The 55,426-nt window shown below is 71.8% G+C and carries 53 protein-coding genes and 1 pseudogene (1 of these 54 running past the window's edge); 22 read left to right on the top strand and 32 right to left on the bottom strand.

Annotation, left to right across the window (positions count from 1 at the left end; translation table 11 throughout):
- Positions 1–68: 68 nt before the first annotated feature.
- Positions 69–2,483 (bottom strand): DNA helicase PcrA, encoded by a 2,415-nt coding sequence (gene pcrA / locus C2L58_RS38220; protein ID WP_103342491.1) that lies wholly within the window; start codon positions 2,481–2,483, stop codon positions 69–71.
- 156 nt (positions 2,484–2,639) lie between these two features.
- On the opposite strand from pcrA, the gene C2L58_RS38215 reads away from it, so the two are divergent.
- From C2L58_RS38215 to C2L58_RS38185, 7 genes are all read left to right on the top strand, one after another.
- The gene (locus tag C2L58_RS38215; protein ID WP_103342501.1) at positions 2,640–3,065 is read left to right on the top strand and encodes a DUF1707 SHOCT-like domain-containing protein; all 426 of its coding nucleotides are present in this window, start codon (positions 2,640–2,642) and stop codon (positions 3,063–3,065) included.
- A 161-nt stretch (positions 3,066–3,226) separates the two neighbouring features.
- A complete protein-coding gene (locus tag C2L58_RS38210) occupies positions 3,227–3,523 on the top strand; it encodes a chorismate mutase (RefSeq protein ID WP_103342490.1) in 297 nt (98 codons plus the stop codon).
- 65 nt (positions 3,524–3,588) lie between these two features.
- A complete protein-coding gene (locus C2L58_RS38205; protein ID WP_013222708.1) occupies positions 3,589–3,903 on the top strand; it encodes a hypothetical protein in 315 nt (104 codons plus the stop codon).
- A 334-nt stretch (positions 3,904–4,237) separates the two neighbouring features.
- Positions 4,238–5,689: a hypothetical protein gene (locus C2L58_RS38200; RefSeq protein WP_233226171.1), complete on the top strand. Its 1,452-nt coding sequence runs from the start codon at positions 4,238–4,240 to the stop codon at positions 5,687–5,689.
- Positions 5,690–5,960: 271 nt separating this feature from the next.
- Positions 5,961–6,818: a hypothetical protein gene (locus C2L58_RS38195; protein WP_103342489.1), complete on the top strand. Its 858-nt coding sequence runs from the start codon at positions 5,961–5,963 to the stop codon at positions 6,816–6,818.
- Positions 6,819–7,033: 215 nt separating this feature from the next.
- On the top strand, positions 7,034–8,671 hold the full coding sequence (locus C2L58_RS38190; RefSeq protein ID WP_103342488.1) for a serine/threonine-protein kinase: 1,638 nt from the start codon (positions 7,034–7,036) through the stop codon (positions 8,669–8,671).
- A gap of 12 nt (positions 8,672–8,683) precedes the next feature.
- Positions 8,684–9,793 (top strand): serine/threonine-protein kinase, encoded by a 1,110-nt coding sequence (locus tag C2L58_RS38185; protein WP_103342487.1) that lies wholly within the window; start codon positions 8,684–8,686, stop codon positions 9,791–9,793.
- On the opposite strand, the gene C2L58_RS38180 is transcribed toward C2L58_RS38185, so the two are convergent.
- Positions 9,790–10,692 carry a LysR family transcriptional regulator gene (locus C2L58_RS38180; protein WP_103342486.1) on the bottom strand — a complete coding sequence of 301 codons (903 nt, stop codon included), beginning with the start codon at positions 10,690–10,692 and terminating at the stop codon, positions 9,790–9,792. The two genes, C2L58_RS38185 and C2L58_RS38180, sit on opposite strands and share 4 nt — an antisense overlap.
- A 103-nt stretch (positions 10,693–10,795) precedes the next feature.
- Here C2L58_RS38180 and C2L58_RS38175 point away from each other — a divergent pair, with 103 nt between their 5' ends.
- Positions 10,796–11,701 (top strand): DMT family transporter, encoded by a 906-nt coding sequence (locus C2L58_RS38175; RefSeq protein WP_103342485.1) that lies wholly within the window; start codon positions 10,796–10,798, stop codon positions 11,699–11,701.
- Here C2L58_RS38175 and C2L58_RS38170 read toward each other — a convergent pair.
- Complete coding sequence (locus C2L58_RS38170; RefSeq protein WP_103342484.1) at positions 11,698–12,378, bottom strand: response regulator; 681 nt, start codon at positions 12,376–12,378, stop codon at positions 11,698–11,700. The genes C2L58_RS38175 and C2L58_RS38170 overlap by 4 nt on opposite strands.
- 7 nt (positions 12,379–12,385) lie before the next feature.
- Entirely contained in the window at positions 12,386–13,690 is a 1,305-nt protein-coding gene (locus C2L58_RS38165) for an ATP-binding protein (protein ID WP_369904307.1), read from the bottom strand.
- A gap of 209 nt (positions 13,691–13,899) precedes the next feature.
- Between C2L58_RS38165 and C2L58_RS38160 the strand changes: the two genes are divergently transcribed.
- Together C2L58_RS38160 and C2L58_RS38155 are read left to right on the top strand one after the other, a co-directional pair.
- Positions 13,900–15,189 carry a PspC domain-containing protein gene (locus C2L58_RS38160; RefSeq protein WP_103342482.1) on the top strand — a complete coding sequence of 430 codons (1,290 nt, stop codon included), beginning with the start codon at positions 13,900–13,902 and terminating at the stop codon, positions 15,187–15,189.
- Complete coding sequence (locus C2L58_RS38155) at positions 15,182–15,424, top strand: hypothetical protein (protein ID WP_103342481.1); 243 nt, start codon at positions 15,182–15,184, stop codon at positions 15,422–15,424. Before C2L58_RS38160 ends, C2L58_RS38155 begins: the two co-directional genes overlap by 8 nt.
- A gap of 63 nt (positions 15,425–15,487) precedes the next feature.
- Here C2L58_RS38155 and guaA read toward each other — a convergent pair whose 3' ends face one another.
- Positions 15,488–17,044, bottom strand: a complete 1,557-nt coding sequence (gene guaA / locus C2L58_RS38150) for a glutamine-hydrolyzing GMP synthase (RefSeq protein WP_103342480.1) — start codon at positions 17,042–17,044, stop codon at positions 15,488–15,490.
- 107 nt (positions 17,045–17,151) lie between these two features.
- Between guaA and C2L58_RS38145 the strand changes: the two genes are divergently transcribed.
- Complete coding sequence (locus C2L58_RS38145; protein ID WP_103342479.1) at positions 17,152–17,700, top strand: DinB family protein; 549 nt, start codon at positions 17,152–17,154, stop codon at positions 17,698–17,700.
- Positions 17,701–17,715: 15 nt separating this feature from the next.
- Here the strand turns inward: C2L58_RS38145 and C2L58_RS38140 are convergent, their stop codons facing one another.
- Positions 17,716–18,306, bottom strand: a complete 591-nt coding sequence (locus C2L58_RS38140; protein WP_103342478.1) for a rhomboid family intramembrane serine protease — start codon at positions 18,304–18,306, stop codon at positions 17,716–17,718.
- A gap of 159 nt (positions 18,307–18,465) precedes the next feature.
- Between C2L58_RS38140 and C2L58_RS38135 the strand changes: the two genes are divergently transcribed.
- Positions 18,466–19,911 (top strand): aldehyde dehydrogenase family protein, encoded by a 1,446-nt coding sequence (locus C2L58_RS38135; protein ID WP_103342477.1) that lies wholly within the window; start codon positions 18,466–18,468, stop codon positions 19,909–19,911.
- Here the strand turns inward: C2L58_RS38135 and C2L58_RS38130 are convergent.
- From C2L58_RS38130 to C2L58_RS38120, 3 genes are all read right to left on the bottom strand, one after another.
- Entirely contained in the window at positions 19,908–21,413 is a 1,506-nt protein-coding gene (locus C2L58_RS38130; protein WP_103342476.1) for an FAD-binding oxidoreductase, read from the bottom strand. The genes C2L58_RS38135 and C2L58_RS38130 overlap by 4 nt on opposite strands.
- Before the next feature lie 72 nt (positions 21,414–21,485).
- Positions 21,486–22,193, bottom strand: a complete 708-nt coding sequence (locus tag C2L58_RS38125; protein ID WP_103342475.1) for a maleylpyruvate isomerase N-terminal domain-containing protein — start codon at positions 22,191–22,193, stop codon at positions 21,486–21,488.
- Positions 22,194–22,218: 25 nt separating this feature from the next.
- Positions 22,219–23,931 (bottom strand): GMC family oxidoreductase, encoded by a 1,713-nt coding sequence (locus C2L58_RS38120; RefSeq protein ID WP_103342474.1) that lies wholly within the window; start codon positions 23,929–23,931, stop codon positions 22,219–22,221.
- A 155-nt stretch (positions 23,932–24,086) separates the two neighbouring features.
- On the opposite strand from C2L58_RS38120, the gene C2L58_RS38115 reads away from it, so the two are divergent.
- A complete protein-coding gene (locus tag C2L58_RS38115) occupies positions 24,087–24,278 on the top strand; it encodes a DUF397 domain-containing protein (RefSeq protein WP_103342473.1) in 192 nt (63 codons plus the stop codon).
- Here the strand turns inward: C2L58_RS38115 and C2L58_RS38110 are convergent.
- The 5 genes from C2L58_RS38110 to guaB all read right to left on the bottom strand — a co-directional run bounded on the left by C2L58_RS38110 (position 24,262) and on the right by guaB (position 28,633).
- On the bottom strand, positions 24,262–25,395 hold the full coding sequence (locus C2L58_RS38110) for a GuaB3 family IMP dehydrogenase-related protein (protein WP_003073532.1): 1,134 nt from the start codon (positions 25,393–25,395) through the stop codon (positions 24,262–24,264). The two genes, C2L58_RS38115 and C2L58_RS38110, sit on opposite strands and share 17 nt — an antisense overlap.
- Before the next feature lie 76 nt (positions 25,396–25,471).
- Positions 25,472–25,954: a hypothetical protein gene (locus C2L58_RS38105; protein ID WP_103342472.1), complete on the bottom strand. Its 483-nt coding sequence runs from the start codon at positions 25,952–25,954 to the stop codon at positions 25,472–25,474.
- A gap of 2 nt (positions 25,955–25,956) precedes the next feature.
- Complete coding sequence (locus C2L58_RS38100; RefSeq protein ID WP_103342471.1) at positions 25,957–26,484, bottom strand: hypothetical protein; 528 nt, start codon at positions 26,482–26,484, stop codon at positions 25,957–25,959.
- A gap of 74 nt (positions 26,485–26,558) precedes the next feature.
- On the bottom strand, positions 26,559–27,023 hold the full coding sequence (locus C2L58_RS38095; RefSeq protein WP_103342470.1) for a DUF3574 domain-containing protein: 465 nt from the start codon (positions 27,021–27,023) through the stop codon (positions 26,559–26,561).
- A 98-nt stretch (positions 27,024–27,121) separates the two neighbouring features.
- Complete coding sequence (gene guaB, locus C2L58_RS38090) at positions 27,122–28,633, bottom strand: IMP dehydrogenase (protein WP_103342469.1); 1,512 nt, start codon at positions 28,631–28,633, stop codon at positions 27,122–27,124.
- A 149-nt stretch (positions 28,634–28,782) separates the two neighbouring features.
- Here guaB and C2L58_RS38085 point away from each other — a divergent pair, with 149 nt between their 5' ends.
- The gene (locus C2L58_RS38085; RefSeq protein ID WP_003073549.1) at positions 28,783–29,178 is read left to right on the top strand and encodes a DUF5319 domain-containing protein; all 396 of its coding nucleotides are present in this window, start codon (positions 28,783–28,785) and stop codon (positions 29,176–29,178) included.
- 66 nt (positions 29,179–29,244) lie between these two features.
- On the opposite strand, the gene C2L58_RS38080 is transcribed toward C2L58_RS38085, so the two are convergent.
- The 5 genes and pseudogenes from C2L58_RS38080 to C2L58_RS38060 all read right to left on the bottom strand — a co-directional run bounded on the left by C2L58_RS38080 (position 29,245) and on the right by C2L58_RS38060 (position 33,780).
- On the bottom strand, positions 29,245–30,180 hold the full coding sequence (locus tag C2L58_RS38080) for an anti-sigma-D factor RsdA (RefSeq protein WP_103342467.1): 936 nt from the start codon (positions 30,178–30,180) through the stop codon (positions 29,245–29,247).
- On the bottom strand, positions 30,181–30,753 hold the full coding sequence (locus tag C2L58_RS38075) for a sigma-70 family RNA polymerase sigma factor (RefSeq protein ID WP_026468912.1): 573 nt from the start codon (positions 30,751–30,753) through the stop codon (positions 30,181–30,183). It lies immediately after the preceding gene.
- A gap of 378 nt (positions 30,754–31,131) precedes the next feature.
- Positions 31,132–31,728, bottom strand: a pseudogene (locus C2L58_RS38070) (response regulator transcription factor).
- 131 nt (positions 31,729–31,859) lie between these two features.
- Positions 31,860–32,795, bottom strand: coding sequence for a hypothetical protein (locus C2L58_RS38065; protein ID WP_103342466.1), 936 nt, complete (start codon positions 32,793–32,795; stop codon positions 31,860–31,862).
- A 79-nt stretch (positions 32,796–32,874) separates the two neighbouring features.
- Complete coding sequence (locus tag C2L58_RS38060; RefSeq protein ID WP_369904306.1) at positions 32,875–33,780, bottom strand: MerR family transcriptional regulator; 906 nt, start codon at positions 33,778–33,780, stop codon at positions 32,875–32,877.
- A 248-nt stretch (positions 33,781–34,028) separates the two neighbouring features.
- Between C2L58_RS38060 and C2L58_RS38055 the strand changes: the two genes are divergently transcribed.
- Positions 34,029–34,331: a WhiB family transcriptional regulator gene (locus tag C2L58_RS38055; protein ID WP_276209731.1), complete on the top strand. Its 303-nt coding sequence runs from the start codon at positions 34,029–34,031 to the stop codon at positions 34,329–34,331.
- Between the two features lie 131 nt (positions 34,332–34,462).
- On the opposite strand, the gene groL is transcribed toward C2L58_RS38055, so the two are convergent.
- Positions 34,463–36,076: a chaperonin GroEL gene (gene groL, locus C2L58_RS38050; RefSeq protein ID WP_103342464.1), complete on the bottom strand. Its 1,614-nt coding sequence runs from the start codon at positions 36,074–36,076 to the stop codon at positions 34,463–34,465.
- A gap of 97 nt (positions 36,077–36,173) precedes the next feature.
- Entirely contained in the window at positions 36,174–36,467 is a 294-nt protein-coding gene (gene groES / locus C2L58_RS38045; RefSeq protein WP_004559922.1) for a co-chaperone GroES, read from the bottom strand.
- Between the two features lie 327 nt (positions 36,468–36,794).
- Between groES and C2L58_RS38040 the strand changes: the two genes are divergently transcribed.
- On the top strand, positions 36,795–38,663 hold the full coding sequence (locus C2L58_RS38040) for an N-acetylmuramoyl-L-alanine amidase (protein WP_103342463.1): 1,869 nt from the start codon (positions 36,795–36,797) through the stop codon (positions 38,661–38,663).
- A gap of 22 nt (positions 38,664–38,685) precedes the next feature.
- On the opposite strand, the gene C2L58_RS38035 is transcribed toward C2L58_RS38040, so the two are convergent.
- The gene (locus C2L58_RS38035; RefSeq protein ID WP_103342462.1) at positions 38,686–40,062 is read right to left on the bottom strand and encodes a glycosyltransferase family 2 protein; all 1,377 of its coding nucleotides are present in this window, start codon (positions 40,060–40,062) and stop codon (positions 38,686–38,688) included.
- Positions 40,059–40,568, bottom strand: coding sequence for an exosortase P (xrtP, locus tag C2L58_RS38030; RefSeq protein ID WP_103342461.1), 510 nt, complete (start codon positions 40,566–40,568; stop codon positions 40,059–40,061). The genes C2L58_RS38035 and xrtP overlap by 4 nt, the downstream gene beginning before the upstream one ends.
- A 359-nt stretch (positions 40,569–40,927) precedes the next feature.
- Here xrtP and C2L58_RS38025 point away from each other — a divergent pair, with 359 nt between their 5' ends.
- The 3 genes from C2L58_RS38025 to wecB all read left to right on the top strand — a co-directional run bounded on the left by C2L58_RS38025 (position 40,928) and on the right by wecB (position 43,141).
- Positions 40,928–41,695 (top strand): choice-of-anchor P family protein, encoded by a 768-nt coding sequence (locus C2L58_RS38025; protein ID WP_103342460.1) that lies wholly within the window; start codon positions 40,928–40,930, stop codon positions 41,693–41,695.
- Between the two features lie 11 nt (positions 41,696–41,706).
- Positions 41,707–41,886 carry an LPXTG cell wall anchor domain-containing protein gene (locus C2L58_RS38020; RefSeq protein ID WP_103342459.1) on the top strand — a complete coding sequence of 60 codons (180 nt, stop codon included), beginning with the start codon at positions 41,707–41,709 and terminating at the stop codon, positions 41,884–41,886.
- 103 nt (positions 41,887–41,989) lie between these two features.
- Positions 41,990–43,141 (top strand): non-hydrolyzing UDP-N-acetylglucosamine 2-epimerase, encoded by a 1,152-nt coding sequence (wecB, locus tag C2L58_RS38015; RefSeq protein ID WP_103342499.1) that lies wholly within the window; start codon positions 41,990–41,992, stop codon positions 43,139–43,141.
- Positions 43,142–43,247: 106 nt separating this feature from the next.
- On the opposite strand, the gene tsaD is transcribed toward wecB, so the two are convergent.
- From tsaD to tsaB, 3 genes are read right to left on the bottom strand one after another with little or no spacing between them, the layout of a single operon-like run.
- On the bottom strand, positions 43,248–44,294 hold the full coding sequence (tsaD, locus tag C2L58_RS38010) for a tRNA (adenosine(37)-N6)-threonylcarbamoyltransferase complex transferase subunit TsaD (protein WP_103342458.1): 1,047 nt from the start codon (positions 44,292–44,294) through the stop codon (positions 43,248–43,250).
- On the bottom strand, positions 44,294–44,773 hold the full coding sequence (gene rimI / locus C2L58_RS38005; RefSeq protein WP_103342457.1) for a ribosomal protein S18-alanine N-acetyltransferase: 480 nt from the start codon (positions 44,771–44,773) through the stop codon (positions 44,294–44,296). Before rimI ends, tsaD begins: the two co-directional genes overlap by 1 nt.
- Positions 44,770–45,435 (bottom strand): tRNA (adenosine(37)-N6)-threonylcarbamoyltransferase complex dimerization subunit type 1 TsaB, encoded by a 666-nt coding sequence (gene tsaB / locus C2L58_RS38000; RefSeq protein WP_103342498.1) that lies wholly within the window; start codon positions 45,433–45,435, stop codon positions 44,770–44,772. The genes rimI and tsaB overlap by 4 nt, the downstream gene beginning before the upstream one ends.
- Positions 45,436–45,534: 99 nt before the next feature.
- Between tsaB and C2L58_RS37995 the strand changes: the two genes are divergently transcribed.
- The 3 genes from C2L58_RS37995 to C2L58_RS37985 all read left to right on the top strand — a co-directional run bounded on the left by C2L58_RS37995 (position 45,535) and on the right by C2L58_RS37985 (position 49,332).
- Positions 45,535–46,959, top strand: a complete 1,425-nt coding sequence (locus tag C2L58_RS37995) for an acyl-CoA synthetase (RefSeq protein ID WP_103342456.1) — start codon at positions 45,535–45,537, stop codon at positions 46,957–46,959.
- Entirely contained in the window at positions 46,952–48,283 is a 1,332-nt protein-coding gene (locus tag C2L58_RS37990; protein WP_103342455.1) for a carboxyl transferase domain-containing protein, read from the top strand. Before C2L58_RS37995 ends, C2L58_RS37990 begins: the two co-directional genes overlap by 8 nt.
- Before the next feature lie 86 nt (positions 48,284–48,369).
- The gene (locus C2L58_RS37985; protein WP_103342454.1) at positions 48,370–49,332 is read left to right on the top strand and encodes a serine hydrolase; all 963 of its coding nucleotides are present in this window, start codon (positions 48,370–48,372) and stop codon (positions 49,330–49,332) included.
- Positions 49,333–49,385: 53 nt separating this feature from the next.
- Here the strand turns inward: C2L58_RS37985 and tsaE are convergent, their stop codons facing one another.
- The 6 genes in view from tsaE to C2L58_RS37955 are tightly spaced (at most 29 nt apart) and all read right to left on the bottom strand, a layout consistent with a single transcriptional unit that may run on beyond the window.
- Positions 49,386–49,850 (bottom strand): tRNA (adenosine(37)-N6)-threonylcarbamoyltransferase complex ATPase subunit type 1 TsaE, encoded by a 465-nt coding sequence (gene tsaE / locus C2L58_RS37980; RefSeq protein WP_199191641.1) that lies wholly within the window; start codon positions 49,848–49,850, stop codon positions 49,386–49,388.
- Entirely contained in the window at positions 49,847–50,944 is a 1,098-nt protein-coding gene (locus C2L58_RS37975; protein ID WP_199191640.1) for an alpha/beta fold hydrolase, read from the bottom strand. The genes tsaE and C2L58_RS37975 overlap by 4 nt, the downstream gene beginning before the upstream one ends.
- Entirely contained in the window at positions 50,941–52,071 is a 1,131-nt protein-coding gene (alr, locus tag C2L58_RS37970) for an alanine racemase (protein WP_103342451.1), read from the bottom strand. The genes C2L58_RS37975 and alr overlap by 4 nt, the downstream gene beginning before the upstream one ends.
- Before the next feature lie 29 nt (positions 52,072–52,100).
- Entirely contained in the window at positions 52,101–53,189 is a 1,089-nt protein-coding gene (locus tag C2L58_RS37965) for an ABC transporter ATP-binding protein (protein WP_103342450.1), read from the bottom strand.
- Positions 53,190–53,192: 3 nt separating this feature from the next.
- Positions 53,193–54,623: a xylulokinase gene (xylB, locus tag C2L58_RS37960; protein ID WP_103342449.1), complete on the bottom strand. Its 1,431-nt coding sequence runs from the start codon at positions 54,621–54,623 to the stop codon at positions 53,193–53,195.
- A protein-coding gene (locus tag C2L58_RS37955; protein WP_103342448.1) for a DeoR/GlpR family DNA-binding transcription regulator crosses the window boundary here: on the bottom strand, positions 54,613–55,426 show its 3' portion. 32 nt of this gene lie beyond the right edge of the window; only the last 814 of its 846 coding nucleotides appear in the window; the start codon falls outside the window, past its right edge; the stop codon is at positions 54,613–54,615. Before C2L58_RS37955 ends, xylB begins: the two co-directional genes overlap by 11 nt.

Here is a 55,426-nt window from a genome sequence, read left to right as displayed (position 1 = left end):
CGACCCCACAGCTCAACCGGCGGCAAGCCGCCGGTCACCCGGCTGACCAACCTCCCTGGACATCACAGCTAGAGCTTCACCATCGGGACGCTGCCGATGAGCATCAGCCGGACCTTGCCCGCCGCCCCGAAGTCGATCGTGGCCGTGGCCCGCGGGCCGACGCCGTCGCAGGAGATCACCGTGCCGAGGCCGTACTTGTCGTGGCTGACGCGGTCGCCGACGTCCAGCTTCAGCGCCACCGTGTCCTTCCAGCCCTTGCCGAACGACGGCGTGCCCGACGAAGACGGCGCGGAAGACCGCCGGCCGCCCCAGGTGGTCGCCGCCCGCGGGGTGCCGCGCGAACCGGAACCGAACGAGCCGAAGCCGCTGCTGGAGGGCTCCAGGCGCCGCCAGTCGACCAGGTCCGGCGGCAGCTCGTCGAGGAACCGCGAAGCCGGGTTCATCGACGGCTGGCCCCACGCCGAGCGCGTGATCGCGCGCGAGACGTACAACCGTTTCCTGGCGCGCGTGATCGCGACGTACGCGAGCCGTCGCTCCTCGGCCAGCTCCGTCGGGTCGCCCAGCGCCCGCATGTGCGGGAAGACGCCGTCCTCCCAGCCGGTGCAGAAGACCACCGGGTACTCCAGGCCCTTCGCGGTGTGCACGGTCATCAGCGTGACCACGCCCGCGCCGCCGTCGCCTTCGTCGCCGCCGTCGGGCGAAGGCACCGAGTCGGCGTCCGCGACCAGCGAAACGCGTTCCAGGAACGCCGGCAGCGAGCCCGGCGCCGGGACGCCCTCCTCGACGACCAGCTCGGCGTTCTCGTCCGCGACGACCGCGGCGGTGATCTCGGTGAACTCCCGCGCGACCGTGACGAGCTCGTCGAGGTTTTCCACGCGCGTGTGGTCCTGCGGGTCCTCGGACTCCTCGAGCTCGACGCGGTAGCCGGTCTTCTCCAGCACCGCTTCCAGGACGTCGTGCACCTCGGCACCGTCCGAAACCAGCGTGCCCAGCTCGTCGAGCAGCGCCACGAACCCGCTGATCGCCTTGACCGAGCGCGGGTTCAGCAACGGCACCTTGCCCTCGACCGCGTCCCGCAACGCCGCCGCGAACGAGATCCGCTCGCGCTCGGCGTGCGTCGCCACGACGGCCTCCGCGCGGTCGCCGATGCCGCGCTTGGGCACGTTCAGCACGCGCCGCAGGCTCACCGTGTCCTCGGGGTTCGCCAGCACGCGCAGGTACGCGATCATGTCGCGGACCTCGCGGCGCTCGTAGAACCGCACGCCGCCGACGACCTTGTACGGCAGGCCGAGCCGGATGAAGATCTCTTCGAAGACGCGGGACTGGTTGTTGGTGCGGTAGAAGACGGCGACGTCGGAGTAGTCGGCTTCGCCCTTCTCCGCCAGCGCGTCGATTTCGCCCGCGACGAACGCGGCTTCGTCGTGGTCGTTGTCGGCGACGTAGCCGACGATCTTCTCGCCGTCGCCCGCGTCCGTCCACAGCCGCTTGGCCCGCCGGTTCGGGTTCCGCTCGATCACGGCGTTGGCCGCGTTCAGGATCGTCTGCGTGGAGCGGTAGTTCTGCTCCAGCAGGATGGTGTGCGCGTTCGGGAAGTCCCGCTCGAACTCCTCGATGTTGCGGATCGTCGCGCCGCGGAAGGCGTAGATCGACTGGTCCGCGTCACCGACGACGACCAGCTCGGCCGGCTCGACGCCCGCTTCGTTCGGCGCGGTCCCGGCCAGCTCGCGGACCAGGGTGTACTGCGCGTGGTTCGTGTCCTGGTACTCGTCGACCAGCACGTGGCGGAAGCGCCGCCGGTAGTACTCGGCGACGTCCGGGAACGCCTGCAGCAGCGAGACCGTGCGCATGATGAGGTCGTCGAAGTCGAAGGCGTTGGCCTGGTTCAGCCGCCGCTGGTACTCGACGTAGACCTCGGCGACGCGGCGCTCGAGGTCGTTGCCCGCGTTCGCCGCCGCCGTCTCCGGGTCGGTGAGCTCGTTCTTCAGGTTCGAGATGTGCACGGCGAGCGTGCGGGCGGCGTAGCGCTTCGGGTCGATGTCGAGGTCCCGCGCCACCAACGTGATCAGCCGCTTGGTGTCGTCGGAGTCGTAGATGGAGAAGCTCGACGACATGTCCAGGATCTTGGCTTCACGGCGCAGGATCCGCACGCACATGGAGTGGAACGTCGACACCCACATGGCGTTCGCGCGGCGCCCGACGAGCGCGGCGACGCGCTCGCGCATTTCGGCGGCGGCCTTGTTGGTGAACGTGATCGCCATGATTTCGCCCGGGTGCACCCGGCGCTGGCCGAGCAGGTAGGCGATCCGGCGGGTCAGCACCCGGGTCTTGCCCGATCCCGCGCCCGCCACCACCAGCAGCGGGCCACCGGCGTGGGTGACGGCTTCGCGCTGGGCGGGGTTGAGGTCGTCGAGCAGCTCGGCCTGCCCGCCGGCGGCGGGCTTGCGCACAGGGGTCGCGGCGGGGAGATCGAAGAGGGTGTCCATCGTGCGTCCACGCTACCCCGGGTGGGTGGAAGTGCGGCACAGCGTGCCGACGCGAGCCGGTGCCTCCGGCGCGAGCGGCTACGGCGGTGGGCGTAGCGCCGGATGTCGCCTGCCACCCGACGCGCCGCGGGCGCCACGCGCGGAGCATCGGTGGACATGGAAGACACCAGCTCCGCCCGCATCCGGGCCGCCGACGCCGATCGAGAACGCGTCGCCACCACCGTCCAGACCGCCGGTGCCGAAGGCCGGCTCACCCTCGACGAGGTCGAAGAACGCCTCAGCCGCGTCTACTCCGCGAAGTTCACCTACGAACTCGCCGCGCTCACCACCGATCTGCCGCGGCCCGTGCCCCCGTCCCCCGGCTTCCCGCTGACCCGGGAGGCGCTGCGGCGCCACCCCGCGTTGCGCGTCCACCTCGCCGTCGGGGTCGCGATCGCCGTGCTGCTGGTCGTCCGGTGGGCGGTGCTGGGGGCCGGGTTCTTCTGGCCGGCGTTCCCGGTGTTCTGGCTCGGGGTGAGCCTCTTGGTCCACGCGCGGGTGCGCTCGGTCCGGGAGCGGCCGCGTGCCGCTGTGCCATACTGAGCGCATGCGGCGCCACGCGAAGCGATTTTTTTACGGGATCCGGACTCCGGCTCCCGTGATCGCGTAGTGCCCGAACCGCCATCACGCCAGCCCCGGAGTCCACGGACCCGGGGCTGTCGCCGTCCCTGGGGCCGGGTCCGGGCTTCGAGGAAGAGGTCCCGATGAACGCACACGCGACGAACGCCGACGGCCAGCCCGCCGAGCACACCCCCGCGGGCGACGACATCTCGGCGCTCCGGGAGGAGATCGACTGGCTGGACAAGGAGATCCTGCGGCTGGTCAAACGCCGGGTCGAGGTGTCCAAGACGATCGGGGCCGCGCGGATGGCCGCCGGGGGCACGCGCATCGTCTACAACCGCGAGATGGACGTGCTCGCGCGCTACCGCGAACTCGGCCCGGACGGCCGGCAGCTGGCCATGGCGCTGCTGAACCTGGGCCGCGGGCGGCTCGGCCGGTAACGGTTACCCGAATTCGGGGACTTCCCCGAGGCACCGGCGGCCCCGGTGCGGGCAGACTGGGGCCCATGGACTGGCTCGTGAACCTCATCGCCGTCATCGTCGCGCTCGCGAGCGTGCTGGCCGCGCTGGGCCATGTGGGGTATTTGGCGCTGCTCAACAACGCGGCGGGTAAGCGGGCCGGAGGCGCTCCGGTCGCGCAGTACGTCAAGAGCAGGTGGGCCGTTGCCGGCGGTACCACCGCGGCTTCGCTGTTCGCCTGGTTGCTCACGGCGGGGGGACCGACGCTGGACATCTTCGCGATCATCGTCGCCGCCGGTAGCGGCGTGGTGGCGACGAAGGCGCTGCAGTCCACGCGGGACCGTTACCGCACGGGAGGCTGAAACCCCTGATCAGGGCCGATGGCGCTGCGTGAAACTTCGCAGCGTCACCATCGCCCGTTCGGTCGCGCCCGACCGAGTGAAACCTCTGCAACTTGCAGGTTTGGGGGCGACTTTCTCCGCCGGATGCTCCTAGGGTTGACGGCGTGAGGACCCTTGCGTCTGGGTCGGGCGATGCCCGCGAGACGCGCGGGGGCACTGGCCCCGCGCGTCTCCAGTCGCGTGCGCGTGCATTTGCGCAGGATTCCGAACAGGATTCCGCGCGTGAGGGTGCTCCGATCGGGTCGTCTCGCCGCCGGATGGCGTCAGGACCGCACCGCCGGGTGGTCGAGCCCACATGAGCCAAGGCACGGAGTTCCACGGGCACGCCGGAGCGCCCGCGCATCCCGGGCGGCACCGGCGCGGTGGCGCGGAGAGCTGGACGCCACCGCTGCCCCAGCACCGCCCGGTGCGCCACCACGCGGCCGGGAACACGCCGGAGCCGGGCTCGCTTCCGTTGCGGCACCACGGTTCCGGTGAGGCGGCGGAGAGTGGTTCGTATGCCTTGCGGTACCGCGGGGTGGGCGAGCCGTCGGGAGGCGGCACCTGTTCCTGGCCGCACTACGCGCCCGCCGATTCCCCCCAAGGTGACTTCCACCCCCTGCGGCATTACCCGCCCGGATCGCCGGAGGCGGGCAACCGCCCTTTCCGGCGCCGCGCCACCGAAGCCGGGTCCGCGCCGGCCGATCCGCCGGTGTCCGGGTGCCTTCCCCTTCCGCAGCCGTCGCTGCCGTCGCTGCCGCAGCCGCGGGACCGGCGGCCCTCGTCGCCGCTCTTCCCGGCCGCGCACGGCAGTCTCCCGCTCGATGCCTTCGATGACGACGACCTCGAGCCCGGCGCGGACGAGTCGCCGGCCGCCGAAAGCCGTGCCGATCTGGCCGCCCGGCGGACCCGCGTCTCGCTGGCCGCGCCCGCGCCTCGGTGTGTGGACGTCGACGAGGACGACGTCCGCATCTACTCCGCCCCTCCCCTCGACGGCCTGGGGGGCTTCACGATCGGGTCCGTTCCCGCCTCGGTGACGCCACCGAAGACGTGGCGGAAAGCGGCCTGGTTCGCCACCGGTGCGTCCGGTGCCGTGGTCGTCGGCCTCCTCTGCGCCGGCTCCTTCCTGGTCGGGAAGCCGCCCGTGGACCAGGCCGTGCAGGGCTCCTGGCCCGGCTACCAGGGCGTGCCGACGATCGCCGACCCCACCGGCGAGCACCGGCCGCCGACGCAGGGCGGTGCCGCGCCGGGGCCGGAATCCGCGTCACAGCCGGAGAACACGCCCGAGAAAACCCAGCGCGGTGGTGCCGGGCCGGTCGACGGCGCGGCTCCCCCGCCCGCCCGCAGCACCACCACCACCCCGGACACGGTGAAGACCGGCCCGGCCGGCCCGGGCGCGAGCCCCCGCAAACCGCCGGTCACGCCCGCCCAGCGCGAAACCCCGGTCAAGCCGCCGTGGTGGTACTCCTTCCCGCCGGACGCCCAGACCATGGGGGACAACTCGGAGAAGTTCTTCAACACCGTCACCACCGACCCGTCCGCGGCGTCGTCGGTGACCACCGGCCACCTGCACGACCAGGGGCCGCAGGCGCTCGCCGAGCGGTACGCCGGCATCGCCTACTTCGAAGTCAAGAAGGTCAGCATCGACCAGCAGCGGGGCGTCACGGTCAACACCGTCGAGGTCACCCACACCGACGGCACCAAGACCGTCGAGGAGCGCACGCTGACCTTCGGCGACGGCGACAAGATCACGGCTGACGGTCAGTAGCCGAACCTGCACGTGCGGTTCGCCCGTTCTGATGCACGTGCGGTGCGCCGAGCGGTTATGCCTGGTCCGGGTGGGTGACATAAGTTGCCGCTCGTCGTATTGCGACGGCATTCCGGCGACAGAGCCTGGTGGTCGCCGTCCGCACAGGGTTACCTGACGACAGCGAATCCGACAGTGAATCCAAAGACCGGCCACGAGTCGGCCGACCGGACCAACGGGAGCCCGGCGAACGGCCGAGTGACCGTCACCGGAACCCAGAGCGAGGACTTTCGTGCTTGATCGGCAGCGCACACGGCGTGAGTCACCCCACGCCGTCCGCGTCGAGGACGTCATCCCGGCCGAGATCCTGGACGGCGTCGCCGACGCCGACCGGGACCACCTCGAGCAGGTCTTCCGCGACCCGCAGCGATTCCTGCCGTCGCGGACCGAGCCCGCCCGCGAGCCGGCGCAGGCCGAAGACGCCGGCGAGCCGGAAAGCCGGTTCGCGCGCCGCGCGAAGCTGACCGGGCTCGTCGCCGCGGGCGCGCTCGTCGCCGGCGCCGTGATCGCCGCGCCGATGCTGACCAGCGCCCACCGCGCCGCCTCCCCCGGCGGGCAGTCCACGCCCGCCGGGTTCACCGGCGCGGCCGAGCTCGGTGGCCTCGCCGTCCCGCAGCACCAGGCCGGCGGCAGCGCGCCGGAGCGGCGCAGCCCGGCGACGCCGGGCGCCCACCCCGAGGACACGCCGGCCACCCAGCCGGCGAACGGCAAGCCCCGCACCCAGCCGACGCCGGCCGCCGACACCCCGGTGCCGGACCAGGCCGCCGACGCCCGCAGCGCGAGCCGCAAGATCCAGGCCGTCAAGGACTTCTACGCCAAGATCGCCCGCGACTCGGCGGGCGCGCTGGCGCTGCTGAGCCCGGCCCTGGTCCAGGGGACGGCCGGCGAGCTGGTCCGCACCTGGAGCGCGATGGACGCCATCGACGTCCAGGAGGCCGACACGCAGATCAAGCCGGACGGCTCGATCCTCGCGGTCGCGACGCTGCACCGGCCGGACGGCGCGCTGGTGCGCGTCACCCAGCTGTTCCGGGTCGCCGACAGCGGCGGGCTGATCACCGAAGCCGAGCTCGTCTCGGCCCAGTACATGTAGCCCACCGCGACCACCCCTTCACCCCTGGTTCAAGTGCCCGTGCCGAATTCGTGTGCGCAGAGTGAGCGCCTAGCCTTGTCACGGGCCGGTCTCGGAAAAGCCGGCTCAGAGCCCACGACATGTGCATACGCTCCAGCCCAGCGGCGTGCTCGTGGCCGCCTCACCAGGCACCGATCCGCACGCCCTGGTGAAGCCGGAGCCCAAAGGGAGGTCGCGTGAGCGACGAGGGTCGTCTGGTCGCCGATCGGTACCGCATCGTCGGCCGGATCGGCACGGGCGCGATGGGGGCCGTCTGGCAGGCGCACGACGAGGTCCTGGGCCGCACCGTGGCCATCAAGCAGCTCCTGCTCCAGCCGCACCTGGACGAGCACGACAAAGAAGACGCCCGGCAGCGCACCATGCGCGAGGGCCGGATCGCGGCCCGGCTGCACCACCCCAACGCGATCTCCGTCTTCGACGTCGTCACCGACGACAACGGCCAGCCGTGCCTGATCATGGAGTACCTCAACTCCACCAGCCTGGCCGCCGTGCTGCAGGAGCGCCGCACGCTGCCGCCGACCGAGGTCGCGCGCATCGGCGCCCAGGTCGCCGCGGCGCTGCGCGAGGCGCACGCGGTCGGGATCGTGCACCGCGACATCAAGCCGGGCAACATCCTGCTCGGCGGCAACGGCACCGTGAAGATCACCGACTTCGGCATCTCGCGGGCCAAGGACGACGTCACGGTCACCAAGACCGGGATGATCGCCGGCACCCCCGCCTACCTGGCCCCCGAGGTCGCCATCGGCGGCGAGCCGGGCCCGGAGTCCGACGTCTTCTCCCTCGGCTCCACGCTCTACGCGGCGTGCGAGGGCCAGCCGCCGTTCGGGCTGTCCGAGAACACGCTGAGCCTGCTGCACGCGGTCGCGGCCGGGCAGATCAACCCGCCGCGCCAGTCCGGGCCGCTGGCCAGCGTGCTGGCGGTGCTGCTGCACCCGGACACCGAGCACCGGCCGACCGCCGAGGAGTGCGAGGAGCTGCTCGCCGCCGTCGCCCGTGGCGAGACCCCGCTCGGCGGCCCCGCGGACGAGACCATGATGGCGCCGTCCGCCGGCGTCCTCGGCGCGGCCGCCGTCGCCGACCCGAACGCGACGCAGATGTTCGACGAGATCCCCGCCGGTCACTCGGGCACGCTGCTCAGCGGCGGCGGGGCCCCAACGCAAGCCGTGCCGTTCTACGACGAGGACGACTACCCGGAGGGCACCGGCTACCCGGAGGACGACTACGACGGGTACGGCCGCTACCCCGAGGACGACCACCACGGCGCCGGGGGCGTACCGCCCGGCCTGGCCGCGACCCGCGCCGTGCCGGTGCCGCCGCACGAGCAGGGCGGGTACGAGGACGACTACGACGATTACGACGACGATCCCGAGCCGCCCCCGGCCCGGTCGCGGCCCCAGCTGAGCCCGGTCGACGAGGACGACGGCAAGCCCGGCGCGTGGAAGCGCCCGGCGATCATCGGCGGCGTCGTGGTCGTGGGCCTGGTCGCGCTCGTCGTCTGGCTGCTGAGCCCGAACAACCCGGAGGCGCCGGCCGCGCCGGCGCCCAGCACCAAGTCGTCGCCCGCCGCGACGTCGTCGTCGGAGCCGCCGACGACCGAAGACTCGTTCACCCCGGTGGAGGTGCCTCCGCCGGTGTCGGAGACGACCTCGTCGTCGAAGCGCGCCACGACGTCGCGGCCGACCGAAACGCCGGTGACCACGACCCCGAAGACGACAACGCCGACGAAACCGTCGGAGTCCGAGTCGCCGCCGGCATCGTCCTCCCCTCCCAGCTCCCCACCTCAATCGACTTCGCAGCCGCCGGCCAACGGATAATCGAGGACCGACTTGAGTTCTGAAGGCACCATCGTCGGCGGCCGGTTCCGGCTGGACCAGCCGATCGGCCGCGGCCGCGCGGGCATCGTGTGGCTGGCGTTCGACACGCGGCTGTTCCGCACCGTCGCGATGAAGCGGATGTACCTGCCGGTCGGTGCGGGCGAGCGCGCCGAGCAAGCGCGTGCCGCCGCCATGCAGGAGGGCAAGGACGCGGCCCGGATCGAGCACCCGTGCGCGATCAAGGTGTTCGACGTGCTGCCGGACGGCCAGGACGTCTGGCTGGTGATGGAGTACATCCCGTCACGCAGCATGGCGACGTTCCTCGCCGAGCACGGCCGGCTCACCCCCGACCAGGCGGCGCTGCTGGGCATCCAGCTCGGGAACGCGCTGGCCGCCATCCACGGGGCCGGCTTCGTGCACCGCACCCTCGAGCCGGGCACGGTGCTGCTGGCCGACGACGGCGGCGTCAAGCTCACCGACATCGGCATCAGCGGCGGCGGGCCGAGCCCGGCGTACGTGGCGCCCGAGGTCGCCCGCGGGCTGCCGGGCACGCCGGCCGCGGACGTCTTCTCCCTCGGCGCGACGCTCTACACGTCCGTGGAGGGCGTGCCGCCGTTCGGGGACGACGGCCAGTCGTCCGAACGCCCGCCGCAGAACTCGGGCGTCCTGACCGAGGCGCTGCGCAAGATGCTGCGCGCGGACCCGACCACCCGGCCGACGATGGCGGACACCGTCCACTCGCTGAAGGCGATCACCGAAGGCCGCGAAACGGCGTTCATCCCGCCGACCGCGCCGGCGATGCCGACCATGCCCGTCGGCTGGCCGACGGCGCAGGGCGCCCCGCCGATGCCGCCTCAGGGGCCGCCGATGGCGTCGGGCCCGCAGTTCCAGCCGCAGTACCCGATGACGCCGCCGCCCGGCTACGCGCAGGGGGCGACGCAGCAGATCCCGCCGGTCCCGCCGGCTCCTCAGGCGCCGCAGTACGCGCCGCCGCCCGCTGCGGCGGCGCAGCAGGCCGAGGCGTGGAACCTGCCGGTGTCGAAGAAGACGCTGGTCACCGTGGCCGCGATCCTCGCCGCGGTGCTGGTCGGCATCCTCGTCACCGAGCTGTTCTTCGTCTAAGCCACCTTCGCGGTCGCCGCGCGCATCGCTTCCAGCAGCGTGCGGACGGCCGGCTGGCCCCAGGCGCGCGACGCGACGGCGGCGTGGATCGCGCGGAAGGGCTCGGGGTTGCGGATCCTGCGGACGACGACGCCGGGGTGCTGCGCGCCGAGCCCCAGCTCCGGGATCAGGCCGACGCCGATGCCGGCCGCCACGAACCCCTGCGCCGTCTGGTAGTCCTCGGATTCGACGACGACGTTCGGTGTGAACCCGGCGGACGCGCACGCGCTGTCCAGGATGTTGCGGCAGATGCCGGGCAGGCCGTCGACGCCGACCCAGGGTTCCTCGGCGAAGTCCGTCAGGTCGAGCACGCGCTTGCGCGCCAGCGGGTGGGTCTTCGGCAGCACGGCCCGGTACGGATCGTCCAGCAGGTGCACCAGCTCGACCCCCTTGGCGGGCGGCGTCCGGCGGGGGAAGACGGTGATCGCGACGTCGGCGTGGCCCGTCTCGACGTCGACCATCGGGTCGTCGGGCTCGACGAGCTTGAGGTCGAGGCGCACGCCGGGGTGCTCGCGGCGGACCGCGGCGATGGCGGGTGGGACCAAGGACGCACCGGCCGTGGCGAAGTAGCGGATGGTGACGCGGCCGGTGCGGCCCTCCTTGAGCTCGGTCAGCGCCGCCTCGGCCTTGGCGAGCTCGGTGCTGAGCGTCTCGGCGTGTTCGCACAGCAGCGCACCCGCCGCCGTCGGCCGGACGCCGCGCCCGACGCGTTCGAGCAGTTCGGTGCCGGCCTCGCGCTCCAGCGTGGACAGCTGCTGGCTGATCGCGGACGGCGTGTAGCCCAGGTTGCGGGCCGCGGCGGTGATCGACCCGCTGGTGATGACGGCACGGAGGACCTGCATGCGGCGGACGTCGAGCATGCCCCGATCGTACAGCTTGGCTTAAGTGTTCCTGCAGTTAATTTCGCTTGTCCTTACTTCTGGTCCGGGTGAAGCTGACCTTGGCTGTCGAAGGAGGACTGCGGTGGGCGAGACGAAGACCCTGCTCAGGATCGGTGCGCTGGCGCTGATGTGGGGCTCGAGCTTCTTCTGGATCAAGCTGGGCCTGGGGATGTTCTCGCCGGTCCAGCTGGTGCTGGCGCGGCTGGTGCTCGGCGCCGCCATGCTGCTGGTGCTGTGCCGCCTGCAGCGGGCCCGGCTCCCGCGCGACCGCCGGACGTGGGGGCACCTGGCGGTCGCGGCGTTCTTCCACAACGCGCTGCCGTTCCTGCTGTTCGCGATCGGCGAGACGACGGTCGATTCGGGTATCACCGGGGTCCTCAACTCGACGACGCCGCTGTGGGTGCTGCTCGCCGCGCCGCTGATGGGGACGTCGTCGCGGATGACCGGGCCGCGGCTGGCGGGCCTGGTCGCCGGACTCGGCGGGATCCTGCTGATCTTCGCCCCGTGGCAGGCGTCGGGCCTGCTGAGCTGGGGTGCGCTGGGCTGCCTCGCGGCGGCGGCGAGCTACGGCTTCGCGTTCGTCTACGAGGGCAAGTACCTGTCGGACCCGGCGGTGTCGCCGTACGCGACTTCGGCGGGCCAGATGGTGCTGGCCAGCGGCATGCTGGTGCTGGCGCTGCCGGCGGGCGGGTTCGCGCCGGTGCACGTTTCCGCGGGACCGCTGCTGGCGGTGCTGGTGCTGGGCATCGGGTCGACCGGGATCGCGTTCGCGCTGAACTACCAGCTGCTGGCCAGCGAGGGCGCGGTGGCGGCTTCGGTGGTCGGGTACCTGCTGCCGGTGGTTTCGGTGCTGCTCGGGGCGGTGTTCCTCGGCGAGCAATTGCACCTGCGGGTGATCGCGGGGATGGTGGTCGTGCTCGGCGGCGTGGCGTTGACGCGGCTCCCGAAGCGCGTGCCGGCGGCGGCGCCGGTCATGGAACGGGTTTAGACGAGACGGCGGTCGGAGGCCCAGCGGGAGAGCTCGTAGCGGTTCGAAAGCTGGGTCTTCCGCAGGACGCTCGACACGTGCGTCTCCACCGTCTTCACCGAGATGAACAGCTCCGACGCGATTTCCTTGTACGCGTACCCGCGCGCCAGCAGCCGCAGGACGTCCCGCTCGCGCGGCGTCAGCAGGTCCAGCTCGGGGTCGTTGATCGGCGCCGAACCCGGGCGGTCGGCGAACGCGTCCAAGACGAAGCCGGCCAGCCTCGGCGAGAACACCGCGTCGCCGTCCGCGACGCGGACCACCGCGCGGACCAGCTCCTTCGACGAGATCGTCTTCGTCACGTAGCCGCGGGCGCCCGCGCGGATGACCGCGATGACGTCCTCCGCCGCGTCCGACACCGACAGGGCCAGGAACACCACGTCCGGCAGCTCCGGGCGGACCCGGCGCAGCACTTCGGCACCGCCGCCGTCGGGCATGTGGACGTCGAGGAGCACGACCTGGGGCTTCGTGCGGGCGATGCCGGCCACCGCTTCGGCGACCGAACCGGCCTCGCCGACCACGCGGACCTCGTCGGTGATCGAGTCGAGCTCGGTACGCACCCCCGCGCGGAACAGCGCGTGGTCGTCGACGAGGAAGACCTTGACCGGTTCACGCTGGTTGTCCGTCACGTCGTCGAGCATAGCCGCCTCACGCCGCTCCCTTGCCCGCTTTCACCGGCATGGCGAGCTGCACCTCGGTGCCCTCGCCCGGCGCCGTCCGGACCTTGCACGTGCCGCCGTGGCGGGTCATCCGGCCGCGGATCGAGTCGGCGAGGCCGTGGCGGTCGTCCGGGACGAGGTCGGGGTCGAAGCCCTTGCCGCGGTCGCGGACGAACACCGTCACCGCCGTCGGCTCGACCTCGGCGTAGACGCTGACCTCGTCGACGCCGGCGTGCTTGGCCGCGTTGACGATGGCCTCCCGCGCGGCCTGGACGAGCGCCACCAGCGATTCGTCCAGCTCGGCGTCGCCGACGACGACCTGGCCGACCGAGATCGCGAAGGTGTCCTCGACCTCGCCGCACGCCGTCGCGAGCGCTTCGGACAGCTGGCCGGTCGCTTCCTCGACGTTCTCGGCGGGCTTGCCGTAGCCGTTCGGGCCGTAGAGCCAGCCGCGCAGCTCGCGCTCCTGGCTGCGGGCCAGCCGCGCGACCTCGCGGGGCTGTTCGCTCTGCTTCTGGATCAGCGCGAGGGTCTGCAGCACGGAGTCGTGCAGGTGGGCGGCGATCTCGGCGCGTTCGTCGGTGCGGATGCGGGCCTTGCGCTCGTCGGAGAGGTCGCGGACCAGCCGCAGCCAGAACGGCACGGTCAGCACGGCGACCCCGATCAGGGTGGCGGTGACGGCGATGAGCGCGAACTGGACCTGGTCGAGGCTGCCGCTGCGCAGCACGACGACGCCGATGCCGGTGATCACCAGCGCGACGCCGGCGACGATCCGGATGGCGGCCGACCAGCCGCCCCCGCCGAGGAACGCCCCGGCGAAGCCGTCCTTCGCGCCGACCTTCCAGCGGCGGCGCTGCGACTCGTCGGCCTCGCGCCAGACGACCGCGGCACCGATCATGGCGACGGCCAGGGGCACCGCGACCCAGCCGCTGATGAACCCGGTGAGCGTCCCGCTGGCGACGGCGAGGCCGACGCCCAGCGCGATCAGCCCGAACGCCTGCTGGCGTTCCTTCTGGGTCGGCGGCTCCGCGGCTTCTTCGGACTGCTGCTGGACGAACACCCAGAGGAGGCCGTAGGCGAGCAGCCCGGCGCCGTTGAGCGCGGCGAGCAGCGCGAAGGCCGTCCGCACCCAGACGACCGGCACACCGAGGTGATCGGCGAGCCCCCCGGCGACGCCGGCGATGGCCCGCCCGGACCGGCGCCGGAACATCTTGGGCGCCAATGACTCCGTCGTGGTGGCCGCGATCGCCTGCTCGGCGGTGACGTGGTCGAGGGACTCCTGCACGCCGTCCATGGTCACACGCACCGGGGTGCGGTTCCATCGGGGAAACCCCTGATCCGGAATCAGTGCGGCGGGGACGACCGACGCGGACCGGATCACCGGCCGGACGATCCGCTCCGAAGGCGGCTTCCGCCGCTGAACGCGACCCCCGTGTCCCCTCCGGGAAACCTCAGGGACCATCCCGGATGTCCCGCCGTCGCAGGTGGCGCATGCTTCTCGGTATGAGTGGTGCGAGCGAAACCCGGTCGCCGAAGCCGGGTGTCCTGAACGGCTTCGAGGAGACCGTCAAGGACTTCTGGAACAGCCGGCCCCGGCGGCCGCACTCCGGGCGGAAGCTGGCCGGGGTGGCCGCCGCCATCGGGCGGCGTTACGGGATCGATCCCGTCGTCGTGCGGATCGCCTTGGTGGTCACGACGATCTTCGGCGGCTTCGGCGTTCCCTTCTACCTGCTGGGGTGGCTGTTCCTGCCCGGCGAAAGCGACGAGGTCTCCGGCTTCGAAAGCCTGATCGGGCGCGGCCGGTCGTCGGTGTCGCCCGCGTTCGCCGTCGTGCTCATGATCTTCACCGTCGTCAGCGCCGGGGGCTCGATCACCGGGTCGTGGTTCGACGGCGGCGGGCTCATCAGCTGCGCCCTCATCGCCGCCGCGCTCTACCTGCTGCACCGCAGCCGCGGCCACGAGAACCGCCCCGCGCCCGTCGCCGCGCGGACCTCGTACCCGGCCTTCACCGGAAACGGAGCCTTCACCATGACCGACACCGCCGAGGCGCCTTCGCCGGCGCGCGGCTGGGATCCCCTGGCGGCCGACCCGGCCGGCTGGGACCTTCCCGACGCTCCGCCCGCCCCGGAGCCGCGGCCCACGCCGCCCCCACCACCGTCGTACCAGGCGCCGCAGCGGCGTCCCCGGTCGAAGGTCGGCTCCGCGACGTTCGCGCTGGCCGTGGTGACCGCCGGCGCGGCCGTGCTGGCCGGCCTCAACGGCGCCACCTGGTTCGACGCGCAGCACATCGTCGGCCTGGTGCTCGGCGTGGTCGGGATCGGCCTGGTCGCCGGCGCGTTCGCCCGCGGCGGACGCGGCCTGATCGGGCTCGCGATCCCCCTTGCCATCGCCGGGCTGGTCCTGACGGCGGCGCCGTTCAAGAACTTCGACGTCCGCGGCGGTCTCGGCGACATCAGCCCGGTCCCGCAGTCGCTGGCCGAGCTCAAGCCGCTGTACCAGCACGCGGCGGGCGATATCAACCTCGACCTGACCGAGCTGCCCGCCGGAGCGCCGTACTCGACGACCGTGTCCAACGGCGCCGGCAACACCACGGTGATCGTGCCGGAGAACGCGGACGTCACCTTCGACTGCCACACCGGCGCCGGCGAGACGTCGTGCTTCGGCCGCAAGAACGACGGCGTCGGCGAGGCCGCGCTGATCGGCACGGACAACGGCCCCGACGGCGTCGGCGGCCAGAAGATCACCCTGAAGGTCTCGAACAACGTGGGCGACGTGGAGGTGCGGCGTGACTGACCAGAACCCTTACGCCTACGACGATCCGGCCGGCACCCAGCCCGCCAAGCGCGGCGGCGTGGACGTCATCACCCTGATCTTCGGCGTCGCGACCCTGCTGGTGTCGGCGTACGTCCTCTCGGACGGCGCGAGCTGGCTGCCGTCGTTCGACTTCCGCTGGGTGGTCGCCGGCGGGGCGGTCTTCGTGGGACTGCTGCTCCTCACCGCGTCGTTCGGCAGCAAGCGGCGGCGCTGAGCCACCGGATCACTCGAGGCCCCGGATCCCACGCCGGGGCCTCGAGCCCTGTCCGGGGAGAGGTCACTCCCACTCGATGGTGCCCGGCGGCTTGGACGTCACGTCCAAGACCACCCGGTTGACCTCCGGGACCTCGTTGGTGATGCGCGTGGAAATCCGCTCGAGGACCTCGTAGGGCAGGCGCGTCCAGTCCGCGGTCATCGCGTCCTCCGACGACACCGGCCGCAGGACGATCGGGTGACCGTAGGTCCGGCCGTCGCCCTGGACGCCGACGCTGCGGACGTCGGCGAGCAGCACCACCGGGCACTGCCAGATGCTGCGGTCCAGCCCGGCGGCCGTCAGCTCCTCCCGCGCGATCAGATCGGCCGCACGCAGGGTGTCGAGCCGCTCCTGGTCGACCGCGCCGATGATCCGGATGCCCAGGCCGGGGCCGGGGAACGGCTGGCGCTGCACGATCGTCTCGGGCAGGCCCAGCTCCAGGCCGACGCGGCGGACCTCGTCCTTGAACAGCAGCCGCAGCGGCTCGACCAGCTCGAACTGCAGGTCGTCCGGCAGGCCGCCGACGTTGTGGTGGCTCTTGATGTTCGCCGTGCCTTCGCCGCCGCCGGACTCGACGACGTCCGGGTACAGCGTGCCCTGCACGAGGAACCGGTAGTCGCCCGCGGCCTTGAGGTCGCGCTCGGCCTGCTCGAACACGCGGATGAACTCGCGGCCGATGATCTTGCGCTTCTGCTCCGGGTCGGTGACGCCGGCCAGCGCGTCGAGGAAGCGTTCCCGCGCGTCGATGGTGACCAGGTTGACCCCGGTGGCGGAGACGAAGTCCTGCTCGACCTGGGTGCGCTCGCCCGCCCGCAGCAGGCCGTGGTCGACGAACACGCAGGTCAGCCGGTCACCGATGGCGCGCTGCACGAGCGCGGCCGCGACGGCGGAGTCGACCCCGCCGGACAGGCCGCAGATCGCGCGGCCGTCGCCGATCTGGTCGCTGATCCGCTGGACCTGCTCCTCGACGATCGACGACGTCGTCCACTGCGGCTCGATGCCGGCGATGTCCCGCAGGAACCGGCGCAGCACCTCCTGGCCGTGCGGCGAGTGCGCGACCTCCGGGTGGTACTGGACGCCGGCGAAGCGACGCTCGACGTCCTCGAAGCCGGCGACCTCGGCGCCGTCCGAAGACGCCGTGACGACCGAGCCCTCCGGGGCCTTGGTGACGCTGTCGTTGTGGCTCATCCACGCGGGCTGGTGCGCGGGCAGGCCGGCGTGCAGGACACCGCCGTCACCGGTCACGCGGACCTCGGTGCGGCCGAACTCGCGCACCCCGGTCGGCTCGACGACCCCGCCGAGCGCGCTGGCCAGCAGCTGGTGGCCGTAGCAGATGCCGAACATCGGCACGCCCGCTTCGGTGAGCTTCGGGTCCATGCCCGGGGCACCTTCGGCGTACACGCTCGAAGGGCCGCCGGAGAGGATGATCGCCGAGGGGTTCTTGGCGAGGATCTCTTCGGTGGACGCGCTGTGCGGGACGACCTCCGAGTAGATCTGTGCCTCGCGGACGCGCCGGGCGATCAGCTGCGCGTACTGCGCCCCGAAGTCCACGACGAGAACCGGACCGGTGGGGTTGGGCACCTGAGGACCTCCTGCGACGGTGGGATAGGCCCCCATCGTCCCAGGTGGGCCGGGTCACCCGGGATTCAGGGCGGTCCCTGTCCTCGATCGGGCCTACGGTGCCCGGTATGGCTGTGAACTGGACGAAGGAACTGACCGATCAGCTCGACTTCCACTGGAACTTCCTGGTGCACCGGAAGCTCGAGGGGCTCACCGACGACGAGTACTTCTGGGAACCGGTCGCGGGCTGCTGGACCGTGCGGCCGAGGAAGTCGGACGACGAACCCGGCACCGGCCCGTTCACCATCGACTTCGCCTTCCCGGAGCCGACGCCGCCGCCGGTCACGACGATCGCCTGGCGGCTCGGCCACATCCTCGTCGGCGTGCTGGGCGCGCGGATCGCGTCGCACTTCGGCGGCGCGCCGATCGGCTACGAGACCTATCCCTACCCCGGGACCGCCGCCGAGGCGCTGTCCGAACTCGACAAGTTCTACGCGCAGTGGGTCGCCGGGGTGCAGACACTGGACGAGGCGGGCTTGGCGCGGCCGTGCGGGCCGGCGGAGGGGCCGTACGCGGAGTACCCGATGGCGACCCTGGTGCTGCACATCCACCGGGAGCTGATCCACCACTGCGCCGAAGTCCTCCTGCTGCGCGACCTCTACCGCAGCCGGTCGTGAGTGGTAAGGCGCGTTCTAACTCGCCTTACCACTCACGACCGGCGGGAGGAGGGCGAAGCCGAGCGCCAGGCCCAGCAGCAGCGGCAGGCCGTGGTTGTCGTGCACCAGCGTGTCCACCACGGCCAGCACCGGCGCGGCGAAGGCGATGACCCGGAACTGCATCGGCAGCACCACGCCGTAGCGGCGAGAAGCCACCATGGCGACCGCCGCCAGGCCGCCGATCAGGCCGACGACGCACATCGAGTTGCCCGCGCCGGCCGGGTTGAGCCAGCGGTAGCTCATGACCTGGCCGAACAGGCCGCAGCCGAAGTACAGGACGAGCCAGCGGACGCGGCCGAACACGCGCTCGGCGAGCGTGCCGAAGAACGCCAGCCAGAGCAGGTTCGACGTCAGGCCGAACGCCCAGCCGTCCTGGAAGAACATGCCGGTCAGCAGGCGGTACCACTCGCCGGCGTCGATGCGGGCGGCGTCACGGTGCATCGCGTCGTACAGCGGCGGGTGCACCAGCTGCGCGATGCCGCAGGCCAGGGTCACCGCGAACACCACGGCCGTGAGGATCGGGCGGCGTGGCCCGGTGGCGAGGGCACCGAACGCGCGAGTGGTCATGACCGGAATCTAGGCGCGAAACCGCCCCCGCACCTCCGCCGTTTGTCACGGTCGGCACCCTGGAGCCGGCCGGCCGCGAAACGCTGACGGTGCTCAAGCCGTGACCCGTCCGGGTGGGGGTCCACCGGTCGCGCCCCCGGCCGGATTACGTTGGTACGCATGGACATGATCACCCCCGAGCCGCGTCCCGCCTGGATCGCCGGCCGCCCGGAGCCGGGCGCCACCACCCTCGTCGTGCACCACCCGTACGACGGCAGCGAGGTCGCCACGGTCGCCGTGCCCGGGCCGGAGCAGGTCGAACGCGCGGTGGCCGCCGCGGCCGCGGTCGCCAAGGCGTTCCGGCACAGCCCCGCGCACCTGCGCGCGGGAGCGCTCGACCACGTCTCCCGCGTGCTCGCCGCGCGGGCCGAGGAAATCGCCGAGGTGATCACCGCCGAAAACGGCAAGCCGCTCAAGTGGGCCGAAGCCGAGGTCAAGCGCGCGGTGTCGGTGTTCCGCATCGCCGCCGAGGAAGCCCGCCGCTTCACCGGCGAAGTCCAGCGCCTCGACACCGATCCCGCCGGCGAGGCCCGGCTGGCGCTGACCCGCCGTGTCCCGCGCGGGCCGGTGCTCGGCATCGCGCCGTTCAACTTCCCGCTCAACCTGGTGGCGCACAAGGTCGCGCCGTCGCTGGCGATCGGTGCGCCGATCATCGTCAAGCCGGCCCCGCGGACGCCGTTGTCGGCGCTGATCCTCGGTGAAATCCTGGCCGAGACGGACCTGCCGGAAGGCGCCTTCTCCGTGCTGCCGCTGGGAAACGAGCAGACGCAAGCGCTCGTCGCCGACCCGCGGCTGCCGGTCGTGTCGTTCACCGGCTCCGGCCCGGTCGGCTGGTCGCTCAAGGACGCCGCGCCGCGCAAGCACGTCGTGCTCGAGCTCGGCGGCAACGCGGCGGCCGTCGTGCTGCGCGACTGGCCCGACCCCGAGGGCGCCGCGCACCGGATCGCCACCTTCGGCAACTACCAGGCCGGCCAGTCCTGCATCGCGGTGCAGCGGGTGATCGTGGACGCCGCCGTGGCCGAGGAGTTCGTGCCCGCGCTGGTGGAAGCCGTCGAGGCGCAGCGGACCGGCGACCCGTACGACCGCGCCACCGACGTCGGCCCGGTGGTCGACGAAGCCGCCGCCGAGCGGATCGTCGCGTGGATCGACGAAGCCGTCGAAGGGGGCGCGAAGGTGCTCACCGGCGGCACCCGCGACGGCGCGACCGTCGCCCCGACACTGCTCACCGACGTCCCGCCGGACACCAAGGCCTGGACCGAAGAGATCTTCGGCCCGGTCCTCGCGGTGTCCGTTGTGGACGGAGTGGACGAGGCTTTCCGCTCGGTCAACGCATCGGCGTACGGCCTGCAGGCCGGGGTCTTCACCACCGACATCCAGCTGGCGTTCCACGCGTCGGCCGAGCTGGAGGTCGGTGGCGTGATCATCGGCGACGTCCCGTCCTACCGCGCCGACCAGATGCCCTACGGCGGCGTCAAAGGCTCCGGCGTCGGCCGCGAAGGCGTGCTCGCCGCGATGCACGACCTGACGGAGGAACGCGTCACCGTCTTCACCGGCATCGACCTCTAGCTGACCACGCCCTGCCCGAACCGGAAGACGTTGTTGGGGTCGTACTTGTTCGCGACGTCCTGCAGGCGCTTGGCGTTGTCGCCGTAGTAGGCGGCCTTCCAGTCGGGCAGGGCCGGGTCGATGTAGTTGACGTACCCGCCGCCCGCGCCGGCCGCGGCGAGTCCCGCGACGACGTCGCCGACCGCCTGCGTGACCTTCGTCCGGGTCTTCGCCGTCGCGGGCGCGTAGACCTGGATGCTGGCCAGCGCGTCGCGGTGCCAGAACGCGGTCGCGTCCTTGGCCGGCCCGGCCACCGCGCCGCCGAGACCGTCGATGAGCAGGTCCATGCCCGACTGGCCTTCGGCGACCGCGACGACCTTCGCGGCGTCGACCGGGGTGGTGATCATCCGCGAGGAGGCGACGAACGACTGGCGGTTCGAGCTGCCCTCGAAGTACTTCATGGCGCCGAGGTAGTCCAGGGTCTTCACCACGCGCTGCGTCGGCCGGGCACCGGCGTTGGCGGTCAGGTTGTTCAGCAGCGTGGTGAGCCCGGCCGAGCCTCCGACGTAGCAGCCCCCGACGCGGCACTGCACCGGCGACCCGCCCGAGAGCACCAGGTTCGCCCAGAGCTCCGGCGGCATCGCGGCGATCCACTGCTGCCACGCGGCGAGCACGCCGCTCGCGGCCCCGGCCGGGAAGCGCAGCGAGAACACCGTCAGCGCGGGCGGCGCCGGATCGGTGTCGAAGGTGAACTCGGTGACGATGCCGAAGTTGCCGCCGCCCCCGCCGCGCAGCGCCCAGAACAGGTCCGGCTCGGAAGTCGCGGACGCGGTGAGCGTCCGGCCGTCGGCGGTGACGACCTGCGCGGAGCTCAGGTGGTCGCAGGTCAGGCCGTACTTGCGGGCGAGCACGCCGATGCCGCCGCCGAGGGTCAGCCCGGCGATCCCGACCGTGGGGCACGACCCGGCGGGCAGCGCGCGCCCGGCCCGCGCCAGCCCGGCGTAGACGTCCGCCAGCTTGGCGCCGGCGCCGATCACCGCCTTGCCGCCCTGGACGTCGACCTTGTTCAGCGCGGCCACGTCGACGACCAGCCCGCCCACCGGCACCGAGTAACCGGCGTAGCTGTGGCCGCCGCTGCGCGCGGCGATCGCGACGCGTCCGGCGGCCGCCTGCAGGCAGGCCTGGACGTCCTTGGCGTTCGCCACGGTCGCGACGGCGACCGGGTTGTTGCCGTCGAACAGCTGGTTGAAGCCGTGCTTGGCGGTGTCGTAGCTGTCGGCGCCCGGACGCAGCAGGCTGCCGGTCAGCCGGGGGCGCAGGTCGTCCCAGTTCGGTGGCCCCGTGGGCAGCCGGGTGCTCGGCGGGGCCGACGGCGTGTCCACCGGAGCGGTCGAGGCGACCGGGGCGGCGGGGTTCTCCGGCCCGCACGCGGCGGCGACGGCACCGGCGGCCGAGACCCCCGCGATCCGCAGGAACGTCCGGCGGCGGACGCCGGGCCGCCCCTGGTCGTGTTCACTGTCCACAGCGGACTCCTCGGTGCCGGGAGCGCCCAGTGTAGAGCGGGCGCAAGGTGTGCACTGAGCGGAGCGGTCCGGTCACGCCCAGGCGGGGAGCCGGGGCACGTCACCGTCGAGGGCGGCGCCGTCGGCGCGCCCGCTGAGCCAGGCCAGCAGCGCCCCCGCCGACCCGCGGACGGTCGTCTTCGGGGCGGCACCCATCGTCCACTCGAACCCGTCGGCGGCCAGGCGCAGCGCCGGGAGGTGGGCGCCGCGCGCGGTGACGGCGTTCTGGACGACGTCCTCGGTGAGCGGGCCGAGCAGCGCGAGCACGCGGTCGAGGTCGTAGCCGCGGTCGAGGTCGGCGAGGTGGATGGTCAGTTCGGACAGCCGCATCCGCGCCACGACGGCCCCGGTGACGGGCGCGCCCTGCCGGTTGCGGGCTTCACGCGCCCAGGCGTCGTCCGGCATCGCGGCGGCGTACTGCTCGAAGCGCCCGGCCGACGCGACGAAGTCGGCGAGCAGATCGGCGGCCGCGCGCCGGGCGCCGGCTTCGATGTCCCGCTCGCGGGCCTCGGCGCTCGGGTACATCGGTGTCTCGACGCCCGTGTTCGCCCAGACCAGCAGGTTCTGCAGGCCGTCGGCGTTGCGGGCGACGTGCGCGAGGACGTGGGCGCGCGACCAGCCGGGCAACGCGCTGGGCGCGCGCAGCTCGGGTTCGCCGAGGCCACCGATGGCCCGCGCCCATTCGTCGTCGAGCTTCCGGATGCCGTCGAGCAGTGCGTGTGCCTTCTCGGATGCCGTCACGGCCCCGAGTCTAGGAGGAACGGCCCTAGGAGGAACGACGCAGCGCGGCGGGCGCTTCGGCCGGGACGGCCGGGTTCTTCGGGGCGATCGGCTCCAGCCGCGCGTAGGGCAGGTCCTGCGCCGGCCGCAGGTCCTGCTCGCCCTTGTTCGGCCAGAAGGAGAACGCGCGCTCGGCCTGGGCCGTGATCGTCAGGGACGGGTTCACGCCGAGGTTGGCAGTGATCGCCGCGCCGTCCACCACGGACAGGCCCGGGTAGCCGAACACGCGGTGGTACGGGTCGATCACCCCTTCGTCGGCGGTGGCCCCGATCGGGACGCCGCCGATGAAGTGGGCGGTCAGCGGGATGTCGAAGATCTCGCCCCAGGTGCCGCCCGCGATGCCGCCGATGCGTTCGGCCGTGCGCTCGTTGGCCTCGTGGCCGGCCGGGATGAAGCTCGGGTTCGGCTCGCCGTGGCCCTGCTTGGACGTGTACTTGCGGCGGCCGAACAGCCCGCGCTTGGTGTACGTCGTGATCGAGTTGTCCAGGCTCTGCATCACCAGCAGGATCACCGTGCGCTCGCTCCAGCGGTAGCCGTTGAGCAGCTTCGCCGCCTGGACCGGGTGCTTGAGCATGAAGGTGACGGCCTGCCGCCAGCGCGGCACCGGCGAGGCGCCGTCCGTCGCGATCGTCTGCAGCAGGCTCATCGCGTTGCTGCCCTTGCCGTAGCGGACCGGCTCGATGTGGGTGTTCTCGTCCGGGTGGATGGACGAGGTGATCGCGACGCCGCGGCTGAAGTTCCGGCTTTCGTCGACGTCGGTCCGGGCCGCGCCGATGATGGCCTCGGAGTTCGTCCGGGTCAGCTCGCCGAGCCGCCGCGAGAGCCGCGGCAGCGTGCCGGTGTCCTTCATCTTGTGCAGCAGGTTCTGGGTGCCCCAGGTCCCCGCGGCGAAGACGACCTTCTCGGCGGTGATCGTCGTGCGGAACTTCTTCGAGGTCGTCCCGGTCTTCTTGAGGCTGACTTCGTAGCCGCCGTCGACCGGCTTCACCGACGTCACGGTCGTCAGCGGGATGACCTGCGCGCCGTCCTGCTCGGCGAGGTAGAGGTAGTTCTTGACCAGCGTGTTCTTCGCGCCGACCCGGCAGCCGGTCATGCAGGAGCCGCACTCGGTGCAGCCGACGCGCTCGGGGCCGGCACCGCCGAAGTAGGGGTCGGCCGCCTTCTCCCCCGGCTTGCCGAAGTAGACGCCGACCGGCGTCGGGTGGAAGGAACCGGCGACGCCCATGTCCTTCGCGACCTCGCGCATCACGACGTCCGACGGGGTGATCGTCGGGTTCGTGACGACGCCGAGCATGCGGCTCGCCTGGTCGTAGTGCGGGGCGAGCTCGGACTCCCAGTCGGTGATGTGCGACCACTGCTGGTCGCGGTAGAACGGCTTGAGCGGCCGGTACAGCGTGTTCGCGTAGACGAGCGAGCCGCCGCCGACGCCGGCACCCGCCAGCACCATGACGTCGTTGAGCATGTGGATGCGCTGGATGCCGTAGCAGCCGACCTGCGGCGCCCACAGGTAGCGCCTGAGGTCCCACGACGTCTTCGCGAACTCGTCGTCGGCGAACCGGCGCCCGGCCTCGACGACGGCGACCCGGTAGCCCTTCTCGGTGAGCCGCAGCGCCGCAACGCTGCCGCCGAACCCCGACCCCACCACGACGACGTCGTAGTCGGGGCCACCCGCACTGGTGGTGGTGTTACTGGCAGTCACACCTGGGAGCGTAACTCCGGCTCCGCGTTCTGACCAGAGGTAAGTTACTCGCCGGTTATGCTTGTCCGACGACAATAGTGGGTAATCTCCACGGTGGTCGATGTCCACGTCGGCGAACCACCGCCGGTCGGGACACAAGGGCGGGAGACACCACGATGAGCCCACGAACGCTCACCGGTTGGCGCAAGTCGAGCCACAGTCACTTCGAAGAGAACGCCTGCGTCGAGATCGGCACCGGCCCCGGCGTCGTCGGGGTCCGGGACACCAAGCAAGCGGTGCCCCAGACCCTCGTCTACTCCGCGGCCGCTTTCGCCGCGTTCCTCGACCGGCTCACCGGCGAACGGTGAGCCCGACCCGCTGGAACTCCTTGAGGTCCGAGTAACCCGTCTTCGCCATCGCCCGGCGAAGGGCCCCGAACAGGTTCACCACGCCTTCCGCGTCCGACGACGGCCCGAACAGCAGGGTCTTGAGGTCCACGGCGTAATCAGGGCCGGCCGCCACGCGCGAGCGCGGCAGTGACGGGTGCGCCGCGGCCGCCGTCCAGTACAGGCCCTGACCGGGCGCGTCCGAGGCGGCGGCCAGCGGTGAGCCGAGCATGACGGCGTCCGCACCGCACGCGATGGCCTTGGCGATGTCGCCCGACACCGTCATGCCGCCGTCCGCGAGCACGTGCACGTACCGGCCGCCGGTCTCGTCGAGGTAGTCGCGGCGGGCGGCCGCGGCGTCGATGATCGCGGTGGCCATCGGGACACCGATGCCGAGCACGCGGTCGGTGCTCGTCACGCCCGGCGTGTAGCCGTGACCCACGATGACCCCGGCCGCGCCGGTGCGCATGAGGTGCATCGCGGTGCGGTAGTCGCTGACGCCGCCGGCGATCACCGGGACGTCGAGCCGGCCGATGAACTCCTTGAGGTTCAGCGGCTCGGCGTCGCGCTGGACGTGCTCGGCGGAGATGATCGTGCCCTGGACGACGAGGATTTCGACGCCGGCCGCGATCAGGTCCGGGGTCAGCTCGGCGGCGTGCTGCGGGCTGACGCGCGCGGCCACCGTGACACCGGACTCGCGGACCGTCTTGATCGCCTCGGTCAGCAGGTCGAGCCGGATCGGCGCGGCGTGCAGCTCCTGCAGCACGCGGCCGACCGCGGTCGGGTCCTCGAGGTCCTCGGCCGCGCGGACCAGCTGGAAGATGGCGTCCTCGACGTTCGCGTGCCGCGCCCAGAGCCCTTCGGCGTTGAGCACGCCCAGGCCGCCGAGCTCGCCGACGGCGACCGCGGTGCCGGGCGAGACGATCGCGTCGGTCGGGTGCGTGACGAGCGGCAGGTCGAAGCGGTAGGCGTCGATCTGCCAGGCGGTGGACACCACCGAAGACGAGCGAGTCCGCCGCGACGGCACGATCTCGACGTCGTCGAGGTCATACGCCCGCCGCGCGGTGCGGCCCATCCCGATCTCGACCAGGTCCCGCACGTGAAGCCTCCTCCGCCGACGACAATCTGCCGTGCCCCATTGTCGCTAGGCCGCGTGGGTGACCCGCGCACGGGGGTTAGAACAGCAGGAGCACGGGCAGTGCCCCCACCACCAACCCGGACGTCGCGCTCAGCGTGGCCAGGCCGGGCCGGTCCGTGTCGGCGGCACTGACCAGCGCGACGAGCAGCATGCCTGCCCCGAACACCACCGCCAGCCAGGCCACGGAGCCGACCGAATCGGCGCTCACCCGGCGGTCGCCGGTTTCGACGGCTTGCACCTTCCGCCCGACCGCGGAGACCTGCAGCCCGACCGGCAACCCCGGCTCCAGGTCGAGGTGCGCGTCGGGTTCGCGGACCTTGAAGTGCTCGCCGGAAGGCGTGCGGAAGACGAGTTCGTAGAGGCGCTCTCCCTGGGGTGGCTGCTCGTTGTGCCTCGACTCGACGACAGCTTCCGTCCGCTCGGACGGCCCGAAGGAGGCGAGGACCCCGTAGGTCCCGAACGCCAGCCCGGCCCCGGCGGCGGCCGCCAGAAGCACTGGTGAGAGCAGCTTTTCGAGCACGGCTACACCCTCACGAACACGGCGACCGGCGCCAGCAGCGCGCCCAGGGCGAGCGCCAGCCAGGTGGCCACCGGCGGGTAGACGTTGAGCCGGACCGCGCCGAAGTACACCGCGCCCAGCGCCAGCAGGCTGGCGGCGATCGACAGCACCGGCCGGATCACGCCCGGGCGCAGGTCGACCACGCCGCCGCCGGCCCGCAGGTAGGCGATGCTCCCGTCCGCCGTCGACACGTCGAGCGTCACCGGCTGGCCGGGTGGCAGGTCCAGGCCGGCGTCCACCGCGGTGACGCGGTAGTGCCGGTCACCGGCGTCGACCGCGATGGTGTGGCTCACCGCCTCCTCGTCCCCGCCGACCGGGAGCGCGCCGCGCGTGTGGGACGTCACGTGCCCCTCGATGCGGTACACCGGCGCGTCCCGGCCGGCGAGCAACTGGCACATCAGGCACACCACGCCGCCGAGGATCAGGGACACCAGGGCGACCGCCGTGAAGAAGACCTTGCGCAGCACGTGGGCTAGCCGGCCGACCGTCATGCGTCCTAGTGCACACCACGAATGCCACGCAAGGCGATAGACCGATTACCGTAAGCACGCTAGGTCACGAGAACTCAGAAGGAGACCTTCTCCACGGAGTCCGAACGCAGTACGGACTCCTGGTCGAACTGCTTCTCGTAGTCGGCGCGGACCTCTTCGATCCGCCGTTCGGCGTCCCGGTTCGCGAACGGGTACAGCAGCACGATCAGGTGCGTGTGCTCCCGCACGATCGTGCCGGACCCGCCGCGCCACTGTCCGCTGCCGTCGAGCCGGGTGAAGCCGTCCGGGAACGCCGGCGTGATCTCCCGGTCGGAGAACGCGGCGAACTCCTTGTCGGTCACCTCGGTGCCGTCCGGCTTGCCCGTGCCGAAGAACAGCTCGGTGCGCTTCCAGATCTCTCCGGGCGACTGCGCCTGGGCCGGCGCGGGCGGGGTTTCGGAGGCGGAAGCGGTGAGGCCGCCGCCGAGTCCGAATGCTGCGGCGACGGCCACCGCGGCGACCGTCCGCCGGGAAACCGGCCTGAGTCCGTCCCTGGTCATGGGCCGATCGTGACGGCCCATGAACAAAGGTGGAACGACCGAACGGGCGGACTAGCGGGTCCGTGTCACAGTCGGCGCTTCGACGGTCCCCTGGGCCACTAGCGGGTCGTGTAGTTCGGCGCTTCGACGGTCATCGTGATGTCGTGCGGGTGGCTCTCCTTGAGCCCGGCCGCGGTGATCCGCACCAGCTGCGCTTCCTGCAGCTGCGCGATCGTCTCGGCCCCCGCGTAGCCCATCCCGGCGCGCAGGCCGCCGATCAGCTGGTGCACGACGTTCGACAGCGGCCCGCGGAACGGGATCCGGCCCTCGATGCCCTCGGGGACCAGCTTGTCCTCGTTGAGCACGTCGTCCTGGGCGTAGCGGTCCTTCGAGTAGGACTTGCCCTGGCCGCGGGACTGCATCGCGCCCAGCGAGCCCATGCCGCGGTAGACCTTGAACTGCTTGCCGCCGACCAGGATCAGGTCACCCGGCGACTCGGCGGTGCCGGCGAGCAGGCTGCCCAGCATCACCGTGGACGCGCCGGCCGCGATGGCCTTCGCGATGTCGCCGGAGTACTGGATGCCGCCGTCGCCGATCACCGGGATGCCCGCCGGCCGCGCGGCCTGGTCGGCCTCGTAGATCGCCGAGATCTGCGGCACGCCGACGCCCGCCACGATCCGGGTGGTGCAGATGGAGCCGGGGCCGACGCCGACCTTGATGCCGTCGGCGCCCGCGTCGACCAGCGCCTGCGCGCCGGCCCGGGTCGCGACGTTGCCGCCGACGATGTCGACCGACTCGCCCAGCTCCTTCTTCAGCAGCGAGACCGTGTCGACGACCGCGCGGGAGTGCCCGTGCGCGGTGTCGACCATCAGCACGTCGACGCCCGCTTCGGCCAGCGTCATCGCGCGCTTGTGCCCGTCGACGCCCACGCCGACCGCGGCACCGACGATGAGCCGGCCGTCCGGGTCCTTCGTCGCCTTCGGGTACTGCTCGGTCTTCACGAAGTCCTTGACCGTGATCAGCCCGCGGAGCTTGCCCGCGCCGTCGACGATCGGCAGCTTCTCGATCTTGTGCCGGCGCAGCAGGCCGAGCGCGGCGTCCGCCGACACCCCGACCTGGGCGGTGACCAGCGGCGCCTTCGTCATGACCTCGGACACCGGGCGGCTGTGGTCGACCTCGAACCGCATGTCGCGGTTGGTGATGATGCCCACCAGGGTCCCGGCCGCGTCGGTCACCGGCACGCCGGAGATGCGGAACTTCGCGCACAGGGCGTCGACCTCGGCCAGCGTCGCGTCGGGGGCGCAGGTGACCGGGTCGGTGACCATGCCGGCCTCCGACCGCTTGACGACCTCGACCGCGGCGGCCTGCTCGTCGATCGGCAGGTTGCGCTGGAGGACGCCGATGCCGCCCTGGCGGGCCATGGCGATGGCCATCCGCGCCTCGGTGACGGTGTCCATCGCCGCGGACACCAGCGGGACGCCGAGGGTGATGTTCCGGGTCAGCCGGGAACTCGTGTCGACGGAGCTCGGCACGACGTCCGATTCGGCCGGCAGCAGCAGCACGTCGTCGAAGGTCAGGCCGAGCATGGCGAACTTGGCCGGAACGGGGGCGGTGATGCCGTCGCTGGTCATGCGGGTGAAGGGCCTTCCTGGCGCGGGATGAGCGGGGGTCGCCGGTCTTCGATCCAAGATCAGCGGCAACCCGGAGCCTTCCCCTCATGATATCCGCCGCCCGGCGCCCGCCCCGGGCGGTGGGCGGGCCGGCGGGGCCGACCGGTACCGTGCAGGCCGTGGCGCACGATGTCCTGCCTCCAGACCCGTTCGCGGACGACCCGGACGACCCGGCCCGCGCATTCGGAGACCCCGAGGACCGGCTGGACGAGCCGATCAGCGACTCCGAACGCACCGAACTACTGGCCGATCTGTCGGATCTGGCCGTCTACCAGGCTCTCCTCGAACCCCGCGGGGTTCGCGGGATCGTCGTCGACTGCGGTGAGTGCGACGAACCGCACTACCACGACTGGCACCTGCTGCGGGCGAGCCTCGAGCAGCTGCTGGCCGACGGGCGGATGCGTCCGCACGAGCCGGCCTACGACCCGAACCCCGGCGACTACGTGAGCTGGGACTACTGCCGCGGCTTCGCCGACGGTGTCACGGCCAACGAAAGCGCCTACTGAGCGCACTCCCCGAAGACAGCGAAAAGCCCTGGTGAGTTTCCTCACCAGGGCTTTTCGCTGTCCGTTCTACGGGGTTTCGCTGACGCCCTGTGGCTGACCGCCCGCGGACTCGCTGCGCGGGGTGCCCGGGTCGTTGCCGGTGGCGCCGGTGGTGCTCGGCGGCGCCGGGGTCGTGGTCGGCGGCGGTGTGGTGGTCGGCGGCGGGGGCGTCGGCGTCGGGGTCGCGCTGCCCGGCAGGCTCGTGGTGCCGCTGCCGCTGCCCGGGAGGGACGACGCCGACCCGGCCGGCAGCGCCTGGCTCGTCGGCGCGCCGGGCGAAACCGGCGGGACCGAGGTCTGGATCGGGCCCTGGACCGGCGCTTCGGGGTTCTGGAGCTGGGCGGCGAGCTGCCGGTGCTGCTCCATCAGCTGATCGCGGTTCTCCTCGTCGGTGACCTGCGACAGGGCGGCCTGGGCGTCCTGGAGGGCCTGGCGGGCGGCGTCGAGGTTGCCGCCGGCGATGGCGAGGTTGGCCTTTTCGAGGTCGAGCTTCGCTGTCGCGGCCGCCTCGACGGAACGGGTGTGGTCGGAGTAGAGGACCTTGGCGAGGCCCCACAGGGTGTCGCCGGGTTGCGCGGAGCGCGCGGCCAGCCCGGTGCCGGTGAACGCGATCGCCAGCACGGCGGCGGCGACGGCGACCGGGACGAGCAGCCTGCGACGGCGTCCGCTCGAAGCGTGCCGCTTCGCGAGAGCGGCGGTGCTGACGGTGCGCACGGCGGTGTCGACGTCGACGAGCTCGGCCAGCGGCTCGCTGTCGATGTCTCTTCGCCACGCCACCAGCAACGCGTTGAGCTCCTGGTCGCCGAGACCGTCGGCCAGCGCCGGGTCGGACCCGCCGAGCGCGTCGAGCAGTGCGTCATCGGCCTGCACGGCCGACAGGTCGGCGGCGAACTCCGCCTCCGACGCGGTCAGGCCACTGCCGAAGACGTCGTCCGGCTCGAATCTCTTCTCACGACCGGTCACTCAGATCACCTCCTCCGCGGCCAGGACCTTTCTCAGCCGCGCGAGGGCGCGGTGCTGGGCGACGCGGACGGCACCCGGGGTGGAACCGACCGCGTCCGCGGTCTCCTCCGCCGACAGGCCCACGACCACGCGCAACACCACGATCTCCCGCTGCTTGTCCGGCAGCACCTGCAACAACTGGGACATCCGCTCGTTCAGTTCACCTTGCAGCGCCCGCTGCTCGGGGCCGACCCCGCCCTCGACCTCGTCGGGGATCTCGGCCACCGGCTCGGCCCGGTTCCGGGCCGCTGCGCGGTGCGCGTCGGCCACCTTGTGCTGGGCGATGCCGTAGACGAAGGCCAGAAACGGGCGGCCTTGATCGCGGTACGAGGGCAATGCCGTTAGCACCGCGAGACACACCTCCTGCGCAACGTCGTCCGCCGAAGCGAACGATCGCTCCTGCCTGCCAACCCGAGCGCGGCAATACCGCACTACCAGTGGACGGATAGCAGCCAGCAGCCGCTCGACTGCCTGGGGATCTCCCTCGACAGCAGCGGCGACCGGTTCATCCAGTCCATCCCCCACATTGGCCATCGCAGACAACAGTCCCAGTGTTACGTGTAGGTGTGCAAAGAACCCGGCCCGTGGTCGCCTCCACCGCGCACCGGTGACCGCTACCGTACCGTCGGCTCCCTCCCTACCGGCGCGCGCGGTGTAACCCGGGCGCGCCGCGGCGGGCGGAGCCGCGAAAATACGGGTCGTCCTGCAGACCCGCGGTCGAGGTCGCCGATTCAACGAGCGAGCCCGGGTGCGGGTACGAAATCCGCCGGAGGGGCGGCGTGGCGAGGCGGGAATCCGCCACATCGAACGCCGGAGTTGTGATGGGGACCACATAGGTGCGGGCCAGGGCGGTGCGCCCTGGCCCGTCGTCACCTGTGAACCGGCCGTGTCAGGAACGGGGAGAGCGGCAGGTCAGCTGACCAGGCCGCGGCGGAAGCCGTGGGCGACGGCCTGCGCGCGGTCGCGCACGCCCAGCTTGCGGAACAACCGCCGAGCGTGGGTTTTGACCGTGTCCTCGGACAGGTAGAGCTCGCGGCCGATCTGGCCGTTGCTCTTGCCCTGGCTCATCCCGCGGAGCACCTGAAGCTCGCGCTCGGTCAGCTGGACGCCCGGGTCGGACGGCTAACGGGGCGCGGGCACCGAGGTGCTCGCCAGGGTGTGGGCCAGCGCGGCGACCAGCTCCGGCCGGGACGCGTCCCAGCGGAGGTAGCCGCGGGCACCGCCGGCGATCGCGGCGGCGATGCTGCCCGCGTCGTCCGGGGCACCGAAGACGATGACGTTCGCCTGGGGGTTGGCCGAGACGAGCCGCCGGGTGGCTTCGACACCCGTCGGGACCGCGCGTTGCGTCCCGACCAGCACGACGTCGACGGGCTGACGGGAGTACCGGGCCAGCAGCTCGTCACCGTGCGCTACGCAGTCGATGCGACTGACCCCAGGGACCGCGGACATCACTCGGGTGAGCCCTTCACGGACACTGCGTCGGTCGTCGCAGATCAAGACCGTCGTCACGGGGTTTCCTTCCTGCAGCCGGGTGACATTCCTCTTCCCCTATCGGACGCTTTAGCCCGAACCTTGACACGATCCGGTGGCTTTTTTTGAAGTTTCTTAGCCCGGATGCCGGAACACCCCATTCCGACGGCTCAACCACCCGGGACGGGGACCCATGGTGATTCCCCCGCAACCCTCCTCCCGCAAGGATCTGCGCTTCGTAACACTGCGTGCAACACCTGCGCCACTCTGAATCGATACTCCTCGGCGTGTCCTGGGCGCAGGTCGGCCGCGACGAGCGCCGCCGGCCACGAAAGTGAAAGGAGTTCGCATTCCTCCGCGGCCGCCATTGCATTTCCGACAAGGTCGTCCGAAATCTTCCGGTGATCGGGAGCCCCGGCCGCCCGCAGGGCCACGGCCAGCACAATCCGGGATTTCACGGCGTGCCGCCGCGCGCCCCGCGCGAGCGCGGTTTCCAAAGCGCGCTCGGCGGGCGGCACGGCATCGGCGCCCTGACCTGCGGCGAGGGCGATTTCGGCACCCACCCAGCCGCCGCGGACGCCGGCCCGCCACCCGGCGGCACCGGTTCCGGCGCGCGCGGCGAGCCTGCGGGCGGCGGCGAGGCGGCCGAGGGCGAGGTTGTCGGCGGCCAGGCCGAGCAGGGCATCGGCTCTCGCGCCGGCGGCGTCGAGGCCGTCGGGGTCGCGGCCGGTGGCCGCTTCGATCCCGGTTCCGGGGCGGCGGGACACCGCCTTCGCGCCGGAGGCGGCCGGGCCGTCGGAGCCTCGCTCGGTGGCCAGGTGGGCGACCTTGGCGAAGGCCTCGCCGTCGAGAGCGCGGGCCTGGCGGTGGCCGCCCAGCTGCCGCCGGTGCGAGGCGAGGGTGCTGGCGGCGAGGGAGGCCACCACCGGATCGCTGTCGCGCCGGAGGGCATCGAGCAGAGTCGCAGCGGCGGCGTACCGGCCTTGGGCGCCGAGGACGATGGCGGCGAGCAGCCGCTCCCGCGGGCTGCCGGCCCCGCGCACGGCGGCGGGATCGGGCAGCGGATCGCTCCCGAACGCGGCGGCCCTCAGGGCGGGTTCGTGCACCCGTCCTTTCTAGCGGGTGGGTCCGACAAAAACATGATCGAAGTGCCGTCACGCACGTCGCCGAAGGTAGCGAATGGAGCTAGTGGTGGGCGCCGACCAGGACGTGCTCGAGGCGGTCCGCCGCCGACGGAAGGTCCGTCAGGAGCTCCACCCTGTCCGGCAGGCCCGCCGGATCCCAACCTGGGCCGCAGGCGAACAACCTGCTGCGCTGGCGTCCGCGGGACACCCTCGCGAACAGCCGCGCGTCCGCCACCCCGCGTCCCTGCGCCCACAGCACCACCGCCGCCGGGGCGCTGCGGCGGACCGCCACCGCCAGCACCTCCGCCGGCAACGGCACCCCGAACAGCTGCGCGCCGATCCGGCGGCCCGCCAGGGACGCCGCCAGCGCGTACATCGGCATCGAGTCGCGCTCGTCGGGGACGCAGCCGAGGAGGACCGGGCGGGTGTTGCGGGGCTCGTCGAGCACCGGGGTCGCGCGGACCAGGGCCGCGAACACGCACTCCGCCAGCAGGTACTCGACCTCCGCCCCCGCGCTCGCACCGCGCCAGCGCGCGCCGAGCGCCGACAGGACCGGCTCGATCACGCCCGTCCAGGCCGGGAGCACGCCGAGCTCGGCGATGGTGTCCGCGAGCATGCGCTGGACCGCGCCGACGTCCATCGCCAGCGCCGCCGTGCTCAAGCGGCGGGCCAAACGAGAACGGACCTCCAGGCCGTCGTCGGCCGCCGAGGCGCCGGCAGGCTCCGAAGGCTCCTCCGGCTGGGGCCGGCCGGAGCGGGGCATCTGCTCGAGGGCGTAGCGCGCCGCCTCGGCCGTCGACGCGCCGCTCAGCAGCGCCCGCTGCATCAGTTCGAGGCGGCCGATGTCGGAGGTCCCGTAACGGCGGTGCCGGCCGTCGGTATGGCGGCTGGGGCCCAGTCCGTAGCGGCGGTCCCAGGTTCGGAGGGTGGACGGCGCGACCCCGAGCCGGCGGGCGACCGAGGCCACCGGCAGGGTGGGTTCTTCGGTGCCCGACCCAGCTCCCACGAGGCTCAATATCCAGGCACCCAGCGCAGTCGGCAACCGGAGGCGAAAGCCCTGCTCACACATCCGGGGGATGCCTAACGGCTGAATCAACCCGAATCGCTTGAACAACTATTGGCGCGCTTCTAACGTTACCGCCGTTGTACCGAATGGAGTATCGGCACCACAGCAGAGCAGCTAGCGGCATCGACCGAATGACGGAGGCGGTCAGGATGGCAGACACGCGCAGGCTCCCAGGACCCAACGCCGACATGTGGGACTGGCAGCTCGAAGGGTCGTGCCGGGGGATGGACAGCGCGTCCTTCTTTCACCCGGACGGCGAGCGCGGCCCGGCGCGGGCACGGCGGGAGGCCAGGGCGAAGGCCGTCTGCCTGAGCTGCCCGGTCTTGGAGATGTGCCGCAGCCACGCGCTGGCGGTGCACGAGCCCTACGGCATCTGGGGCGGGCTCTCGGAGTCCGAGCGGGAGAACATCATCAAATCGGACAAACGCGCGCTCAGCATGTCCGGCGGCTGAGCGCACCACGGACATCGGAGGGCGGCACCGGGTGGGGTGCCGCCCTCCGTGCCGTTCAAGGGGCCGCTCCGGGCACACGAAAGCGGGGCGGCACTCCCTCCCGGAAGGACCGCCCCGCTTCGCGGACTGCGTCAGTGCGAGTGGCCGTGCCCGCCCGCGGCGGGCTCCTCGTCGGCCGGCTTCTCGACCACGGACGACTCCGTGGTCAGCACCAGCCGGGCGATGGAGGCGGCGTTCGCCACCGCGGACCGGGTCACCTTGACCGGGTCGACGATGCCGGCGGCCAGCAGGTCGGTCAGCTCGCCGGTGGCGGCGTTGAAGCCCTGCCCCCAGCCCTGCTCCTGCACCTTGTTGACGATGACCGCGCCCTCGTGGCCCGCGTTGGTCGCGATCCAGAACAGCGGCGCCGTCAGCGCGTCCTTCACGATCCGGACACCGGTCGCTTCGTCGCCGGAGAGGCCCAGGCCGCCCTCGAGCTCCTTGACCGCGTGCACCAGCGCCGAACCGCCGCCGGGCAGGATGCCCTCTTCGACGGCCGCCTTGGTCGCGGCCACGGCGTCCTCGATGCGGTGCTTGCGCTCGTTCAGCTCGGTCTCGGTGGCCGCGCCGACCTTGATCACCGCGACCCCGCCGCCGAGCTTCGCGAGCCGCTCCTGCAGCTTCTCGCGGTCCCAGTCGGAGTCGGTGCTCTCGATCTCCTTGCGGATCTGCGCGATCCGCGCCTGGGTGGCGTCCTTGGTGCCGGCGCCGTCGACGATCGTGGTGTCGTCCTTGGTGACGACGATGCGGCGCGCGCTGCCGAGCGAGCCGAGGTTCGCGTCGGCCAGCTTCATGCCGATCTCCGTGGAGATCACCTCGCCGCCGGTGACGACCGCGAGGTCGTCCAGGAACGCCTTGCGGCGGTCACCGAAGAACGGCGCCTTGACGGCGACCGCGGTGATCGTCTTGCGCAGCGAGTTCACCACGAGGGTGGACAGCGCTTCGCCGTCGACGTCCTCGGCGATGATCAGCAGCGGCTTCTTGGCCTCGACGACCTTCTCGAGCACCGGCAGCAGGTCGGCCAGCGACGAAATCTTCTCGCGGACGAGCAGGATGTAGGCGTCCTCGAGGATCGCCTTCTGCTCCTCCGGGTTGGTCGCGAAGTGCGCCGAGAGGAAGCCCTTGTCGAACTGGACGCCCTCGGTGATCACCAGCTCGGTCGCCAGGGTGGACGACTCCTCGATGGTGATGACGCCGTCTTCGCCGACCTTCTCGACGGCCTCGCCGAGCAGGGCGCCGATGTTCGCGTCACGCGAGGTCACGGTGCCGACCTGGGCGATGTTCTCGCGGCCCTTGACCGGGGTGGCCTTGGCCTTGAGGATCTCGATGACCTTCTCCGCGGCGGCCTCGATGCCGCGGCCGATCGACGAGGGGTTGGCGCCGGCCGCGACGTTGCGCAGGCCGACCTTCACCAGCGACTGCGCGAGCACGGTCGCGGTCGTGGTGCCGTCACCCGCGACGTCGTTGGTCTTGGTGGCGACGCTCTTGGCGAGCTGGGCGCCGAGGTTCTCGAACGGGTCGTCGAGCTCGATCTCCCGGGCGACGGTCACGCCGTCGAGGGTGATGGTCGGCCCGCCGAACTTCTTGTCGAGCACGACGTGGCGACCGCGCGGGCCGAGCGTGACCTTGACCGCGTCGGCGAGCTTGTTCACCCCGCGCTCGAGTGCGCGACGAGCGTCCTCGTCGAATTTGATCTGCTTGGGCATAGCGTTTTCCGCTTACCTTCCGGTGGTCTTGAACGCACGAACGCCCCGCTCCCCGGCGTTGTGCGGGGCCCGGGGCGTCATGCGCTGCGAGCGGACGTCAGTTGATGACGGCCAGCACGTCGCGGGCGGACAGGATGAGGTAGTCCTCGCCGTTGTACTTGACCTCGGTACCGCCGTACTTGGAGTAGATGACGACGTCGCCGACGTTCACGTCCAGCGGGACACGGTTGCCCTTGTCGTCGATCCGGCCCGGGCCCACGGCCAGAACCTTGCCCTCCTGGGGCTTCTCCTTGGCGGTGTCGGGGATGACGAGGCCGGAAGCGGTCGTCTCCTCGGCCTCACTCGTCTGGACAACGATCTTGTCCTCGAGCGGCTTGATGTTCACGCTCACCGGGTTGACCTCCACGGTCGTCGAAAGCGTTGGCAGGATGTGGTTACGGCTCTACCACCCCCGCCGTCGCGGGTGCCGGGGCTGTCGGGCCGTGCATTTAGCACTCTAGCCACGTGAGTGCCAGTCGTGCAAGGAGGGTCCACCCGACGAGCACAAAAGGCCCCGCCACCCCCTTTGACCGGCAATTTTGGCCACCGTCCGGCCAGCGGCAGCCCCCTTCCTCGTCGCCCGCGATCGCCCCGGGTCATCAGGTCGGACCTATACCTCCAGCGTGAGTTTCTGGTTAGGTTCTCACCTCTGGCACCTGCACCCTGGGGGTTCATGCCCATGTCCCGCCCCGTCCCGAGAACCGCAGCCATCGCAGCCGCCGTCGCCCTGCTCACCGGCCTCGCCGCTCCCGCACACGCCGACACCACCAGCCAACGCCAACGCGACTTCGCCGCAGCCGCGAAGGAGTTCAACGTCCCGGAGAACGTCCTCCTGGGCGTCTCTTACCTCGAGTCGCGCTGGGACACGAACGGCGGCACCCCCAGCACCTCCGCCGGCTACGGCCCGATGCACCTCACCGACCTGCGCGAGGCCGGAACAGCGACCAGCCACCACGACGAGGGCACCGAAGACGCACGAGGCGACGACGCCCGCCCGGCCACGCACCCCCAGGCCAGGCCCGCCGCACCGCCGCCCGCGCTGCAGACCGTCGACGAAGCCGCGCGACTGCTCGGAACCGACGCACGAACGCTGCGCACCGACGCCACCCAGAACATCCGCGGCGGCGCCGCCCTCCTCGCGAAGTACCACGCCGGCCGAAGCGACTGGTACGACGCGGTCGCCCGCTACAGCGGCTCGGCCGACCAGGCCGCCGCGCAGACCTTCGCCGACGAAGTCTTCGACACGATCAAGACCGGTACCGCCCGGACGACCGACGACGGCCAGCAGGTCACGCTCGCCGCCAACCCGGGCCTGGTCGTCCCCCAGCACCCCGAGGCGAACCCGCCGGGCGTCGAATGCCCGCGCCGGGTGACGTGCGAGTCGGTCCCCGCGCCGTACCAGCAGCTGCCGAAGGACGACTACGGCAACCACGACCTCGCGAACCGGCCCGAGAGCCAGCAGATCGACCACATCGTCATCCACGACACCGAGGGCTACTGGGCCAACGTCCTCGACCTCGTCCAGGACCCGACGTACGTCAGCTGGCACTACACCATCCGCTCGGCCGACGGCCTGATCGCGCAGCACGTCCCGACCAAGGACGTCGCCTGGCACGCCGGCAACTGGTACGTCAACGCGAAGTCGATCGGCATCGAGCATGAGGGCTTCGCCGCGAAGGGCACCTGGTACACCGAGGCCATGTACCGCTCGAGCGCGAAGCTCGTCGGCTACCTCTCGCGCAAGTACGGCATCCCGCTCGACCGGGCGCACATCATCGGCCACGACAACGTGCCGGGCATCACCCCGGCGGCGATCCCGGGCATGCACTGGGACCCGGGCCCCTACTGGGACTGGTCGCACTACTTCGACCTGCTGGGCGCGCCGCTCGGCGGGTTCGGCCTGCCCAGGTCGTCGCTGGTCACCATCGACCCGGACTTCGCGAAGAACCAGCCCGCGTTCACCGGCTGCGACGGCGCCGGCACCGCCTGCGTGCCGCGTGGCTCGGAAGCCGTCGTGCTGCACTCGGCACCGAGTGAGTCGTCGCCGCTGCTGGTCGACATCGGCCTGCACCCGAAGGGGACGGCGTCCACGATGGACGTCTCCGACGTCGGCAGCCGGGTCGCGACCGGGCAGCGGTACGCCGTCGCCGGCGTCAGCGGCGACTGGACGGCGATCTGGTACCTCGGCCAGAAGGGCTGGTTCCACAACCCGCGCGGCGCCCGCGTCGCGAAGCCCGCGATCGGCTGGGTCGTGACGCCGAAACCCGGCCTCGCGACGGTGCCGGTCTACGGCCGCGCCTACCCCGAGCCGGAGGCCTACCCGGCGAACGTGACCGTGCAGGCCATCACGCCGCTGCCGTACGCGCTCTCCGCCGGCCAGAAGTACTCCTCGGGCGGGACGGTCGGCTCCGAGTACTACTGGGCGACCACGTTCGACCCGGCCGGCCACGTGGTGGTGAAGGGCAAGCTCAAGTACGTCCAGATCCAGTTCGGGCACCGGATCGCCTTCGTCAAGGCCGACGACGTCCGGATCGTCCCGGCGTTCTGACCCGCCGAGGTGGAGGTCGCGCTCACGCGTCGAGCGCGACCTTCACCCCGGCCGCCTGCTCGGTGTTGCGGCGCGTCTTCGCCCAGCCGTTGCGCCCGCGGACGAGCCGGAACAGCGCGCGCCACGACGTCACGTAGAACGTGTAGATGTACGCGGCGTACGCGAAGCCCATCCCCAACCCGCGCAGGAAGTTCTTGCTGCGCAAGCACTTCAGCTGGTAGATCGGGCCCCAGACGAGGAACGGCAGCAGCCCGAACGAGCCGTAGATGGCGAACAGGATCCAGGCGCCGCCGGTGAACCACGTCCACATCTGCCCCGGGTCGCCCGCGGTGCCGATCACCAGCAGGACGAACGGGATCGGGTACAGCAGCGAGCCCAGCAGCTGCAGCCACGGCTGGGCCAGGTAGTACATCATCTCCGCCGCGCCGAGGGTGCTGACGTGCGGTGAATCCCAGATCCGGCGCAGGTACCGGGCGCACTGCATGGTGCCCTGGCCCCACCGCGTGCGCTGCACGAGGAACCGCCGCAGGCTGTACAGACCTTCCTGCGAGACATGGGCATCCGGGGTGAAGCCGGTGCGCCAGCCCGCGGTGAGCAGGTGGACGCCGAGTTCGAAGTCCTCCAGCAGCGAGCCGCGCCACGGCTCCCCCGCGTCGCCGGCGATCGAGTCCAGCGCGGTGAGGCGGGTGAACTGGCCGTTGCCGCCCATCGAGATCGTGCCGGTGAACCCGCGGGACGTCTGGATCGCCGCGATCGCCGTCCGGAACTCCAGGTCCTGCAGCTGCGCGAGCTTGAGGCCGAACCAGCGGCCGAGCGGGTTGCGCGACGGCGGCGGCGTCTCCACGTTGCCCATCCGGACGTCGAGCTGCACCGCACCGACCGCCGGATCGCCGAAGAGGTGGTCCGCGGCGCAGACCTCCAGGCAGTTCGGCGACGGGCGGCCGTCGGCGTCGACGACCACCACGACGACGTCGTCGCGGTCGGTGTCCGGACCCATCCAGTCGTTCAGTGCTCGGTAGGCCGCGTTGAGCGCGTCCCCCTTGCCGGTCCGGGCTTCGGGGCGCACGCGCGGCACCAGGTGCAGGTACGGGTCGTAGCCGCCGTGGCGCCGCCACAGCATCCGGACGACGCGGGCGGTGCGGTCCTCCGAGTCGTCGTCGACGACCCAGACGTGCGCCCGGCGGAACGCGGTGCGCAGGTAGCGGATCGTCTCGCGGATGACCGTCTGCTCGTCGCGGCACGGTACGAAGAAGTGCCACGTGAAGCCGGCCGGGTCGCCGGCCGGAGCGGGCTTGCGGCGCAGGTACGGCACCACGATCACCACGACGTAGACGAGGAACGCCACGCTCATGGTCAGCGCGAACGCCTGCGTGATGGCCAGCAGGACCTTGACGCTCATGCATTCTTCTTCCGCGTCGAAAGCCAGACGAACAAGACGATCGAGACGGCGCCGCCGAACACGCTCACCATCGAGCCGAGCAGCGTGTGGCCCCAGTAGTAGCCCTCGTCGGTGCCGAACCAGTGCACGAGCCCGACGATCGTCAGAATGCGCAACTGGTTCACCAGCACGACGACGAGCGCCGAAATGCCGAGCGAAAAGAAGAGCCGCCGCGCATTCGACGGCCGGAAGTACAGCATGGCCATCGTCACAACGAGCAGCGGGAGCAAAAGGAACGCCGAGGAACATTCCGGCGTCATTCTCAACCCGAACGGAGCAGCACTGGTCAACCCAAAGTAAACAGACTCCCGATCGGGGGCCACATAAACACCCGATGTAGTGAACAGATCGAGGATCACCCCGGCGAGCCGCACTTCGAGCTCGCGGTAGAACCGCTCGGCCAGCACCACCACGACACCCGCCGCGGCCAGCGCGCCCAGGGCGACGACCAGCGGAAACCTTGCCATTCCTGAGTTCGGAGCGCTCGCTACCGCCACGACGTTCCTCTCGGTGTCGATTTCCCGATCGAGTTGGGAGCACGGGCGAGCGTAGGACACATGTGCCCCGCGTTTCCACCCGGAGGGGTGGAAACGCGGCCCCAATCGGCTGGACCTCAGCCGAACTTGTTACGCCATCAGAGTGATAAGGAAACGACCAGCGAAAACGGCACCGAGCCTTACCCGATCCGGTGATTCGGGAAATTTTCTGTGCTATTCGGGCCGGTCTTCGCGATAGTCGATCCGCGTGCCGAGTCATGGCTAGCCGGGTCGATCCGCGCCGCCGTCACGCACCCCCGATAAATCCAGCGAATTCGGAGGACCACTTGATGAAGAGCTCCCTCGTGCGCCGTGGCGGGCTGCTCGCCGCGGTCGTGGCGAGCGTCGTGCTCGCCGGCGCGGCCCCCGCTTCGGCGGCTCCCGGCGACGGATCGGCGTACGGCGTCAAGGTCGACGTCAAGCTGCTCGGCCAGAACGCGGTGAAGGCGGGCCCGTTCGCGGCCGCGAACACCGCGGGCCCGACGAGCAGCAGCCTGGCGAAGGTCGACCTCACCGGCATCCTCACCGCCGGCGCGATCAACACCGAAGCCAAGCGCGACGAGAATTCCGGTGCGGTGACGGCGAAGGCGAGCACCGCCGACGTCGGGCTGCCGCTGCTCAAGGCGGCGCTCGGCAACGTCGGCATCAAGCTCGTCGAGGCCGTGTGCACGGCGACGCAGAAGGGCGTCGAAGGCAGCACGAAACTGGTCGGCGCGAACCTCGGCAGTGTCGGCGCGGTCGACGCCGCCCCGGCCGCGAACACGCAGATCAAGGTCGGTCTCGGCGCGCTCAACGTCGCGACGATCATCCTCAACGAGCAGGTGAAGAACCCCGACGGCAGCCTCACGGTCAACGCCGTCCACGTGAAGCTGCTCGGCGAAGGGCTCAAAGCCCTCGGCTCGGGTGACGTCGTCGTGTCGTCGGCGACCTGCGGCCCGGCCGCGCCGCCGATGCCGCTGGCGTCGGGTGCGGGCCTGTGGATCGGGCTCTGCCTGCTGGGCGCCGTCGCGCTGCCGGTCGGCACCCGCATCTTCCGCCGCCGTTCCGCGCGAGCCTGAGCGAGGTCCGGATGTACAAGATGCCGGGCGCCGGAGTCGGCGTGGCCGGTGGCGGGGTGGGCACCCTCGCCGCCACCGGCGCCGACATCGGCTGGTGGCTGGCCCTCGGCGTGCTCTTGGTCCTGCTCGGGACCGTCGCGCTGATCGCCGTCCACCGCCGCAACCGCCGTCTTTCCCGGGCGCGGGACTGAGGCGGTGACCCGGGCCGCCGGCGTGTGCCCCTCGCACGCCGGCGGCCCCCCGTAGATGGAAATTTGCTGGACACTGGACGATGTGGAGAAGGGGCGGCACGGGGTGGACGTGATGTTGCTGGCCGGGACGCGGCCGGAAGCCGTCAAGCTCGCGCCGCTGGCCCTGGCGCTGGCGGCCCACCCGGTGCTGCGCCCGGTGGTGGTGCACAGCGGCCAGCACCCGGGCATGGTCGAGCAGGCATTGGAGCCGTTCGGGCTGGCCGTGGACGTGTGGCTCGACGTGCCACCGCGGGTGACCGGCGGCCAGGCCGAGCTGGTCGCGGGCCTGCTGCCCGCGCTCGACGACGCACTGCGCAGCCACGCACCGGCCGCGCTGGTCGTCCAAGGCGACACGACGACGACGCTCGCGGGCGCGTTGGCCGCGTTCTGGCTGGGTATCCCGGTGGTCCACCTGGAAGCCGGGCTGCGCACCCACGACCTCGCGGCACCGTTCCCGGAGGAAGGCGCGCGACAGATGGTGTCCCGCATCGCGGCGCTGCACCTGGCGCCGACCCTGGGCGCGGCGGCGGCGTTGCGCTCGGAAGGTGTTGCGCGGCAGCAGATAGCGGTCACGGGCAACACGGTGGTCGACGCGGTCCTGGAGATCGCGGCCCGCGACCTGCCGGCGCGCGACACGGCCCTGGCGTTGCTGGAGATGGAGCTCGCGGAGGCGGGCGAGCGCCTGGTGCTGGTCACGTCCCACCGCCGGGAGTCCTGGGGCGAGCCCCTGGAGCGGACGCTGGCGGCGGTGCAGCTGATCGTGGCCGAGCACCCGGACGTCCAGGTGCTGTTCCCGGCGCACCCCAACCCCCAGGTCCGCGCCCAGGTGGAGGCGGCACTGGCCGGCTTGCCCCGGGTAACGGTGACGGACCCGCTGGAGTACCCGGACCTGGTCCGAGCGCTACGGCTGGCGGCCCTGGTCCTGACGGATTCGGGCGGCATCCAGGAGGAAGCGCCGACGTTCGGCACCCCGGTGGTGGTGCTGCGCGAGGTGACCGAGCGCGTGGAAGTGGTGGAGGCGGGTTGCGCATGGCTGGCGGGAACGGACACCGAGCGCATCGCGGACACGGCGGCGCGATTGCTGAGCGGGGAGCTAAGGCCCGCGCAGGTGGGAAACCCTTACGGTGAAGGAAACGCGGCGGTGCTGGCGGTCGCGGCAATCGAGGAACTGCTGGGCGTCCGGGCCGCGGCTCCGAGCCCGGCAGCGGCTCCGTAGACCGCATCCCGAACGCATAAACCAGCCCCAGGCCAGCCAGACCCCCCGCAACCCCGATCCGAAGCCGTAGTCACAATCCAGGCTTCGGGGTGGCGGAGAAGTACCGCTAGAGCGACACCACATTCACCGGCAACGCCGGATTGGCACTGAAGTCCAACGGAGCAGTCGGCCGCTTGCCCGCCACCACGTGCGCCCCCAAAGCCGCGATCATCGCGCCATTGTCCGTGCAAAGCCGCGGCCGAGGAACCCGCAGCTCAATACCCGCAACAGCACAACGCTCCGCAGCCAGCTCCTTCAACCGCGAATTCGCAGCCACCCCACCGGAAATCACCATGGTATCGATCCCCTGCTCCTTCGCCGCACGGATCGCCTTCGAGGTCAGCACATCCGCAACGGCCTCCTGGAACGACGCCGCAACGTCATCCACCGGAATCTCCTCACCACGGCGAGCAGCGCCTTCGACCCAGCGCGCAACCGAAGTCTTCAACCCGGAGAAGGAAAAATCAAAGGCAGCATCCCGCGGCCCCGTCATCCCACGGGGAAACGCAATCGCCGCCGGATTCCCGTTCTTGGCCGCCTTGTCGATCGGCGGCCCACCCGGGTACGGCAACCCGAGCACACGAGCAACCTTGTCGTAAGCCTCACCGGCCGCATCATCCACCGTGGACCCCAGCTCGGTGATCGAAGACGCGATGTCATCAACGCGCAGCAGCTGAGTGTGCCCACCGGAAACGAGCAACGCCAGGCACGGCGTCGGCAACGGCCCATGCTGCAACGTGTCCACCGCGATGTGCCCGGCCAGGTGGTTGACGCCGTACAAAGGCACATCCAACGCCGTCGCATACGCCTTCGCCGCCGAGACGCCGACCAGCAGCGCCCCCGCCAGCCCCGGACCGGCCGTCACCGCAATAGCGTCCACATCGGACAGCGAAAGACCAGCCGTGGCGAACGCCCGCTCAGTCGTCGGCACCATCGCCTCCAGGTGCGCACGACTGGCGACCTCAGGCACCACACCGCCGAACCGGGCGTGCTGCTCGACACTGGAGGCGACCTCGTCCGCCAGCAACTCGACCGTGCCGTCGTCGTGCAGCCGGACCAACCCGACGCCGGTCTCGTCGCACGAGCTCTCGATACCCATGATGATGCGTGCCATCAGCCCGCCACCCCGTCTCGCGTCCGCGCCGGGCGGACCATCGTGTACGCGTCGGCACCGGAAGGCTGGTAGTAGCGCTTCCGGATGCCGAGCCGTTCGAAGCCGTGGCGCTCGTACAGGGCGAGCGCGGTGGTGTTGTCCGTGCGGACCTCGAGGAAGACCGGCGCCTCGAACTCGTCGGCCCGCGTCAGCAGCGCCTGCAGCAGTGCCGTGCCGATGCCCTGGCCCTGGTGCTCGGGCGCGACGCCGATGGTGTGCACGGTCGCCTCGTACTCGCCACGGCGGCGCCCGACGACGGCCAGCCCGGCGTAGCCGAGCAGCTCATCGCCCTCGTCCGGGCGGGCGGCGAGGTAGAAGTTGCCCGCGTCCAGTTCGGAGTGGAAGGCGCGGGCGCTCCACGGGTCGTCGCCGGGGAACAGGATCTTCTCGATCTCCACGCACCGGGCGATGTCCATGCGGCGCAGGGGTCCGAGTCTCACGGAGCGGTCACCCGTTTCGGCGCCGCGGGCTCGGCGGCGTCGGGACGACGCAGGTACAACGGCGTCAGCGGCGCCGGCGGTTCCTTCGCCAGCAACGCGTCCTTCGCGACCTTCACCAGACCGGCGGGCGACGGGAAGCGCGGCTCGACCGGCCGGACGTCGAGCACGTCGGCGTACAGGACGGCGCCGTCCCCGGCCGCCACCTTGACGTCGGTCTCGAGGTCCGCGGGGCGCTGGACGTGCGGGCCGTCGGTGCGCCGGCCGGCGGCGTCGTAGGCGGCCCAGTAGACCTCGCGGCGGCGGGCGTCGGTGAGCACGAGGAAAGCGTTGTCCCCCGGGGCGACGTCGGCGGCCAGCGCGTCGAGGCTGCAGACCGGGTACACCGGGATGCCGAGGGCGTGGCCGAGCGCGGCGGCGGTGGCCAGGCCGGCGCGCAGGCCGGTGAACGGCCCGGGGCCGACGCCGGCGACGATCGCGTCGAGGTCCTTGAGGGTCACCCCGGCGGCCTCGGCGGCGGCCAGCGCGTGCGGCGTGATCAGCTCTCCGTGGGCGCGGGGGTCGACCGTGACGCGGTCACCGCGCGTCTCGACCAAGCCGCCGTCCAGCGCGACGACGCCCGCGGTCACCGCCGGGGTCGAGGTATCGATCGCCAGTACCAACACGGTGTCCCAGCCTACGACCAGCACCTACGGCCGCTTGCTGCAGGGGATCGATCCGCGCGGTAACGTGCGGATCGAGTCCGACACTGGGAGGTCCCCGCGGTGCCCGACCCCTTGTTCCCCTCGCTCGTCGCCGGTGCCGCGAAGGAAGCTCTGAGCTTCGGCGACCACGTCTTGACCTACGACGACCTCGCCGCCGTCGCCGGTGGTCTCGCCCGCGAGCTGCCACCCGGCCGGGTGGCGGTGTGGGCGACGCCGACCGTGCACACGAGTGTCGCGGTCGTCGCCGCGCTGCTCGCCGGGGTGCCGGCGGTGCCGCTCAATCCGAAGATCGGCGAGCGCGAGCTCGCCCACATCCTCGCCGACAGCGAACCCGCCCTCGTCCTGGCCGAGCCGGGCGCCGAGCTGCCCGCCGGGCTCGCCGCCCTGCCGCGCCGGGACATCCCCCTGACCGGCGGGAAAGCGCTGCTCACGGACGAGCCCGACCCGGAAAGCCCGGCGCTGATCGTCTACACCTCGGGCACCACCGGGCCGCCGAAGGGTGTCGTGCTCCCCCGCCGCGCGCTCGCGACCACGTTGGACGCCCTGGAGGACGCCTGGGGCTGGACCGATGCGGACACGCTGGTGCACGCGCTCCCCCTGTTCCACGTGCACGGCCTGATCCTCGGCATCCTCGGCCCGCTGCGCCGCGGCGGTTCGGTGCGCCACCTCGGCCGGTTCTCGACCGAGGGCGTCGCGCGGGAGCTGGCGGCCGGCGCGACGATGCTGTTCGGCGTGCCGACGATGTACCACCGGATCGCCGGCGAGGTCGGCTCCGACGCCACGCTCGCCGACGCGCTCAAGCGGGCCCGGCTGCTCGTCTCCGGGTCCGCGGCGCTGCCGGTGCACGACCACCAGCGGATCACCGCGGCGACCGGCCAGCAGGTCGTCGAGCGCTACGGCATGACCGAGACGCTGATGAACACGAGCGTCCGCGCGGACGGCGAGCGCAAGCCCGGCACGGTCGGCGTCCCGCTGCGGGGCGTCGAACTGCGGCTGGTCGGCGACGCCGGCGAAGTGATCGAAGACGTCGAAACCGTCGGCGAAATACAGGTCCGCGGGCCGAACCTGTTCACCGAGTACCTCAACCGCCCGGACGCGACCGCGGCCGCGTTCGACGGCGGCTGGTTCCGCACCGGCGACATGGCGACGCGTGACACCGACGGGTACGTCAAGATCGTCGGGCGCAAGGCGACCGACCTGATCAAGAGCGGCGGCTACAAGATCGGCGCGGGCGAGATCGAGAACGCGCTGCTCGAACACCCCGGCGTCGCCGAGGCGGCCGTCACCGGCGAACCGGACGACGACCTCGGCGAGCGGATAGTCGCCTGGATCGTGCCCGCCGGCGAGCCACCGGCCGCCGACGAGCTCGCCGACCACGTCGCGAAACTGCTCGCGCCGCACAAGCGCCCGCGGGTCGTCCGGTACCTGGACGCGTTGCCCCGCAACGACATGGGCAAGGTCCTGAAGCGGGCGCTCGGTGCCTAGGCTGCCGGCGCGCGAGATCCTCGGCGCCATCGGAAGCGGTTTCACGGAGTTCCCGACCCCGCTGCGCGAGGAGCCCGCCGACGGCCCGATCGGCTGGCCGGGTTACCGGGAAGCGCGTTCCGCCGCGGAAGAGCGCACGGGTGAGAAGGAATCGGTCCTCTGCGGGACGGCGAAGATCGGCGACGTCGAAGCCGTGCTGATCGCCTTCGAGTTCGGGTTCCTCGGCGGGTCGCTCGGGCAGCGCACCGGCGACCGGATCGAAGCGGCGTTCGCGCACGCCCGCGACGTGCGGCTGCCGGTGGTGTCGCTGATCGCGACCGGCGGCAGCCGCATGCAGCAGGGCATGCGCGCGTTGATGCAGCTGCAGCGGGTGGCGCGGGCGTCGGCGTTGACGCGGTCCGTGGGCATCCCCCAGATCTCGGTGCTGCGCGACCCCACGACCGGCGGCGGCTGGGCGACGCTCGGCGCGGGTGCCGACGTCATCCTCGCGCTGCCGGAAGCGCAGGTCGGCTTCGCGGGCTCGCGGGTGCGCCCGGCCGGCTCGCCGGAGGCGTACACCGCGGAGGCGCACTTCGGCTGGGGTCAGGTCGACGCCGTCGTGGCACCGGAGGAGCTCGGCGCGACGCTGGAACGGTGGCTGCGGCTGCTGACCGCGCATTCGTCGGCCGCGGCTCCACCGCCCTCCGCGCTGCGGGCCGTTTCGGTGCCTGCGACCGGCTGGGAAGCGGTTCAGGCGGCGCGGTCACCATCGCGGGCCCGGGCGGCGGAGTACCTCGACGCGTACTTCGACTGGCGGCAGGACATCAGCGGCGACCGCGTCGGCGGCGCGGATCCCGGTGTCGCGTGCGGCTTCGGCCGGCGCGACGGGCGGACGGTCGCGTACGCGGCCCAGTGCGGCACGCCGACGTTGCCCTCGGGCTTCCGGACGGCGGCCCGGCTGGTGCGGCTGGCGTCGCGCCTGGGCATCCCGGTGCTGACGCTGGTCGACACCCCGGGCGCGGCGAACGACGCGGCGGCGGAGCAGGCGGGCGCGGGCGGCGCGATCGCGGAGATGTTCGAGGCGGTGGCGACGGCTTCGGTCCCGGTGACGACGCTGGTGATCGGCGAAGGCGGCTCGGGCGGCGCACTGGCGTTCGCCGCGGCGGGTTCGACGTGGGTGGCCCCGGACGCGTACTTCTCGGTGACCTCACCGGAAGCGGCGGCGGCGATCCTCAAGCGGCCGGCTTCGGAGGTACCGGACATCGCCAACCAGCTGCACCTGCGGCCGCAGGACCTCGTGGACCTGGGCGTCGCGCGCGCGGTCGTGAGTGGTAAAGCGGATTAGAACCCGCGTTACCACTCACGAGGTTCGTCCATTCGTGGTTGGATCTTGCGATGGGGTATCGACTCAACAGGCGAGCGGCGTTCGGCTTGGGGACCGCTGTCGTCGCCGGAAGCGTTCTGACCGGCTCTCCCGCGTTCGCGCAGGAAGCAGACATCGAGGCCAGCCCGGCCACACCGGACCGGGCCAGGCAGAAGGTGAAGCGCGTCTACGACGACGCGGCCGCTGAGGCTGGCGGCGTCTGGAACTCCTACATCAGCGTGGCCGACCAGGTGGCCGTCGACGTGGCGTCCGACGAGGTCGTCGAGGCGTACAGCGTGAACAAGGTGGCCGTCGCGGTCACCTTGATGGACAAGATCGACCGTGGCCTGCTCACCCTGGACCAGCAGGTCCAGGTGCCGGCGAGCATCGTCGTGCCGGGTGGTGACGGCATCATCATCCTGGACAAGGCGTACCCGAGCGCGTTCACGCTGGGCCACGTCCTGTCGCTGTTCCTCACGGTTTCGGACGACACGTGCGTCCGGCTGGTGGGGCTCGTGGTTCCGGCGGCCGAGATCAACCAGATCCTGGTGGCCAAGGGCTTCCCCAAGACCCAGGTGACGCCGGTGGCCAACCCGAACCGCTACTTCCTCGGCCAGACCACTCCGCGCGAGACCCACGACCTGCTGAAGGCGCTGGTCGCGGGCACCTTGCTGAGCCCGGCGTCGACGGATTACCTGCTGTCCCTCCTGCGGTCGCAGGTGGCGTTCACCGACGGTGTCCGCCGTGAGATGTCGTCCGCCGATCGGGCGAGGATCGCCACGAAGGCGGGCTGGCTGAACGACGGCCGCAACGAGGCCGGGATCATGTTCGACGCCGCGGGCAAGCCGGTGTTGATCTACTCGATGTTCGCGCACGGCCAGGCGAACCCGGAGGACTTCGGGGCCACGCACCCGGTCCGGCAGGCCAGCGCGAAGATGGGGCCGAAGTTCCTGCGCGCGGTCGACAAGATCGCGGGCGCCGGCGCCCGGACCTTCCGGGCACCGGCCTACCAGCAGTACAACGGCGGCTGAGCGCAGCCACCGAGGTCGTGAGTGGTAAGGAGGGTTAGAACCCTCCTTACCACTCACGACATCTCGGCGAGCTCCGGAGTGCGGTCGGTCCAGGTGCCGTGCGGTTCGAGGGTGATCTCGCGGACGTCGTCCTCGCGGCGGTCCAGCCGGACCACCAGGTAATCCGAAGACAGGCGCTCGGCCGAGCCTTCGCCCCACTCGACCACGATGGCCGAGCGCTCGAGGTCCGTGTCCAGGTCCAGGTCGTCCAGCTGCGAAAGGTCGCCGCCCAGGCGGTACGCGTCCACGTGCACCAAGGGCACGCCAAGAGCGCCCGCCGGGTGGACGCGGGCCAGCACGAACGTCGGGGAGCTCACCCGGCCGCCGACGCCCAGGCCGTCCGCGATGCCGCGGGTCAGCGTCGTCTTGCCCGCGCCGAGGGGACCCGCCAGCAGCACGAGGTCACCCGCGCGCAGGGATCGGCCGAGGGACCGCCCGAACTCCATCGTGTCTTCGGGGGTCGGGAACACGAAACTCAACGCTGCCACCACCAGGTTCGCCGGGACGAGGATTCGCCGTCCACACCGGAACAGCGTTGCAGGAGATCGATCAGATGGCTGTTCACCAGCTCGGGCTGTTCGAGCAGCACCATGTGCCCGGCGCCGCGGACGCGCACCAGCTCGGCGTCGGGCAGCTCGGAGGCGATCCGCTCGGCGTGCGAGAACGGCGTGAACCGGTCCGAATCGCCGCCGATGACCAGCACTTGCGCGTGCTTCAGGCCGGCCAGCGCGGCGTAGCGGTTGTGGCTGCCGAGGGTGTCAATGAAGTTGACGAGCCCGCGCACCGGCGTCACTTCCAGCATCTCGAGCATGAAGTCGACGAGCCGCGGCGCGACGTCGCGGCTGCCGAACGCCAGCCGGCGCACGGCTTGGCGCGTCAGCTGGCCGCCCGCCGCGCGGACGAACTCCACCAGCCCCGGCTGCCACCCGGCGAGCCCACCGGCGGCCCGCGTCAGCGGGTTGTACTTCGAGAGCAGTGAACGCGGCAACCCGCGTGCGCCGACTTCGCCCGCCGCCGTCGCGATGAAGGCGACCCCTTCCACCCGCTCTTCGAACAGCGAAGGGAACTCGGCGGCCAGCTCCATGATCACCATGCCGCCCATCGAGTGCCCCATCAGCACGATGGGCCCCTCCGGCACCACGGACCGCAGCACGCAGTCCAGGTCCCGGGCCAGCTGTTCGATGGTCGACGTCTCGGTCGAAGCCGCGCCGGACAGCCCGTGGCTGCGGTGGTCGTAGTACACCTGACGCACGCGAGGCAGCCGGAGCGACGCGAGGTCACGACGCTGGAAGTGCCAGCAGCGCCGCGAAAGCGCGAAGCCGTGGACCCCCACGACGGTCAGTTCCGGTTCGCCGCCGTCCTCCGGGTCGATCTCCTCGACCGAAAGCGGCGTGCCGTCCTCGGCCGCGACCGTGGAAGTGCGGTCCGGCTTCAGCTCCCCCAACGGCTCGTCCACGTACGGATCCTCACTGTACCGCCGCTGCTGGGCGGCGACCGCGATGGCGGCGGCGGTCCCGGTGGCCAGGGCCCCGACCCCGCCGGCGATGGCCAGCAATCGTCGTGAAGGAGTCACGAGCTTTCCCCCAGATACCGGCGCCGCACCCGCGGCCGGTACATCGAGGTCACGATCTCGTAGTCGATGGTGCCCAGCTTGTCGGCCCATTCCCGGGCGGTCGGCTCGCCGTGCGCGCCGGCGCCGAAGAGGACGACCTCGTCGCCGACGGACGGCTCGTAGTCACCGCAGTCGACCACCAGCTGGTCCATGCAGACGCGCCCGGCGACCGGCCGCCGCTGCCCGCCGAGGAGTACGTCCATGCGCCCGGACAGCGACCGCGGGACGCCGTCGGCGTACCCGGCCGGGACGAGCGCCAGGTTCGTGTCCCGCGAAGCGGTCCAGGTGTGCCCGTAGGACACCGATTCCCCGGCCTCGATCCGCTTGACCAGCGCGACGGCCGACCGGAACGTCATGGCCGGGCGCAGGTCTTCCGGCTGCGGCACCGGGTTCAGCCCGTACATCGCGATGCCGGGCCGGACGATGTCGAAGTGCAGGTCGGGCCGGGTGAGCAGGGCCGCGGAGTTCGCCAGGTGCCGCATGGGGTCGAGCCCGGCGGCGCGGGCGGTGTCGTAGGCGTCGGCGAAGCGCTTGGCCTGCAGGTCGGTCGCCGGGTGGTCCGGCTCGTCGGCACACGCGAGGTGGGACCAGATCGCGACGACCTCGACCCGCGGTTCGGCGGCCGCCGCTTCGACCAGTTCGGCCCACGCGGCGGGCGGGCAGCCGTTGCGCGAGAGCCCGGTGTCGATTTTGAGGTGCACACGCGCCGGGATACCCGGTTTCGCCGCGGCCGCGATGCGGCGAAGCTCACCCAGCGAGCTGGCGGCGAGGTCGATGTCGTTTTCGACGCCCGGCGCGAAGTCGACGTCGGGGGTGTCCAGCCAGCTGAACAGCCGGGTCTTGAGGCCGGCTTCGCGCAGGGCGAGAGCCTCGCCGAGCGAGCAGGTGCCCAGCCAGGTGGCCCCGGCCTCGACCGCGGCGCGCGCCACCGGCAGCGCGCCGTGGCCGTAGGCGTCGGCTTTGACCACGGCCATCACCTCGGCGCCGGGCGCGCGGGCGCCCAGCAGGGTGAGGTTGTGGCGGATCGCGTCGAGGTCGATGTCGACCTGCGCGCGCGGGCTGCAGTCATGGGAAAAACTGGGAGTCATAGCGCCTCCCAGTTTCCCATGACCCGAGGTCAGGGCAGGCGCAGCCCGGACGTGGCCGAGAACACGTGCAGCTCGTCGGGGCGGATCCGCAGGTGCAGGGTGTCGCCCATGGCCGGCGGCGTGCGCGGGTCGACCCGGGCGACGACGTTGGACTTGTTGTCGGCCGCGTCGGTCTCGGCGAGCTTGCCGTAGACGTAGGCGTCCGAGCCGAGCTCCTCGACCAGCTCCACCTTGATCGGCAGGGTGCCGTCACCGGTGGCGACCTCGAGGGCCTCCGGCCGGAAGCCGAGGGTCACGGTGTCGCCGTCGGCCGCCGCGATGGTCTCGCGGGTCAGCGGCACGCGCGCCCCACCGACCTCGGCGCCGTCCGCCGTCAGCTTCGCGGTGACGAGGTTCATCGCCGGCGAGCCGATGAACCCGGCGACGAAAGCGTTTGCGGGCCGGTCGTACAGCGCGCGCGGGGTGTCGCACTGCATGAGCAGGCCGTCCGAGAGCACCGCGACGCGGTCACCCATCGTCATGGCCTCGACCTGGTCGTGCGTGACGTACACCGTCGTGACGCCAAGGCGGCGCTGGAGCGCGGCGATCTGCGTACGCGTCGACACCCGCAGCTTGGCGTCGAGGTTCGACAGCGGCTCGTCCATCAGGAAGACCTGCGGCTCGCGGACGATCGCGCGGCCCATCGCGACGCGCTGGCGCTGACCGCCGGAGAGCGCCTTCGGCTTGCGGTCGAGGTAGTCCACGATGTCCAGCAGCTTCGCCGCCTCGAGGACCTTCTGCTTGATCTCGGACGCGGGCCGCCCGGCGATCTTCAGCGCGAAGCCCATGTTCTGCGCGACCGTCATGTGCGGGTACAGCGCGTAGTTCTGGAACACCATCGCGATGTCACGCGAGCGCGGCGGCAGCTGGGTGACGTCGCGGTCGCCGATCCAGACCGCGCCGTCGTCGATGTCCTCGAGGCCGGCCAGCATGCGCAGGCTGGTCGACTTGCCGCAGCCGGACGGGCCGACCAGCACGAGGAACTCGCCGTCGGCGATCTCCAGGTCCAGCGCGTCGACCGCGGGGCGCTCCGAGCCGGCGTAGCGCCGGGTCGCCTTGTCGTAGGTGATGGAAGCCATCGGTCAGTCCTCTCCGAGATTCCGCCGGACCCCGTAAGCCGCTTCGCGGGCTTCGAGGTGGCGCTGCTGGATCCGGTGGCCCTCGGCGCGCTGCGCCTCGGTCGGCTCGTCCAGCTCGAGCCGGAGCTTGTGGTTTTCCTGCCAGGACGGCGGTTCCGCACCGGAGGCCGCCGCCCAGGCCGCTTGCCGGGCCGCGCCGAGCGCGACGTACTCGGCGACTTCGGGCAGCTGCACGGGCACGCCGAACACCAGCGGCGCGACCGCGCGGACGGCCCGCGACTGCGCGCCCCCGCCGATCAGCAGCACCCGCTGGACGTCGAGGCCGTGCGCGCGGACCGCGTCGAGACCGGCGGCCAGGCCGCAGAGCATGCCTTCGACGGCGCTGCGCGCGAGGTTCGCCGGGGTCATGTTGTCCCTGGTCAGCCCGGTCAGCGAGCCGGTGGCGCCGGGCAGGTTCGGGGTGCGCTCGCCGTCCAGGTACGGCAGGAACGTCAGCCCGCCGGCCCCCGGCTCGGCGGTCAGGGCGAGGCGGTCGAACTCGCTCAGCGTCGCGCCGAGCATCGCGGCCGTCGCGGTGAGGACGCGGGCGGCGTTAAGAGTGCAGGCGAGCGGGAGGAAGCGGCCGGTGGCGTCGGCGAACCCGGCGACTTCGCCACTGACGTCGGCCGCGCCGGTCTCGGCGACGCCGAACACGGTGCCGCTGGTGCCGAGCGAGACGACGGCGTCGCCGGGCTGGAGTTCCAGCCCGAGCGCGGCGGCCATGTTGTCGCCGGTGCCGGCGGAGACGAGCACGCCGTCCGGGGTGTGGCCGGCGGCGTCGGCCGGGCCGAGCACGGCCGGCAGCTCCGGCGTCCGGCCGCCGAAGGCGTGGCTCAGGATGTCGAGGCGGTAGGCGTTGTCGGACGGCGAGAAGTAGCCGGTGCCGGACGCGTCACCGCGGTCGGTGACCGGGTCGCCGCCGGTGAGCTTCCAGGTCAGCCAGTCGTGCGGGAGCAGCACGCGCGCGACGCGGTCGGCGAGCTTCGGCTCGTTCTCGGCCAGCCAGCGCAGCTTCGTGACGGTGAAGCTGGCGACCGGCACCGAGCCGACGGACTTCGCCCAGGCCGACGGCCCGCCGAGCTCCTCGATCAGGTCGAGGGCGGCCTGCGCGGAGCGGGTGTCGTTCCAGAGCAGCGCCGGCCGGACCACGTCGTTGTCTTCGTCCAGCGTGACCATGCCGTGCTGCTGGCCGCCGACGCCGATGGCCGTGACGCCGTCGAGCAGGCCGTTCGTGGCTTCCTTGAAGGCGTCCCACCAGGCGGCGGGGGCGACCTCGGTGCCGTCGGGGTGCGGCGCGCGACCGGTGCGGACGATTTCGCCGGTGACGGCGTCACACACGACGACCTTGGTCGACTGGGTGGACGAGTCGATGCCGGCGACCAGTTCAGCTGTCATAGGGCTGCCCCTCTGCGACGTGTTCGACGATCTCGATCGCGGTGCCCGCGTTCAACGCGGCCTCGATCTCCTCGGTGGGCGTGGCCTGGCCCGTGATCAGCAGGTCGTAGTCCCCGACGTCACCGTGCGCGTAGGTGGCGGTGCGGCCGAACTTCGAGTGGTCGACGACGAGGACCGTCTGGTTCGCGACCCGCAGGGCGGCCTTTTTGAGCTCGGCGTAGTCGCGATCGGGGTGGAACAGCCGCCCGACGGCGACGGCGGTGACCGACACGAACGAGACGTCGGCGCGGATGCTGTCGAGCAGGTTGAGGACCTCGGGCCCGGCGCAGGAGTCGTACTCGTGGCTGTAGCGGCCGCCGGCGAGGACGACCTCGACCCGGGGCCCGAGCAGCCGGGCGGCGTGCAGCGAGTTGGTGACGACGGTCAGCGCGTCGATCTCGGCGAGCCGCTTGACCAGCGGGAGGAGGGTGGTGGAGTCGTCGACGAAGACGGTCTGGCCGGGCAGCACGTGGTTCGCGGCGGCCTGGCCGAGGGCTTCTTTTTCGCCGTGGTGGAGCGTGTCGCGGAAGCGGGCGGCGCTCTCGATGGTGAGCGCCGGGTAGGCCTCGACCCTGCCGCGCAGCTTGCGCAGGAGCCGGCGTTCGGCCAGGTCGTCGAGGTCGCGGTGCATGGTCATCAGGCTGACCTTGAACTTCGACGTCAGATCGTCGATCCGGGCCTCGCCCTCCTCGATGACGTGATCGAGGATGTCCTGCCGCCGCTGCTCGACGACAGCATCGGACGGCCGGGTCTTCCGGTCCCCC

The organism is Amycolatopsis sp. CA-126428, assembly GCF_002904335.1.
Lineage (GTDB): Bacteria > Actinomycetota > Actinomycetes > Mycobacteriales > Pseudonocardiaceae > Amycolatopsis.
Note: the sequence above shows the minus strand (reverse complement) of the source record. Positions and strands in the feature narration are given on the sequence as shown.

Excerpts from the sequence above, each read along its gene's own strand:
- pcrA (WP_103342491.1), bottom strand. The coding sequence starts at position 2,483 with ATGGACACCCTCTTCGATCTCCCCGCCGCGACCCCTGTGCGCAAGCCC.
- C2L58_RS38215 (WP_103342501.1), top strand. The coding sequence starts at position 2,640 with ATGGAAGACACCAGCTCCGCCCGCATCCGGGCCGCCGACGCCGATCGA.
- C2L58_RS38210 (WP_103342490.1), top strand. The coding sequence starts at position 3,227 with ATGAACGCACACGCGACGAACGCCGACGGCCAGCCCGCCGAGCACACC.
- C2L58_RS38205 (WP_013222708.1), top strand. The coding sequence starts at position 3,589 with ATGGACTGGCTCGTGAACCTCATCGCCGTCATCGTCGCGCTCGCGAGC.
- C2L58_RS38200 (WP_233226171.1), top strand. The coding sequence starts at position 4,238 with ATGAGCCAAGGCACGGAGTTCCACGGGCACGCCGGAGCGCCCGCGCAT.
- C2L58_RS38180 (WP_103342486.1), bottom strand. The coding sequence starts at position 10,692 with ATGCTCGACGTCCGCCGCATGCAGGTCCTCCGTGCCGTCATCACCAGC.
- C2L58_RS38170 (WP_103342484.1), bottom strand. The coding sequence starts at position 12,378 with ATGCTCGACGACGTGACGGACAACCAGCGTGAACCGGTCAAGGTCTTC.
- C2L58_RS38165 (WP_369904307.1), bottom strand. The coding sequence starts at position 13,690 with ATGGACGGCGTGCAGGAGTCCCTCGACCACGTCACCGCCGAGCAGGCG.
- C2L58_RS38160 (WP_103342482.1), top strand. The coding sequence starts at position 13,900 with ATGAGTGGTGCGAGCGAAACCCGGTCGCCGAAGCCGGGTGTCCTGAAC.
- C2L58_RS38145 (WP_103342479.1), top strand. The coding sequence starts at position 17,152 with ATGGCTGTGAACTGGACGAAGGAACTGACCGATCAGCTCGACTTCCAC.
- C2L58_RS38140 (WP_103342478.1), bottom strand. The coding sequence starts at position 18,306 with ATGACCACTCGCGCGTTCGGTGCCCTCGCCACCGGGCCACGCCGCCCG.
- C2L58_RS38135 (WP_103342477.1), top strand. The coding sequence starts at position 18,466 with ATGGACATGATCACCCCCGAGCCGCGTCCCGCCTGGATCGCCGGCCGC.
- C2L58_RS38115 (WP_103342473.1), top strand. The coding sequence starts at position 24,087 with ATGAGCCCACGAACGCTCACCGGTTGGCGCAAGTCGAGCCACAGTCAC.
- C2L58_RS38100 (WP_103342471.1), bottom strand. The coding sequence starts at position 26,484 with ATGACGGTCGGCCGGCTAGCCCACGTGCTGCGCAAGGTCTTCTTCACG.
- C2L58_RS38095 (WP_103342470.1), bottom strand. The coding sequence starts at position 27,023 with ATGACCAGGGACGGACTCAGGCCGGTTTCCCGGCGGACGGTCGCCGCG.
- guaB (WP_103342469.1), bottom strand. The coding sequence starts at position 28,633 with ATGACCAGCGACGGCATCACCGCCCCCGTTCCGGCCAAGTTCGCCATG.
- C2L58_RS38075 (WP_026468912.1), bottom strand. The coding sequence starts at position 30,753 with ATGGCCAATGTGGGGGATGGACTGGATGAACCGGTCGCCGCTGCTGTC.
- C2L58_RS38055 (WP_276209731.1), top strand. The coding sequence starts at position 34,029 with ATGGCAGACACGCGCAGGCTCCCAGGACCCAACGCCGACATGTGGGAC.
- groL (WP_103342464.1), bottom strand. The coding sequence starts at position 36,076 with ATGCCCAAGCAGATCAAATTCGACGAGGACGCTCGTCGCGCACTCGAG.
- C2L58_RS38040 (WP_103342463.1), top strand. The coding sequence starts at position 36,795 with ATGTCCCGCCCCGTCCCGAGAACCGCAGCCATCGCAGCCGCCGTCGCC.
- C2L58_RS38035 (WP_103342462.1), bottom strand. The coding sequence starts at position 40,062 with ATGAGCGTCAAGGTCCTGCTGGCCATCACGCAGGCGTTCGCGCTGACC.
- xrtP (WP_103342461.1), bottom strand. The coding sequence starts at position 40,568 with ATGGCAAGGTTTCCGCTGGTCGTCGCCCTGGGCGCGCTGGCCGCGGCG.
- C2L58_RS38025 (WP_103342460.1), top strand. The coding sequence starts at position 40,928 with ATGAAGAGCTCCCTCGTGCGCCGTGGCGGGCTGCTCGCCGCGGTCGTG.
- C2L58_RS38020 (WP_103342459.1), top strand. The coding sequence starts at position 41,707 with ATGTACAAGATGCCGGGCGCCGGAGTCGGCGTGGCCGGTGGCGGGGTG.
- tsaD (WP_103342458.1), bottom strand. The coding sequence starts at position 44,294 with ATGGCACGCATCATCATGGGTATCGAGAGCTCGTGCGACGAGACCGGC.
- alr (WP_103342451.1), bottom strand. The coding sequence starts at position 52,071 with ATGACTCCCAGTTTTTCCCATGACTGCAGCCCGCGCGCGCAGGTCGAC.
- C2L58_RS37965 (WP_103342450.1), bottom strand. The coding sequence starts at position 53,189 with ATGGCTTCCATCACCTACGACAAGGCGACCCGGCGCTACGCCGGCTCG.
- xylB (WP_103342449.1), bottom strand. The coding sequence starts at position 54,623 with ATGACAGCTGAACTGGTCGCCGGCATCGACTCGTCCACCCAGTCGACC.